The 54,834-nt window shown below is 64.6% G+C and carries 60 protein-coding genes (1 of these 60 only partly in view); 47 read left to right on the top strand and 13 right to left on the bottom strand.

Features of this window, described 5'->3' with window-relative positions:
- Nucleotides 1–250: the 3' portion of a hypothetical protein gene (locus GJ654_RS10830; RefSeq protein ID WP_155446174.1), read on the top strand. It extends 311 nt beyond the left edge of the window; only the last 250 of its 561 coding nucleotides appear in the window; its start codon lies off the left edge, out of view; it ends in the stop codon at nt 248–250.
- 178 nt (nt 251–428) lie between these two features.
- Here GJ654_RS10830 and aroE read toward each other — a convergent pair whose 3' ends face one another.
- From aroE to GJ654_RS10815, 3 genes are all read right to left on the bottom strand, one after another.
- Nucleotides 429–1,247, bottom strand: a complete 819-nt coding sequence (aroE, locus tag GJ654_RS10825) for a shikimate dehydrogenase (protein ID WP_155446173.1) — start codon at nt 1,245–1,247, stop codon at nt 429–431.
- 8 nt (nt 1,248–1,255) lie between these two features.
- Nucleotides 1,256–2,728, bottom strand: coding sequence for a class I adenylate-forming enzyme family protein (locus tag GJ654_RS10820; RefSeq protein WP_155446172.1), 1,473 nt, complete (start codon nt 2,726–2,728; stop codon nt 1,256–1,258).
- 62 nt (nt 2,729–2,790) lie between these two features.
- Complete coding sequence (locus GJ654_RS10815; RefSeq protein WP_196305510.1) at nt 2,791–3,684, bottom strand: diguanylate cyclase; 894 nt, start codon at nt 3,682–3,684, stop codon at nt 2,791–2,793.
- 254 nt (nt 3,685–3,938) lie between these two features.
- On the opposite strand from GJ654_RS10815, the gene GJ654_RS10810 reads away from it, so the two are divergent.
- The 13 genes from GJ654_RS10810 (at nt 3,939) to GJ654_RS10750 (ending at nt 14,013) form a co-directional block, all read left to right on the top strand.
- Nucleotides 3,939–5,150, top strand: coding sequence for a flagellar hook protein FlgE (locus GJ654_RS10810; protein ID WP_155446170.1), 1,212 nt, complete (start codon nt 3,939–3,941; stop codon nt 5,148–5,150).
- 22 nt (nt 5,151–5,172) lie between these two features.
- The gene (gene flgK / locus GJ654_RS10805) at nt 5,173–6,663 is read left to right on the top strand and encodes a flagellar hook-associated protein FlgK (RefSeq protein ID WP_155446169.1); all 1,491 of its coding nucleotides are present in this window, start codon (nt 5,173–5,175) and stop codon (nt 6,661–6,663) included.
- A gap of 1 nt (nt 6,664) precedes the next feature.
- Nucleotides 6,665–7,711, top strand: a complete 1,047-nt coding sequence (locus GJ654_RS10800; RefSeq protein WP_155446168.1) for a flagellar hook-associated family protein — start codon at nt 6,665–6,667, stop codon at nt 7,709–7,711.
- Nucleotides 7,712–7,734: 23 nt separating this feature from the next.
- On the top strand, nt 7,735–8,082 hold the full coding sequence (gene flaF, locus GJ654_RS10795) for a flagellar biosynthesis regulator FlaF (RefSeq protein ID WP_155446167.1): 348 nt from the start codon (nt 7,735–7,737) through the stop codon (nt 8,080–8,082).
- Between the two features lie 7 nt (nt 8,083–8,089).
- Nucleotides 8,090–8,491 (top strand): flagellar biosynthesis repressor FlbT, encoded by a 402-nt coding sequence (flbT, locus tag GJ654_RS10790; protein WP_155446166.1) that lies wholly within the window; start codon nt 8,090–8,092, stop codon nt 8,489–8,491.
- A gap of 15 nt (nt 8,492–8,506) precedes the next feature.
- On the top strand, nt 8,507–8,908 hold the full coding sequence (gene flgD / locus GJ654_RS10785; RefSeq protein ID WP_155446165.1) for a flagellar hook assembly protein FlgD: 402 nt from the start codon (nt 8,507–8,509) through the stop codon (nt 8,906–8,908).
- Nucleotides 8,909–8,917: 9 nt separating this feature from the next.
- Entirely contained in the window at nt 8,918–9,184 is a 267-nt protein-coding gene (gene fliQ, locus GJ654_RS10780) for a flagellar biosynthesis protein FliQ (protein WP_155446164.1), read from the top strand.
- 143 nt (nt 9,185–9,327) lie between these two features.
- Complete coding sequence (gene flhA, locus GJ654_RS10775; RefSeq protein WP_155446163.1) at nt 9,328–11,418, top strand: flagellar biosynthesis protein FlhA; 2,091 nt, start codon at nt 9,328–9,330, stop codon at nt 11,416–11,418.
- A complete protein-coding gene (locus GJ654_RS10770; RefSeq protein WP_264586208.1) occupies nt 11,415–12,167 on the top strand; it encodes a flagellar biosynthetic protein FliR in 753 nt (250 codons plus the stop codon). The genes flhA and GJ654_RS10770 overlap by 4 nt, the downstream gene beginning before the upstream one ends.
- The gene (locus tag GJ654_RS10765; RefSeq protein ID WP_155446162.1) at nt 12,167–12,550 is read left to right on the top strand and encodes a hypothetical protein; all 384 of its coding nucleotides are present in this window, start codon (nt 12,167–12,169) and stop codon (nt 12,548–12,550) included. Before GJ654_RS10770 ends, GJ654_RS10765 begins: the two co-directional genes overlap by 1 nt.
- Before the next feature lie 129 nt (nt 12,551–12,679).
- Nucleotides 12,680–13,162: a rod-binding protein gene (locus GJ654_RS10760; RefSeq protein ID WP_155446161.1), complete on the top strand. Its 483-nt coding sequence runs from the start codon at nt 12,680–12,682 to the stop codon at nt 13,160–13,162.
- A 3-nt stretch (nt 13,163–13,165) separates the two neighbouring features.
- On the top strand, nt 13,166–13,546 hold the full coding sequence (locus GJ654_RS10755; protein WP_155446160.1) for a flagellar protein FlgN: 381 nt from the start codon (nt 13,166–13,168) through the stop codon (nt 13,544–13,546).
- A gap of 17 nt (nt 13,547–13,563) precedes the next feature.
- Nucleotides 13,564–14,013 (top strand): hypothetical protein, encoded by a 450-nt coding sequence (locus GJ654_RS10750; RefSeq protein ID WP_155446159.1) that lies wholly within the window; start codon nt 13,564–13,566, stop codon nt 14,011–14,013.
- A 106-nt stretch (nt 14,014–14,119) separates the two neighbouring features.
- Here the strand turns inward: GJ654_RS10750 and GJ654_RS10745 are convergent, their stop codons facing one another.
- The 6 genes from GJ654_RS10745 to motA all read right to left on the bottom strand — a co-directional run bounded on the left by GJ654_RS10745 (nt 14,120) and on the right by motA (nt 18,864).
- Nucleotides 14,120–14,542 (bottom strand): hypothetical protein, encoded by a 423-nt coding sequence (locus GJ654_RS10745; protein ID WP_155446158.1) that lies wholly within the window; start codon nt 14,540–14,542, stop codon nt 14,120–14,122.
- A 10-nt stretch (nt 14,543–14,552) separates the two neighbouring features.
- Entirely contained in the window at nt 14,553–15,632 is a 1,080-nt protein-coding gene (flhB, locus tag GJ654_RS10740) for a flagellar biosynthesis protein FlhB (protein WP_155446157.1), read from the bottom strand.
- A gap of 6 nt (nt 15,633–15,638) precedes the next feature.
- A complete protein-coding gene (locus GJ654_RS10735) occupies nt 15,639–16,700 on the bottom strand; it encodes a flagellar motor switch protein FliG (protein ID WP_155446156.1) in 1,062 nt (353 codons plus the stop codon).
- Complete coding sequence (gene fliN / locus GJ654_RS10730) at nt 16,681–16,959, bottom strand: flagellar motor switch protein FliN (RefSeq protein ID WP_246664702.1); 279 nt, start codon at nt 16,957–16,959, stop codon at nt 16,681–16,683. The genes GJ654_RS10735 and fliN overlap by 20 nt, the downstream gene beginning before the upstream one ends.
- Before the next feature lie 81 nt (nt 16,960–17,040).
- On the bottom strand, nt 17,041–17,991 hold the full coding sequence (locus tag GJ654_RS10725) for a flagellar motor switch protein FliM (RefSeq protein WP_155446154.1): 951 nt from the start codon (nt 17,989–17,991) through the stop codon (nt 17,041–17,043).
- 3 nt (nt 17,992–17,994) lie between these two features.
- Complete coding sequence (motA, locus tag GJ654_RS10720; RefSeq protein WP_264586209.1) at nt 17,995–18,864, bottom strand: flagellar motor stator protein MotA; 870 nt, start codon at nt 18,862–18,864, stop codon at nt 17,995–17,997.
- 151 nt (nt 18,865–19,015) lie between these two features.
- On the opposite strand from motA, the gene flgF reads away from it, so the two are divergent.
- The 3 genes from flgF to GJ654_RS10705 are packed head-to-tail and all read left to right on the top strand — an operon-like array spanning nt 19,016 to nt 21,603.
- Nucleotides 19,016–19,747, top strand: a complete 732-nt coding sequence (flgF, locus tag GJ654_RS10715; protein WP_155446153.1) for a flagellar basal-body rod protein FlgF — start codon at nt 19,016–19,018, stop codon at nt 19,745–19,747.
- Nucleotides 19,748–19,751: 4 nt separating this feature from the next.
- Complete coding sequence (gene fliI, locus GJ654_RS10710; RefSeq protein WP_155446152.1) at nt 19,752–21,089, top strand: flagellar protein export ATPase FliI; 1,338 nt, start codon at nt 19,752–19,754, stop codon at nt 21,087–21,089.
- A 34-nt stretch (nt 21,090–21,123) separates the two neighbouring features.
- Nucleotides 21,124–21,603 carry a hypothetical protein gene (locus tag GJ654_RS10705; protein WP_155446151.1) on the top strand — a complete coding sequence of 160 codons (480 nt, stop codon included), beginning with the start codon at nt 21,124–21,126 and terminating at the stop codon, nt 21,601–21,603.
- 188 nt (nt 21,604–21,791) lie between these two features.
- On the opposite strand, the gene GJ654_RS10700 is transcribed toward GJ654_RS10705, so the two are convergent.
- On the bottom strand, nt 21,792–22,832 hold the full coding sequence (locus tag GJ654_RS10700; protein WP_155446150.1) for a protein-glutamate methylesterase/protein-glutamine glutaminase: 1,041 nt from the start codon (nt 22,830–22,832) through the stop codon (nt 21,792–21,794).
- A 268-nt stretch (nt 22,833–23,100) separates the two neighbouring features.
- Between GJ654_RS10700 and GJ654_RS10695 the strand changes: the two genes are divergently transcribed.
- The 26 genes from GJ654_RS10695 (at nt 23,101) to GJ654_RS10570 (ending at nt 50,325) form a co-directional block, all read left to right on the top strand.
- Complete coding sequence (locus GJ654_RS10695) at nt 23,101–23,607, top strand: hypothetical protein (protein ID WP_155446149.1); 507 nt, start codon at nt 23,101–23,103, stop codon at nt 23,605–23,607.
- Between the two features lie 9 nt (nt 23,608–23,616).
- Nucleotides 23,617–26,409 (top strand): hybrid sensor histidine kinase/response regulator, encoded by a 2,793-nt coding sequence (locus GJ654_RS10690; RefSeq protein ID WP_155446148.1) that lies wholly within the window; start codon nt 23,617–23,619, stop codon nt 26,407–26,409.
- Nucleotides 26,406–26,894: a chemotaxis protein CheW gene (locus GJ654_RS10685; protein WP_155446147.1), complete on the top strand. Its 489-nt coding sequence runs from the start codon at nt 26,406–26,408 to the stop codon at nt 26,892–26,894. The genes GJ654_RS10690 and GJ654_RS10685 overlap by 4 nt, the downstream gene beginning before the upstream one ends.
- A 39-nt stretch (nt 26,895–26,933) precedes the next feature.
- Nucleotides 26,934–27,299 carry a response regulator gene (locus GJ654_RS10680; protein WP_155446146.1) on the top strand — a complete coding sequence of 122 codons (366 nt, stop codon included), beginning with the start codon at nt 26,934–26,936 and terminating at the stop codon, nt 27,297–27,299.
- 182 nt (nt 27,300–27,481) lie between these two features.
- Nucleotides 27,482–28,348: a CheR family methyltransferase gene (locus GJ654_RS10675; RefSeq protein WP_155446145.1), complete on the top strand. Its 867-nt coding sequence runs from the start codon at nt 27,482–27,484 to the stop codon at nt 28,346–28,348.
- A 46-nt stretch (nt 28,349–28,394) separates the two neighbouring features.
- Nucleotides 28,395–29,606, top strand: coding sequence for an ATP-grasp domain-containing protein (locus tag GJ654_RS10670; protein WP_155446144.1), 1,212 nt, complete (start codon nt 28,395–28,397; stop codon nt 29,604–29,606).
- A gap of 56 nt (nt 29,607–29,662) precedes the next feature.
- On the top strand, nt 29,663–30,043 hold the full coding sequence (gene flgB, locus GJ654_RS10665; protein WP_264586210.1) for a flagellar basal body rod protein FlgB: 381 nt from the start codon (nt 29,663–29,665) through the stop codon (nt 30,041–30,043).
- Between the two features lie 2 nt (nt 30,044–30,045).
- On the top strand, nt 30,046–30,465 hold the full coding sequence (flgC, locus tag GJ654_RS10660) for a flagellar basal body rod protein FlgC (protein ID WP_155446143.1): 420 nt from the start codon (nt 30,046–30,048) through the stop codon (nt 30,463–30,465).
- Nucleotide 30,466: 1 nt separating this feature from the next.
- A complete protein-coding gene (locus tag GJ654_RS10655; RefSeq protein ID WP_155446142.1) occupies nt 30,467–30,775 on the top strand; it encodes a flagellar hook-basal body complex protein FliE in 309 nt (102 codons plus the stop codon).
- 76 nt (nt 30,776–30,851) lie between these two features.
- A complete protein-coding gene (gene flgG / locus GJ654_RS10650) occupies nt 30,852–31,643 on the top strand; it encodes a flagellar basal-body rod protein FlgG (protein ID WP_155446141.1) in 792 nt (263 codons plus the stop codon).
- 2 nt (nt 31,644–31,645) lie between these two features.
- A complete protein-coding gene (gene flgA, locus GJ654_RS10645) occupies nt 31,646–32,098 on the top strand; it encodes a flagellar basal body P-ring formation chaperone FlgA (RefSeq protein ID WP_155446140.1) in 453 nt (150 codons plus the stop codon).
- A 1-nt stretch (nt 32,099) separates the two neighbouring features.
- Nucleotides 32,100–33,197 carry a flagellar basal body P-ring protein FlgI gene (gene flgI / locus GJ654_RS10640; RefSeq protein WP_155446139.1) on the top strand — a complete coding sequence of 366 codons (1,098 nt, stop codon included), beginning with the start codon at nt 32,100–32,102 and terminating at the stop codon, nt 33,195–33,197.
- 303 nt (nt 33,198–33,500) lie between these two features.
- Nucleotides 33,501–34,121 carry a MotE family protein gene (locus GJ654_RS10635; RefSeq protein ID WP_155446138.1) on the top strand — a complete coding sequence of 207 codons (621 nt, stop codon included), beginning with the start codon at nt 33,501–33,503 and terminating at the stop codon, nt 34,119–34,121.
- Nucleotides 34,118–34,816, top strand: coding sequence for a flagellar basal body L-ring protein FlgH (gene flgH, locus GJ654_RS10630; protein ID WP_264586211.1), 699 nt, complete (start codon nt 34,118–34,120; stop codon nt 34,814–34,816). Before GJ654_RS10635 ends, flgH begins: the two co-directional genes overlap by 4 nt.
- Before the next feature lie 10 nt (nt 34,817–34,826).
- Nucleotides 34,827–35,345: a flagellar basal body-associated FliL family protein gene (locus GJ654_RS10625; RefSeq protein ID WP_155446137.1), complete on the top strand. Its 519-nt coding sequence runs from the start codon at nt 34,827–34,829 to the stop codon at nt 35,343–35,345.
- On the top strand, nt 35,342–36,103 hold the full coding sequence (gene fliP, locus GJ654_RS10620; protein WP_155446136.1) for a flagellar type III secretion system pore protein FliP: 762 nt from the start codon (nt 35,342–35,344) through the stop codon (nt 36,101–36,103). The genes GJ654_RS10625 and fliP overlap by 4 nt, the downstream gene beginning before the upstream one ends.
- Nucleotides 36,104–36,505: 402 nt before the next feature.
- Nucleotides 36,506–37,435: a flagellin gene (locus GJ654_RS10615; protein WP_196305509.1), complete on the top strand. Its 930-nt coding sequence runs from the start codon at nt 36,506–36,508 to the stop codon at nt 37,433–37,435.
- 127 nt (nt 37,436–37,562) lie between these two features.
- Nucleotides 37,563–40,016: a tetratricopeptide repeat protein gene (locus GJ654_RS10610; RefSeq protein ID WP_155446134.1), complete on the top strand. Its 2,454-nt coding sequence runs from the start codon at nt 37,563–37,565 to the stop codon at nt 40,014–40,016.
- Between the two features lie 73 nt (nt 40,017–40,089).
- Nucleotides 40,090–40,695, top strand: a complete 606-nt coding sequence (locus GJ654_RS10605; protein WP_155446133.1) for a class I SAM-dependent methyltransferase — start codon at nt 40,090–40,092, stop codon at nt 40,693–40,695.
- Nucleotides 40,696–41,002: 307 nt separating this feature from the next.
- Nucleotides 41,003–42,628, top strand: a complete 1,626-nt coding sequence (locus tag GJ654_RS10600) for a tetratricopeptide repeat protein (protein WP_155446132.1) — start codon at nt 41,003–41,005, stop codon at nt 42,626–42,628.
- A gap of 102 nt (nt 42,629–42,730) precedes the next feature.
- Complete coding sequence (gene fliF / locus GJ654_RS10595) at nt 42,731–44,374, top strand: flagellar basal-body MS-ring/collar protein FliF (protein ID WP_155446131.1); 1,644 nt, start codon at nt 42,731–42,733, stop codon at nt 44,372–44,374.
- Nucleotides 44,371–45,180, top strand: coding sequence for a hypothetical protein (locus GJ654_RS10590; protein ID WP_155446130.1), 810 nt, complete (start codon nt 44,371–44,373; stop codon nt 45,178–45,180). The genes fliF and GJ654_RS10590 overlap by 4 nt, the downstream gene beginning before the upstream one ends.
- Nucleotides 45,173–46,336, top strand: coding sequence for a flagellar motor protein MotB (locus GJ654_RS21590; protein WP_264586212.1), 1,164 nt, complete (start codon nt 45,173–45,175; stop codon nt 46,334–46,336). Before GJ654_RS10590 ends, GJ654_RS21590 begins: the two co-directional genes overlap by 8 nt.
- Complete coding sequence (locus GJ654_RS10580; RefSeq protein ID WP_155446129.1) at nt 46,333–48,057, top strand: hypothetical protein; 1,725 nt, start codon at nt 46,333–46,335, stop codon at nt 48,055–48,057. The genes GJ654_RS21590 and GJ654_RS10580 overlap by 4 nt, the downstream gene beginning before the upstream one ends.
- A gap of 17 nt (nt 48,058–48,074) precedes the next feature.
- Entirely contained in the window at nt 48,075–49,802 is a 1,728-nt protein-coding gene (locus GJ654_RS10575) for a flagellar hook-length control protein FliK (RefSeq protein ID WP_155446128.1), read from the top strand.
- Nucleotides 49,738–50,325, top strand: coding sequence for a transglycosylase SLT domain-containing protein (locus tag GJ654_RS10570; RefSeq protein ID WP_425540383.1), 588 nt, complete (start codon nt 49,738–49,740; stop codon nt 50,323–50,325). Before GJ654_RS10575 ends, GJ654_RS10570 begins: the two co-directional genes overlap by 65 nt.
- A gap of 83 nt (nt 50,326–50,408) precedes the next feature.
- Here the strand turns inward: GJ654_RS10570 and GJ654_RS10565 are convergent, their stop codons facing one another.
- On the bottom strand, nt 50,409–50,687 hold the full coding sequence (locus GJ654_RS10565) for a hypothetical protein (protein WP_155446127.1): 279 nt from the start codon (nt 50,685–50,687) through the stop codon (nt 50,409–50,411).
- A 478-nt stretch (nt 50,688–51,165) separates the two neighbouring features.
- On the opposite strand from GJ654_RS10565, the gene GJ654_RS10560 reads away from it, so the two are divergent.
- Complete coding sequence (locus tag GJ654_RS10560; RefSeq protein ID WP_155446126.1) at nt 51,166–51,837, top strand: response regulator transcription factor; 672 nt, start codon at nt 51,166–51,168, stop codon at nt 51,835–51,837.
- Between the two features lie 272 nt (nt 51,838–52,109).
- Here the strand turns inward: GJ654_RS10560 and GJ654_RS10555 are convergent, their stop codons facing one another.
- A complete protein-coding gene (locus tag GJ654_RS10555; protein ID WP_155446125.1) occupies nt 52,110–52,556 on the bottom strand; it encodes a hypothetical protein in 447 nt (148 codons plus the stop codon).
- Between the two features lie 12 nt (nt 52,557–52,568).
- A complete protein-coding gene (locus GJ654_RS10550; RefSeq protein ID WP_155446124.1) occupies nt 52,569–52,907 on the bottom strand; it encodes a hypothetical protein in 339 nt (112 codons plus the stop codon).
- Between the two features lie 152 nt (nt 52,908–53,059).
- Here GJ654_RS10550 and GJ654_RS10545 point away from each other — a divergent pair, with 152 nt between their 5' ends.
- The 3 genes from GJ654_RS10545 (at nt 53,060) to GJ654_RS10535 (ending at nt 54,555) form a co-directional block, all read left to right on the top strand.
- Complete coding sequence (locus GJ654_RS10545; protein WP_155446123.1) at nt 53,060–53,422, top strand: hypothetical protein; 363 nt, start codon at nt 53,060–53,062, stop codon at nt 53,420–53,422.
- A 63-nt stretch (nt 53,423–53,485) separates the two neighbouring features.
- Nucleotides 53,486–53,764 carry a hypothetical protein gene (locus GJ654_RS10540; protein ID WP_155446122.1) on the top strand — a complete coding sequence of 93 codons (279 nt, stop codon included), beginning with the start codon at nt 53,486–53,488 and terminating at the stop codon, nt 53,762–53,764.
- The gene (locus tag GJ654_RS10535; RefSeq protein ID WP_264586214.1) at nt 53,761–54,555 is read left to right on the top strand and encodes a DUF1217 domain-containing protein; all 795 of its coding nucleotides are present in this window, start codon (nt 53,761–53,763) and stop codon (nt 54,553–54,555) included. The genes GJ654_RS10540 and GJ654_RS10535 overlap by 4 nt, the downstream gene beginning before the upstream one ends.
- The last annotated feature ends 279 nt before the right edge of the window (nt 54,556–54,834 follow it).

Here is a 54,834-nt window from a genome sequence, read left to right as displayed (position 1 = left end):
GCGGCGCCGCGCGCAATCGGCGGTCGAGGATGGCGACCGCGAGGCGGCCATGCTCGACCTCTCCAGGGCGCTCAGCATCGAGCCGCGCGATTTTTTGGCCATGCGCCAATTGTCGGAGCTTTTGCGCGAAAGCCGGAAGGCGGAAGCGCTCGACCTCTTGCGACGCGCCGCCGAGTTGGACCCGCAGGACAAGGTTTTGGCGCGCGAGGTCGAGGCGCTTTCGCGGGAGGTCGAGGGCAGGGGGATATAGCCGCCGTCTTCATGCCGTCATTGCGAGCGAAGCGAAGCAATCCAGACCCATCCGTCAGGAGCGAGATTGAGCATCTTGCTCTGTCATTGGACATCCGTCGCTCGCGCGATTTCTGGATTGCTTCGCTTCGCTCGCAATGACGGTGGAAAGCTGGTCGCTCAATTCGCCAAGATCATGCCTACACCAGCGGCACGGTGATCTTCTCGATCATCGCCCTGGTCTCCGGCCGCACGCCTCGCCATCTTTGAAAAGCTTCGGCCGCCTGTTCCACCAGCATGCCGACACCGTCCACGCACCGATCCACCCCCGCCTCGCGCGCCAGGCGCAGGAAGGGCGTCAGGCCCTTGCCATAGGCCAGATCATAAGCCAGCGCGCCGCGCGCAAAACTTTTGGCCGGAACCGGCGGCGCCTCGCCGCTCAGCGTCGCCGAGGTCGCGTTGAGCACCAGATCATAGGCGTCGCGCAAATCGCCGTAGGCGACGAAATCGAGCGCCTTGGCCTGCGGGAACAAAGCGCGCAACTCCGCTTCCTTTCCCGGCGTCCGGAACGCCACCGTCAGCCGCGCTGGCTCGCGCGCCAGCAGCGGACCAAGCGCGCCGCGCGTCGCCCCGCCCGTGCCGAGCACCAGCACGTTTTTGCCCGCCACGGCAAACCGCAGGTTCGCCTCGATGTCGCGGGCGAGCCCGATTCCATCGAAATTGGCGCCCTCGGCCGTGTCGCCCTCAAACGTCAGGCAATTCACCGCCCCGGCCTCTTCCGCCGCCGCGTCGCGCCGCGTGGCATAGGCAAAAGCGTCCATCTTGAAGGGCACGGTGATGTTCAGCCCGCGCAAACCCTTGGCTCGCCACGCATCCACCGTCTCGGCGAAGCGCCCCAGCGGCCCCTCGATGGCGATGTAATCGAGGTCCTGCCCCAAAACTTCGGCAAAACCCTTGTGGATCAGCGGCGACTTGCTGTGCGAGATCGGGTTGCCGATCACGGCGTAAAGGTCGGTCATGGAATCCTCTAGAGCAGGCGGCGGGCGATCTTGCCATTGCGGGTGCGCGGCAAGGCGTCGAGAAACACGTATTTTTTCGGCTGCTTGTAGCCGGCGAGTTTTTGCGCGCAATGGCTTTTCAGCGCCGCCTCGTCCACGGTTGCGCCCGGCGCCCGGACGACAAAAGCGCAGATCACCCGCACGTCCGCGCGCACCTCGCGCTCGGCCACCGCGGCATCGGCGACGCCCCGCGCCGCGCACAGAACGGCCTCGACCTCTGCCGGGGACACGCGAAAACCACCGGCGTTCATGAGGTCGTCGGCGCGGCCGTGCAGCCAGACGTAGTTTTCCGCGTCGAGATGCGCGACGTCGCCGCCGACAAACCATTCGCCGCGAAAAGCTTCAGCCTCGGCCTCGGGGTTGCGCCAATAGCCGAGCATCAGGCCGGGGTCGGAGCGATGCACGGCGATCAGACCGCTCTCGCCGGCTGGAAGGGGCGTGTCTCCGCCTTCAAGCGGCAGGATTGCGACGCGCCGCCCCGGCTGCGGTTTTCCCGGCGATCCCGGACGATAGGGGACCGAAGGTCCGGTGGAGATGTAGGTGGAAATTTCGCTCATCCCCAAGGCTTCGTAGAGCGGCTTGCCGGTTTTTTCCGAAAAGGTTTTGGCGAGCGCGGGCGGAAGCGCCTCGCCGGCGACCAGGCCGTGGCGCAGCGTCGCAAAATTTTGGCGCGCGAAATCGTCCTGGCGCAGCATCTGGCGATAGACGCCGGGGACGGCGGCAAAAACTGTGGCGCCGAACCGCGCGATCAGCCTCGGCCAGACGCTCGGGTCGGCGGGTCCGTTGTACAACACGGACGTCGCGCCTCTTCGAAAAGGGTCCATCAGTCCGACCCCAAGCGTGTAGGTCCAGTTGATCGCGCCGGCGTGCAGCACGATGTCGTCTTCGAAAAAACCTTCCCAGGCGTCGAGCATGGGTTCGCGTCCGAGCACGACGCGCTGAGCGTGCATAACCCCCTTGGGCTTGCTCGCCGTCCCTGAGGTGTAGATCAGATAGGCGGGGTCTTCCGGTTCGGTGTCGGCATAGTCGCAGGGCGGGTGTTGGGCGAGGCGCAAAAGTTCGGCGTCGCCGATCACGCGCACGCCGCCGGCCGCCTGGAGCGTCTCCGAACAGATCAGGATGTCGGCCTGCGAATCCGCGACGAGATGGCCGACCTCGTCCACGGTGAGCTGGGCGGAGGAGGGCAGGGCGACATAGCCGGCGGCGATGGCGGCGAAAAAACTCAGGACATAATAAAGGTCGTTGCCGCGCCGGATGACGATCCGCGCGCCCCTGGGTAGGCCGAGGGTCGAAAACCCCGCCGCGAGGCGGCGGACCGCAAGGTCCAGTTCGCCATAGGTGAGGGTTTGCGTCCCGTCCGCGCCGGCGAGGATCAGTGCGGTCTTGTGCGGGCGGCGCGCGGCGTTTTCGCGCAGACAGCAAGCTGAGAGATTGAGAATCATGGCCTTGTGATGGGCGCCATTCCTTGCGCGCGCGTCAAGGTTTTTGGCGCGCGCGAAAAACCTCACCCCGCGGCGCGGCGTTGCGCCGAAGCCTTCACGCTGCGAACGGCGCTCTTGGCGCGCGGTTGAATCGCCATGGTCTCGGCGTCGTAAAGCGCGACCATGTTGCGCCCGGCGCGCTTGGCGACATAGAGCGCGGCGTCCGCCTTGCGCAACAGTTCGTCAATGTTCTCGCCGGGCTCGCCCATGGCGATGCCGAACGAACAGGACAGGCGCACGGCGGCGCGATCGAGATCGATCTCCTGCATGGCGATCAGGCGGCGCATGCGCTCCGCCTTGCGCCAGGCCTCCGCCGGATCGGAGACTTCAAGCAGGATGGCGAACTCCTCGCCGCCGAGCCGCCCGACGATGTCGCTCTGGCTCTTGAAACATTCGGCCACGGCGCGGATCGCTTTGTCGCCGGCGGCGTGGCCGTGGGTGTCGTTGATCGATTTGAAATGATCGATGTCCGCCATGATTCCGGCGAAGGGCGCGCTGTGCTCGGCGCAGAGCTTGGCGGCGCGACTGAAGAAGGCCGGGCGGTTGTAGAGGCCGGTGAGGCCGTCCCGCGTCGCCATTTCCACGAGCTTGTGCTGCATCTGGTGCAGGCGCTCGGCGGCGCGCAGGCGCGCGTAAAGCTCGTCGGCGGAGATGGGCAGTTGCAGCACGTCGTCGGCGCCGCAGTCCAGCGCCTCGATAAAATCCTTGGACGAGAGCGGCGGCGCGACGAGGCAGACATAGACCGGCCGCTCGAAGCTCGACAGCAGCCGCGCGTCCCAGCAGATTTCCGCCCCAGCGCTCGCGTCCCTGGCGTTGACCACGACGAAGGCGTCGATGCTCTCGTCGTTTTCGAGCCGGTTCAGGCCTTCGATGGCTTGCGCGAAGGCGATCACGTCATGGCCGCGCGTCTCGAGCATCGACGTGATCGAGGCCCGGAGATCCTGATCAGCCGCGACGAGTATGACTTGCATGGGGAGCAGGACCTGACGAGGAAAGCCGGCGATCCGCGCGACCGCCCTTCGCCGCTGAATCTAGTGAACAATTATGAGCGCGGCGTTAATTCGATTCTCAGCGCGCGGCGCGATCGCGGCCGACTCCGCCATCCCCTTGCCAGCTTCGCGCAAGCAAACAGGCGCAGAACAGGGGGGAGCCAAAGGGCAGGAGCAGCACAATGGGTCTCTATGACGCCATGAACGCCAGTGTGACTGGCATGAATGCGCAATCCAATTATTTGAGCAATATCGGTCAGAACATCTCCAATTCCTCGACCGTCGGCTACAAGGAAGCGGACACCCAGTTTTCGACGCTCGTCAACAGCGCTGGCGTCGGCCAGACGCAGCTGGGCGGCGTGACCACCACCACCCGCGTCGACGCCGCCGGACAGGGCACGATCTCCAGCACGAGCTCGACGACCGACCTCGCCGTCAAGGGCCAGGGCTATTTCGTGGTTTCCGACAGCTCGGGACAGAACTATCTCACCCGCGCCGGCTCTTTCGTTCCGGATTCCAGCGGCAATCTGGTGAACGCGGCGGGCTATTACCTGATGGGCTACAGCCTCGCGAACGGAACGCCGACCATGGCGTCCAATTCGCTCGACGGCATGGAGGTCGTCAATGTCGCTTCCACCGGCCTCTCGGCGACGCCGACCACGAGCGGCGTCTTCACCGCCAACCTGCCGGCGACGGACACGGCCGGAACCGGCACGGCCAGTTCGACCAATTACAACGAAAAAACCTCCATCGTCATGTATGACAGCCAGGGCGCGTCGCAGACGATCAACGTCTACTTCCTGAAGACGGGCGCGGACACCTGGGACGTCCAGGCCTATGACGCGAACAATCTGGCCACGTCGATCGGCAGCGCGACCCTGTCCTTCGACGCGGCCGGTAAATTGTCCGGCGCGACCTCGATGAACGTCACGGTCCCCGGCTCCGGCGCAAACACCATGGCGCTGGACCTGTCCAGCATGACCCAACTCGCCGGTTCGTACACGGTTTCGAAATCCGAGGTCAACGGCAACGCCGCCTCCGCCGTCAAGTCCGTGAACATCGGAACCGACGGAACCATGTCCTACCAGCTCGCCAATGGCTCGACCATTCCCGCCTACACGATTCCGCTCGCCAATGTGGCGAGCCCGGAAAACCTTCTGGTCGGCTCCGGCAACGTGTTCTCGCCCAACCTCCTGTCGGGACAGGCGACGGTCGGCGGCGCGGGCACCGGGCAGTTCGGCGTGATCAAGGCGAATTCGCTCGAGCAGTCCACGGTCGACGTGGCGACCGAACTCACCAACATGATCGTGGCCCAGCGCAACTACCAGGCCAATTCCAAGGTTTTCTCGACCAGCGCGCAATTGATGGACACGCTGGTCAACCTGCAGGTCTGACAACAAGGACGGATGAAAAGCCATGTGGGGAGGCCTCACCAACGCCCTGGACACCGCGACGACGTCGCTCGCCACCAATGCGGGCCTGCAGGCGGTCGTCGCGCGCAACGTCTCCAACGCGCAGAACAGCACCGGCTATGTCTCCGCGAAAGTGGCCAATGTGGTCACCGCCTATGGCGGCGCCGGCGTCATCCTGTCCGTCAAGAACATCACCAGCGCCTCGCTGTTCAACGCCATGATCGCGGGAACGTCGAGCAATGCGGCGGCGCAGGCGCTGTCGGACGGCGTGACGCGGCTGCAGAAGACAGTCGCCGACGCAACCACCACGACAGAGTCGACGACGGCCGCGCAGTCGCCCTCGACCCTGGTCCAGGCGCTGAACTCCGCCCTGCAGACCTATTCCTCCTCACCGAGCAACGCGTCCGCCGCCGCCGCCGTGGTCACCGCGGCGGACAGGCTCGTGAACGGGCTCAACGACGCCGCGACCACGACGCAAGACGTGCGCAAGACCGCCGACCAGAACATGGTCACGTCGGTGGGGACCATCAACACGCTGCTCGCGCAGTTCCAGTCCGTCAACAGCGTGATCGTCCAGGGAACCGCCAGCGGCGCCGACATCACCGACGCGCTCGACCAGCGCGACACCATCCTGCAAAGCCTGTCCAAGGAAATCGGAATCACCACCGTCGGCAATTCCAACGGCTCGATGTCGATCTACACGGACAGCGGCGTCACGCTGTTCGAAACCACGCCGCGCGACGTGACGATGCAGGCGACGACGGCCTACTCCGCCTCGACCACCGGCGCGGCGGTCTATGTCGACGGCGTGCCCGTCACCGGCGCCAACGCCGTCATGCCGATCCAATCCGGCGCCCTGGCGGGCTACGCGCAATTGCGCGACTCCGTCGCGCCGACCTATCAGGCGCAGCTCGACGCGCTTGCCGGCGGCCTCATCAACGCCTTCGCCGAGACCGACCTCTCGACCAACACCCAGCTCGCCGGCCTGTTCACCTACAGCGGCGGCCCGACGCTTCCCGGTTCGGCGGCCATCCCCGGCCTCGCGGGCGACATTTCGGTCAGCGCCGCCGTGGACCCCGCCCAGGGCGGAAGCTACAGCCTGATCCGCGACGGCGGGATCAACGGCGCCTCTTATGTGCAAAACACAAACGGGTCCGTCGGCTTCAACGCGGTGCTGCTCGCCGACATCGCGGCGATCGCCGCGCCGCAGAGCTTTCCTGCGGGAACGGCGCTCGCGACCGCCAACAGCGTTATCAGTTATGCGTCGGAATCCGCGAGCTGGGTCAATACCCAATATCAGACGACCTCCAACGACGCGACCTATCAGGCGACCTTGCTGTCCCAAGCGTCCCAGGCGCTGTCCAACGCGACCGGCGTCAACATCGACTCGCAGATGTCGATGATGCTCGAATACGAAAACTCCTATCAGGCGTCGGCAAAATTGATTTCCACGATCAACAATATGTTCGGCGCGCTCCTCCAGGCGGTGTCGTGACATGAGTGTGAATTCCGTTTCCAGCGCGACTCTGTCGGGCATCCTCTCCAGCAGCGTCACCCGCATGCAATGCCAGATGACGGTTCTGGAGGTTGAAAACTCCACCGGCCAGCTCGCGGACATCGGCCTGTCGCTCGGCGCCGGTTCCGGCTCGGTGATCGCCCTGCACCAGCAAATGGCGGATCTCGACGCGCTCACTCAGTCCAACGCGCTGGTGTCCACCAACCTCGACACCGCCGCCGCGGGTCTGGGCAATCTTCAGAAGATATCCTCCAGCGCGCTGGCGCAGTCGATCAACGCCGCTTCGGTCGCGCCGTCCACCACGGGCTCGTCCGCCGTGCAGAAAGCCGCGCAAGGCGCGTTGGACGGCTTCACCGTCAACGCGAATTCGGCCGCTGGCGGCGTCTATGCGTTCGGTGGACAGAACAGCGATACGGCGCCGATGAAGTCCTACACGGACAGCGCGCAGGCCTCGGTGCGCGCCGCATTCACGGCCGCCTTCGGCTTCAACGTCGACGATCCCCGGGTCAGCACGATCACCGCGACGGACATGACCAACTTCCTGGATGGCGCCTTTTCCGATCTGTTCTCGGGCGCCAACTGGTCGCAGGACTGGTCATCGGCGTCCGCTTTGCCCATGACCAATCGGATCAGCACGAGTCAGACCGTGACGACCTCGATCACCGCCAACGATCCGGCGTTCCAGAACACGGTCAAGGGTCTGGTGATGCTGACGGAATTCGGCAATCTCGCCTTGGACCAGACCAGCTATTCCGCGCTCGTCGCCGCTGCGCAGAAGACCTTGAACGCCGGCAACAGCCAGATGATCGAAGCCAACGCCGCCGTGGGAACGATGCAGAGTACGGTCGAGCAGGCGAATTCCTTCATCAGCCTCCAACAGAACGTTTTGACCACACAGATCAACGCCAAGGAGACGGTCGACCCCTACGTGGTCGCCACGCAGGTCAATGCGCTCTCGAACCAGTTGCAGGTCGCCTTTTCGCTGACGGCGCAGCTCCACAAGCTGAGCCTGGTCAACTTTCTTTAGCTTGAAATGCGCAGGACTGACCGATGTACCAATTCACCTATGCAGAAGTTGTCGAAGACTCGCCTCAAGAGATGCGCGCGCGCGAGCGCGATGCGCTCGACCGCGCCGTTGAGCTGCTGCGGCGCGCGGAAGATGCGGGCGTCGGGTCAGAGGAGGCGCAGGACGCGCTCGTCTATACCCGCCGCCTCTGGACCATTTTCCTCGAGGACCTCTCGAGCAACGGCAACGACTTGCCGGAAGCGCTGCGCGCGCAGCTGATCTCCATCGGCATCTGGGCGATCAAGGAGATCGAGCGCCTGCGCACCGGCGCGGCCGAAAGCTTCGCCGATCTCGTCGAGATCAACGCGATCATCCGCGACGGACTGGTGTGAGGGGCTCATGTTACTGAAGTTGCGCGCGGGCGAAAAACTTTACATCAACGGCGCCGTCATCAAGGTCGAGCGCAAGGCCACCATCGAACTGCTCAACGACGCGACCTTTCTGCTCGAAGCCCATGTGCTCCAGCCCGACGACGCCAACACGCCGCTGCGCCAACTGTATTTCGTGCTGCAAACCCTGCTGATGGAGCGGGATTGCGCTCCCGACACCCTGCGCCTGTTCAACGAGATGTCGGCGGCGACCCGCCAGGCGCTCGGCGGCGGCGCGCTGGCGGACGGACTGCGCGGCGCCGACGCGCTGGTGGACGGCGGGCGCGTCTTCGAGGCGATGAAGACGATCCGCGGCATGTTCGCGCTCGAAACCGAGTTGATGAAGGACAAGACCACCGCCAACGCGGCCTGAGCGAAAGGAAAGACCATGTCCGTATCCGCTGTTTCCAGCACGACCAGCACGACCGCGAGCGCCGCCACGACGGCGGCGGCCTCCAGCACCATGAACTACAACCAGTTCCTGCAACTGCTGATGACGGAAATGAAATATCAGGATCCGACCTCGCCGATGGATCCGACGCAGCAGTTGTCGCAACTCGCCTCGTTCTCCGCGGTCGAGCAGCAGGTGCAGACCAACACCACGCTCACCTCGCTGCTCAACAACACGATGATCAACCAGGCGGAATCGGCGATCGGACGCACGGTGAAGTCGGCGGATGGCACGATCAGCGGCGTCATTTCCTCGGTCACGGTCAGCTCCAGCGGCTCAATCGCCACACTGAAGGACGGCCAGACGCTGACGCTGGGAACCGGCGTCACCATCTCCTGATCGACCGACATGAACGAAGCCGACGCCCTCGACCTCTTGCGCGCATCCATCTGGACGGTGCTGGTCGTGACGGGGCCCGCCGTCGGGGCGGCGATGGTGATCGGCATCGCCATCGCGCTGTTCCAGGCCCTCACGCAAATCCAGGAAGCCACCCTCACCTTCGTGCCGAAGATCGTCGTCGTTCTGGTGGCGCTGGCGCTCAGCGGCCCGCTGATTGGCGCGCAAATCTTCTCCTTCACCGAGCAGGTCTACGGACGCGTCGAGAAGGGTTACTAAAGCGTTTTCTTCACGCGAACCGGAGTCCGGTTCGCGTGAAGAAAACGCGTTGAAACACGGCGCGATTGCGGTTAACAGCGCGCGGAAGTTTGAGGCAAGCTTGCCCGTCCATCTTCGATCCACGGAATCAAAGAGGATGAGACATGACGCAAGCAGCGGCGATCGCTCCGGTTCAACCCGCCGGCAAGGGGGGGCGCGACATCGCCTTCGCGGCGGCCATCATCTGCATTCTCTGCGTCTTCTTCCTGCCGATTCCCGCCTTCCTGATCGACATGGGGCTCGCCTTCTCCATCGCGCTGGCCGTGCTGATTCTCATGGTGGCGCTGTGGATCGAGAAGCCGCTGGAGTTCACCTCGTTCCCGACCATCTTGCTGGTCTCCACCATGTTGCGGCTGTCGCTCAACATCGCGACGACACGCCTGATCCTCGCCGACGGCGCCCATGGCGTCAACGCCGCCGGCTACATCATCGGCGGCTTCGCCAAGCTGATGATGGGCGGCGATTTCGTCATCGGCCTGGTGGTCTTCACCATCCTCATCACCATCAATTTCATGGTCATCACCAAGGGCGCGTCGCGCATCGCCGAGGTCGGCGCGCGCTTCACCCTCGACGCCATTCCCGGCAAGCAGATGGCCATCGACGCCGATCTCTCCGCCGGTCTGATCAACGAGAAGGAGGCGCAGCAGCGCCGCCGCGATCTCGAGGAGGAAAGCTCGTTCTTCGGCGCCATGGACGGCGCGTCGAAATTCGTGCGCGGCGACGCCATCGCCGGCCTGATCATTCTCGCGGTCAACGTGTTCGGCGGCATTGTCATCGGCGTCACCCGCCATAACCTGGAGGTCGGGGCGGCGGCGGATGTTTACGTCAAGCTGTCGGTCGGCGACGGCCTGGTGTCGCAGATCCCGGCGCTGATCATCTCGCTTGCGGCGGGCCTGCTGGTGTCCAAGGGCGGCACGCGCGGCTCGACCGAAAAAGCCGTGCTCAACCAGCTCGGCAATTATCCGCGCGCCATGCTGGTGGCGGCGGCGCTGCTGTTCTTCCTCGGCCTGATGCCGATGCTGCCCTTCCTGCCCTTCGCGGCGCTCGCGGGCGCGCTGGCCTATCTCGGCAAGACCATTCCGGAAAAGCTCGCCAAGGAGCGCGCGGCTCACGAAGCGCTGTCGCGCGCCCAGGAGGAAGCGGCCGCCGCCGAAGCGAAGAACTCGGTCAAGGAGTCGCTGCGAACGCACGAGATCGAACTGGTCTTGGGAAAGCAGCTCGCCGCGCGCCTGCTGCTGTCGCAGAACGAGCTGTCCACCCGTGTGGCGCGGATGCGGCGCAAGTTCGCGACGCAATACGGATTTGTGGTGCCCGAAATCAAAGTCTCGGATTCGCTGACCGCGCCGCCGAAGAGTTATCAGATCAAGATTCACGGCGCGGTGGTCGCCTCGCAGGAAGTGCGCATCGGCGAATTCCTGGTGATCAGCGGCGACGGCCGTCGTCCCGATACGCCCGGCGAGGAGGTGCGCGAGCCCGCCTTCGGCATGCGGGCCTGGTCGATCGCCGAAGCTTTTGTCCCCGAGGCGAAGCGGCTCGGCTTCAACCCGATCGACAACATGTCGGTGCTGCTCACCCATCTCTCCGAGGTCATCCGCAACAACCTCGGGCAACTGCTCTCCTACAAGGACATGCGCGCGCTGTTCGATCGCCTGGGGCCGGAATACAAGCGCCTGCTCGACGAGATCAGCCCCGCCCAAATCTCCTATTCGGGCTTGCAGGCCGTGCTCAAACTGCTGTTGCAGGAGCGCATCTCGATCCGCAACCTGCATCTCATTCTCGAATCCATCGCCGAGATCGCGCCGCACGCGCGCCGCGCCGAACAGATCGCCGAACACGTGCGGGTGCGCATGGCGCAGCAGATCTGCGGCGATCTCGCCCAGGGGACGGTTCTGAAAATCCTGCGGCTGGGCAATCGCTGGGACATGGTGTTCCACCAGAGTCTCAAGCGCGACGCCAAGGGCGATGTGGTTGAATTCGACATCGATCCGCGTCTCGTCGAAGAATTCGGCGAGCAGGCGTCGAAGGCGATCCGCAAGCACATGGACGCGGGCGAACAGTTCGCGCTGGTGGCCGCGCCGGAAGCCCGCCCCTATGTGCGCATGATCATCGAGCGCCTGTTCGCCACCTTGCCTGTCCTGTCGCATCTGGAGCTGGCGCGCGGGATCGAGATCAAGTCGCTGGGGACGATTTCGTGATTCAGACCGCGCCGGAGATGATCGCTTCGGTCTTCGTGCTGTTCTGCCGGATCGGCGCCTGCCTGATGACGGCGCCGGGATTTTCCAGTCCGCGCACCCCCGTGCGTGTCAGACTGTTCATCGCGCTGACGCTGACGCTCGCTCTGGCGCCGGCGCTCACCGGCGGCAAGCCGTTCGCGCTCGGCGGCCTCGCCGGGCTGGTCGGCGCCATTTTTTCGGAACTCGCGATCGGCGGCTTCATCGGCCTGCTGGGCCGCCTGTTCTTTCTCGCGCTGGAAACGATGATGATGTCGGCGTCGATGAGCATCGGCCTGAGCAATCCGCTGGGCGCGCCGATCAACGAGGCGGAAGCCCTGCCGGGACTCGGGGTGCTCGTGAGCGTGACGGCGACCTGCCTGATCTTCGTCATGGGCCTGCACTGGGAGCTGATTCGGGGCCTCGTCGCTTCCTATTCGGTGATGCCGGTTGGAACCGGGCTGCGGCCGCAGGCGGCGCTGGCGTCGTATTCGGACGTGCTGGCGCGCACGTTCGTCATGGCCCTGCGCGTCTCAAGTCCGTTCATCGTCTACGGGGTGATCGCCAATTTCGCGGTTGGGCTGCTCAACAGGCTGACGCCACAGGTTCCGGTCTACTTCATTTCCGGCCCGTTCCTGGTCGCCGGCGGCTTGATCCTGTTCTACTTCATCGTCAATTCCATGATCCCCGCCTTCATGGCGGATTTCGCCGACTGGGCCGTCAAGGGAAGCTGATGCGACAAAGACACAAGAGCCTCAAGCGCCTGCTGCATGTGAAGAATCAACTCCACCAGAAGGAGGAGGCCGAGCTTGCCGAGATCCAGCGCCAGAAGGGCGAGATCGAGGCGGAGCGGCGCGCCGTGTTCGACATTCTCGGCGGGCGCGACGATCCGTTCATCCTCGGTCTCGCCTGCCGCCACCTGATCCAGACGCAGCGACGCGAGAGCGAGTTGCACGAGCGCGAGCAGGAGCAGAAGACGCAGCTGATGCGGCGCACGGCGCAGAAGAAGTCGCTGGAGAAGATCGTGGAGGAGGCGGGGCGGCGGATCGCGCGCGAGGACGAGAAGCTTGAGCTTCTGGAGATCGGCGAGCGTCTCGCGGCCAAAGCTATTCGCTGACGCGGACCTCCGGTTCAAGCGAAGCGGATGCCGGTTCGCGTGAAGGAAACGCGCAAAAGCAAAAATTGCGCTCAAGCCTCCGGTAAGTTTGCGCGACTAGTTTGGTGCAGGTTCGAGGGCGCGTAACAAATGGCGATTTCACCGGTTTCCGATCTCATTGTCGACGTGGCGCGCGCGGCCGATCCCCAAAAAGCCTCCGCCGCCTCGCGCGCGCTGGAGGCGGGCGCCGCGCCCGAAGCCTTTTCCGCGACGCTGAGGCAGGCGGCGCCGGCTGTGGACTCGGGGAGCTACGCCTACCGCAACCCCGCGCCCACCGTCACGCCGGCGATGACGCCGGAGCGCAAGGCGGCGGTGGGGCTGGAAAGCGTGCTGCTCAAGGGCATGATCGAGGAGATGCTGCCCAAGGACGCCGCCGATGTCTATGGCTCCGGCGTCGCGGGCGACGTGTGGCGCTCGATGCTGTCGGAAAAGATCGCCGAGGAAGTGGCGAAGTCCGGCGCGCTGCACATTGCCGACCGCCTGTTCGCCACCCATCAGGACCTGTTGCAGTCCTCGAACGTCAACAAAATCAAGCCAGCGCCCCCGCTCGTCGATTCCAGGATGAAGATCTAGCCCGTGAAATCATCACCCCACTCTCGTCACGCCCTCGGCCAGATCAATGTCCAGACGGCCTTCGCCGACGTCATCGCCCGCGTCGAGGCCGTCATCGACCAGGAGACCGCGCTGCTGCGCGAGAACCGCGCCGTGCAACTCGCCGAGTTCAACACGCGCAAGCAGCAGACGCTGCTGGAGCTCAACCGCGTCCTGCGCAATGTCGCGCATGTCGATCTCAAGCGCCTGGAACGCGACAGAGTCGATCGCCTCGTGCGCAAGCTTGAGGACAATCGCCAACTCCTCGCCTACCATTTGCGGGCGATGGACGAAATTTCGGCCCTGGTGTCGCGCGCCTTGCAGGAGGCCGAGTCCGACGGGACCTATGGGCGCGGCGGCGTCTGAACGAAAGGAAGGACGCGATGATCAAGATGCTGGCCTTGGCGGTGTGGGCGAGCGCGATCGCGGTGCTCGCCGGCAACGCCGCGTCGAAATGGCAGGAGGCGAAGGCCTCGCCGCAAAAGGCTGAAGCGGCCGAACACGCCTATGAATACCGCAAGTCCAAGGTGATCAACGTGCCGGTCATCGCCGACGGCGCGCTGCTCGGCTATGTGCTGGTGCAGTTCCTCTATGGACTTGACTCCAAAGCCGAAAAGCTCGCCATCAGTCCCGACGCGGTGTTGATGGACGAGGCGTTCCGCACGCTCTACGGCGACCCCCATCTCGATTTTCGCCATCTGGAAAAATACGACATGGACGGGCTGACGAAAAAGCTCGCCGTCGCCCTCAACGCGCGCCTCGGCGAGGGCGCGGTCAAGGATGTCTTGATCCAGGATTTTTCCTACATGCCGAGGAACGAGACGCCGCGCTGACGGGAGCCTGACAACTTCACGAAATCAAGAAAGAGCCCTCATGCTGAGGAGGCCCCGAAAGGGCCGTCTCGAAGCACGAGGGCGTCCACGCATGCAACGAGCCGCCCTACTGCCGCAGCGGCCGCAACCGCGCGTCCGCCAGCGCCGAGGCGAAGCGCTTCGGCAGATCCTCCGGCGCGCTCGGCGTGTCCAGCGCGAGATGGTGGATGTCGATCGAGGCGCTGGCGGCGTCGAGTTGCAGGCGGAAGAAGGCGGTGGCGCCGCGCCAGCGGAACTCCATGCCCAGCGACACGCGCGGCGGCGCCTCCCATTTCACGTCGGCTTCGGCGGCGCAGGCATAGCGCAGCGCGCCCTGCTTGAAATAGAGTTCGGCCGAGGAATGGATGAGATCCTCGATATTGGCGGTGCGCTCGCCATGGACATAGCCGATCAGGTCGATGACGTTCACCAGTCTCAGTTCCGTGGCGACATCGGCCAGCGCTTCGGCGAGGGCCCGCTCGCACGCGCGCGGAATGGGTTTCGGCTTCATACGCTTGCCTTTACTGTTTCCGGGCCGCTGCGCCGGTCCGGTTGAGGAAGTGGATCAATTCCGCGATCACGCGATAGAATTCCGCGGGGATCATCATGTCGATCTCGACACGGTCGTACATGGACCTTGCGAGAGCCTTGTCTTCGATGACTGGAATTTCATGCTTTTCCGCGATCTCGCGAATCTTGAGCGCGATCAGATCCTGCCCCTTGGCGACCACTTTCGGCGCGCCGCCCTCCTCGCGCACATAGCGCAAGGCGATGGCGTAATGGGTCGGATTGGCGATCACCATGGTCGCCGTGGGCACGGCCGCCATCATGCGCTTGCGCGAGCGCTCCATCGCGACGGAGCGCTGCCGCGCCTTCACCATCGGGTCGCCCTGCATCTGCTTCATCTCGTCCTTCACGTCCTGGCGGCTCATGCGCAGGTCGCGCTTCCAGTGGATGCGCGTCCACACCAGATCGGCGGCGGCGAGGACGAAAATGGCGAGCGTCACGCCGCCGAGCAGTTTTCGCGCGAGGCCCAGCAGGTGATCGCCGAGTCCGGCGGGGTCGGATTGGATGGTGGCGATGGCGCCGCCGATCTCGCCCTTGAGCAGCATGAAGGCGATGCCGCCGACGACGAGCAGTTTCAAGACGCTCTTGAGCAGCTCCGTGAGGCCGCGAACGGAAAACACGCGCGACCAGCCGGCGATCGGCGAGATGCGGCTCCATTTGGGCGCCATGCGCTCCGGCGAAATGCGCGGCGCGTTCTGGCCGAAGGTCGAGACCAGCGCCATGACGATCATGAGGATCACCGCGGGCAGCAGGAACATGGCGGCGACCTGCATGGAGGCGTTGAGCAGGTGAATGGCGTTGCGTCCGGCGCCGACCTGGAACTGTCCGCTCTGGTCGAGCAGGTTTTGCAAAGCCGCGACGAGCGTTCCGGCGCCCGAGCGCAGGAAGAAGGAGAAGAACAGCAGCGCCGCGAGCAGGCCCGCAAACATCGTCACTTCGCGCGAATGCGGCGTGTTGCCTTTTTCGATGGAATCGCTGATGCGCTTTTCCGTCGGTTCTTCTGTCTGGCTTTCCTTGTCGGGCGCGTCGGACATCGGTCTTTACTCAAAAACGGCGTCGCTTTCGCCGCTCGAATTGATTTCGATCTCGTTGCGCTCGGCCATTTCCAGCACCATGTCGGCGATCGAGCGGCGCGCCTTGAGAACGTCGCGCTGCTGCGCGGGGCCGCCGCCGTTGAGTTCGCTTTCCACCATGCGCCGGGCGCGCGCGCCCATCGAGGACAGGATCATCTCGCGGAACGCCGCGTCGGTGCCCTTCAGCGCCAGCACCACGCGGTCGGCGGGCGCCTTGTCGAACACGGCGGTGCGCGCCTTCTGCGACAGCTTGGCGATGTCCTCGAAGGTGAACAGCAGGCCGCGCAGGGTTTCCGCGTCCTTCGGGCGATCCTCGGCGAGCGCGTTGAGCACGTCGTCGATCTGTTCGCGCTCCATTTTATTGATGATGTCGGCGATCTTGGTGTGGGTGTCGCCGCCGGTGTTGCGCGCCACATTGAGCAGCAGGTCCTCGTGCATGGTGCGCTCCAGCAGGCGCATCATCGGGTCCATCACGGGACGCGGCGACAGCATGCGTTTCATCAGGCTGTTGCGCATTTCGCGCGGCGTCAGCGCCATGACCTTGGCGGCGGCGCCCGACGACAGTTTTGACAGCACGAACGCAAACGTCTGCGGATGCTCCTTTTGCAGATAGGTGGCGAGCGCGGCTTCGGGCGCCGCCGAAAGCCGGTCCCACATCGCCTTGTTGGAATTGCCGAGCACGTCGGAGAGAATTTCCGCCGCCTGGTCCTCGGGCAGGGCGCCCGCCAGCAGGCTCTCCGCCTCGCCCGCCGATCCCAGCAGTTCGGCGCCGGCGGTGAACTGCTCGGTGAAATCGGCGATCAGATGTTCGATGGTCGCGGGATTCACCGAGCCGAGTTCGGCCGCCGCCCGCGTGACCTGGCGCAGTTCGAGCGGATCGAAGCGCTTGAGCAGCCGTCCCGCCATCTGCTTGTCCATGGAGAGCAGCAGCGCGGCCACCTTCTCCGCGCCGAACAGCGGGCGCGCGATTCCGCTCGCCCGTTGCGGCGCCGGATAGCGGCCGTTATCGTCAGTTGAAGGCGTCTGCATCCGCTGATCCCACGATCTCCGTCAGGGAAACGCCAAAGCGCGAATTGTCCTCGTCCACCACCACGACTTCGCCGCGCGCGACGATGCGGCCGTTGACGACGACATTGACCGGTTCGCCGACGCGCTGGTCGAGCGCCACCACGGCGCCGCGTCCGAGCTTCATCAGATGCGCGACCGGCATTTTCGCCGAGCCGAGCACCACCTGCACGGTGACGGGAATGCGCAGGATCGCGTCGTGGCGGCTGAGGTCGTCGGCCATCCCCGGATGCGTTTCCGCGATCGTGCCCTGCTGGAAGTCTTCGGTGTCGGTCATGGAATGTTTCGCCGTTTGCGGTGTGAATCAGTTGACGTTCTCGGTCGCCGCCGTCGTCTTGAGGAATTGCGCCAGCGGCATTTCCTCGACATTGACGCGGTCGGCGATTTTCAGCGTGTAGAGCCCCTTGGACTGCCCCAGTTCGCACCAGAACAGGGGCTGGTTTTTGCAGTCGAAGCGCACCTGGGTGAGGGCGCTGGGTTTGAGCGGCAGCACGTCGCCGACCTTCCAGTTGGAAATCTCGCCAAGCGTCGCCTCGGATTCGTCGAGCACGCCGACGACCTTGACTTCGGCCTTTTGCACGCCCTGGCGCATCATCTTCAGCCAGCGCGGATCACTGGCGGAGCCGTCGCTCGACAGATCGCGCGACAATTGCTGGCGGATCGGCGTGAGCGCGGGCTGGGGAATGACGACGAACATCTGTCCGCCGATGTCCATGGCCTGGATCAGGATCTTCGCGATCACCGCCAGCACGTTGCGCCGGCCCATGATGGTGAAGTCCATGCGCGTCTCCACCCGCTCCAGCCGGAAGGTGGTGTCGATCACGGGCCCGAAGGCCGAACGCAGCGCCTCCGAAGCGATCTCGAACACGGTCTGGGCGACGCGCACTTCCAGCGTCGAGAAGGCGCGATCCTCGTCATAGGGCGCCTCCTGCGCGTCGCCGCCGAGCAGCACTTCCATCAGCGAGAAGACGCAGCGCCGGTCGAGGCCGATCAGGATGCGCGCGTCGAGTTCGGGCGAATAGAAGATCGCGGCGATGCTGCCGTCATAGGCGTCGAGCGCGTCCCAGACGTGATCGGTCGAGATCGAATTGACGAAGCAGGAGACCACGGCCGGCGCATAGGGGCGGATGCCCTCGGCGCAGGATTGCGCCAGCCGGTCGAAGATCATGGTGAGCATCGGCAGACGCTCGACCGTCAATCCCGGATTGTCGAGCAGCCGATCGGCCGCTCCGCGTGTTTCTGTCGTCGCGTTCATCGATCAGGCCGCCGCTTTCTCGCCGCCGCCAGAGGTCTCGCTCTCCACCTCGTCGATGGTGGGGCGCTCCTTGGCGGGGATGGTCTTGCGGCCGAACTCGACCGCGATCTGCGGCATGGCGCCGTTCATGTAGGCGAGCAGGGTCTGCTTCACCAGCACGAACTGGCGCAGCATTTTCGTGCGCGTCGTCTTGATCAGGGCGGCCAGCGGGCCGAGGATGCCGTAGGAGGCGAAAATGCCGGAGAAGGTGCCGACCAGCGAGGCGCCGATCAGGCCGCCGAGCACTTCCGGTCCCTGGTCCAGCGCGCCCATGGCGTGGATGATGCCGAGCACCGCCGCGACAATGCCGAGCGCCGGAAAACCGTCGCTGACGCTGTTCAGCGAATTATACGGCTTCAGCTTGTCATAGGTCAGCGTCTGGATTTCCTCGTCCATCAGCGCCTCGATCTCGAAGGACCGCGCGGTGCCGATGATGATCAGGCGGCAGTAGTCGCAGATGAAGTTGGTGAGCAGCTTGTTGCCGAGAATCTTCGGGTGCGCCTGGAAGATCGGGGACTCCGAGGGATTGTCGATATGGGCTTCGACCTCGCCGCGCGACTTGCCGCGCATTTCCCGCATCAGCGCGTGCAGCAGGGTCAGAAGGTCCAAAAAGTCCTTCTGCTTTGGCCCCTTGCTGAGAATAGCCTCCATGATGGCGGCGCCGGAATCCTTGATCACCGGCATGGGGTTCTGGACGACGAAAATGCCGAGCGCCGCGCCGCCGAGGATGAGGAATTCGTAGGGCTGCATCAGTGTGTGCAGATGGCCGCCGATGGCGACGTAGCCGCCGAGCATGCACCCGAATGAAATGGCCAGGCCGATGACAAAATTCACGTGGGCTCTCCGCTTGAAGCTTGGCGTCCATTAGTGCCTCTCATGGCTGGCGCGAGGCTGACGCCGGGCGGGTCAGCCTCGCGCCAGCGCCATGGTTAATGATCGGCGCAAGCACAGGTTTTCGCATTCACCATGGTTGGGCTTCGGCGTCATGCAATCGAGTCTTTACGTCACGCTTTCGGGGCAATCGGCGCTGCAGAAGCGGCTCGACACGATCGCCCACAATGTCGCCAACGTGAACACCGCCGGCTTCCGCGCCGAGGAGGTCAGCTTCTCCACCTTGATGTCGCGCCAGGGGACGGCGCCGGTGGCTTTCGCCGTCACCGGCGACAGCTTCATCTCGCGCAAGACGGGCGAGATCCAGCGCACCGGCGATCCGCTCGACGTTGCGGTGCGCGGCCAGGGGTTTTTCGCCATCAAGACCCCTGACGGCGTCGCCTATACGCGTGACGGGCGGCTGCACATGGATGCGACGGGCGCGCTGCTCACCGTCAACAATTATCCCATCCTCGACGCTGGCGGCGCCGGCATCATGCTCGACGGAAACGCCGGCGCGCCGGTCATCGCTTCCGACGGCATGATCACCCAGAACGGCCGCCAGCTCGGCGCGGTCGGCCTCTACCTGCTCGATCCCGAAGCCAAGCTGACGCGCGTCGACAATTCGGCGGTGAAGTCCGACCGCCCGGGAACGCCGGTGCTCGATTTCAACAACAATGGCGTGCTTCAGGGCATGACCGAGGGCTCGAACGTCAACCCGATCCTCGAGATCAGCCGGATGATCAACATCCAGCGCACCTTCGAGAGCGCGGCCAGGGCCGTCGAAAACACCGAAACCAATTTGAACGACGCGATCAAGAGCCTCGGCTCGCCCAACGGAGCCTGAGCGCATGGAAGCCCTGGAGCGCCTGCACCGCGAGGTGCTCGAAGCCGATCTCCGCCTCGATCCCGTGCGGATCGGCGGCGTGGTCACCGAGGTCGGCCCGTCCGCCTATCGGGTCGCGGGCCTGTCCCGCTATCTGAAACTCGGCGATGTCGTTGCGCTCGACCTGGAGGACCGGACGTCGCCCGGCGAGGTCGTGAAGATCGACATGGAAGGGGTGACCGTCAAATCCTTTGACGCGCGGGTCGAGGGCGGAGTCGGCAATCTCGCCTTTCGCGCGAGGCCCTTGCGTCTGAAGCCGCATCATTCGTGGAAGGGACGCGTCATCAATGCGCTGGGCTCGCCGATTGACGGCGAGGGGCCGCTCATGGAGGGCGAGCGTTCGCTGCCCATCGACGCCGAGCCCCCGGCGGCCATGCGCCGCGAACGCGTGCAGAACCCGATCCGCAGCGGCGTGCGCGTCATCGATTTTTTCACGCCGCTCTGCGCGGGTCAGCGCGTCGGCATTTTCGCCGGCTCAGGCGTCGGAAAATCGACGCTGCTCGCCATGCTCGCGGGGTCGCCGGGTTTCGACAGCGTGGTCATCGCGCTGGTCGGCGAGCGCGGCCGCGAGGTTCGCGAATTTTTGGAGGAGGCGCTGGGCGACAATCGGCGTCTCGCGATCACCGTCGTTTCGACGGCGGATGAAAGCGCGATGATGCGCCGCCTCGCGCCCAAGACCGCCATGACCATTGCCGAATATTTGCGCGACCGGGGCGAGTCTGTCTTGTTGATCGTGGACTCCATCACGCGCTTCGCCCATGCGGCGCGCGACGTGGCGCTGGCGGCGGGCGAGCCGGCGGTGGCGCGCGGCTATGCGCCCAGCGTGTTCACGGAACTGCCAAAACTGCTGGAGCGCGCGGGGCCCGGCGAGATCGGCGGCGGCGCCATCACCGGCGTGTTCTCGGTGCTGGTCGATGGCGACGATCACAACGATCCCGTCGCCGACAACATTCGCGGCACGCTCGACGGCCATATCGTGCTCGACCGCGCCATCGCCGACCAGGCCCGCTATCCCGCGGTCAACGTGCTGTCGTCGGTGTCGCGCCTCGCCCACCATGTCTGGACCAAGGAGCAGCGCGCGCTGGTGATGCGGCTGCGCGCGATGATCGCGCGGTTCGAGTCCTCGCGCGATCTGCGTCTCATGGGCGGCTACCAGGCGGGGTCCGACCCGCTGATGGACCAGGCGGTCGGGTTCACGCCGAAAATCTACGAAGCGATGAACCAGTCGCGCGAGGACCCGCCGAGCGTGGACGCGTTTCGCGAACTGGCCAACGCGCTGCAGTCGGACAAGCCGGCCGGTTGATTGAGCCGAAACATTGGAAAAAGGAGTCAAGGGGATGACGAGCGATTGGGCGATCAAGGGCGCTGGATTGGCGTGCGCCGCCGGTTCCGTCTGGTTCGCCGCCTATATGGTCAACCACCAGGGCGAGGCGCCGCGCGTCAATGCGATGGAGGAATTCGCCCTGTTCGCGCAGCCCAACCGCGTGCGCGCGGTCGAGGCGGCGCTCCGGGGCGCGCCGGCGCAAAGCGACCCGAAGCGCACCGGCAAGGTCTTGGAAATCGACATGACGCCGATCGGGGCCACGCATATCCGCACGCCGCCGAAAGCCGAAACCGCGCGCCGCGACCTTCGCATTGTGGAGCTTGGCGCGGACAGCGCGCTTCTGGAGACTTCGGAAGGCTATCGCCGCATCAGGGTCGGCGACGACATGCCGGAGATCGGCAAGATCATCGCGATCCGGCGCATGTCGGAATATTGGATCGTGGTCGCCAGCTTGCGCTCGCTGGCGCAGGCGGCCCCGCCGGACGGGAAGTGACGGGCGGGGTCCACACGAACGAGACGATCCCGCAAGCCGCGCAACTGTGTGTCGTCATGGCCGGGCGTCGTCCCGGCCATTCACGCGGCGCCGCAATCCGAGCCGCCGCAGAATTTTGACCCGCGGGTTGGCGTGGATGCCCGGGACAAGCCCGAGCATCACGGTCGTGGATTGAAAAAGACGTCCCCTCACGCAATCCCGAACATCGTCTTGATGCGCTTGCCGATGTCGCCAACCGGCAAGACCTCGTCGGCGCAGCCGTTCTCGGTCACCGCGCGCGGCATGCCCCAAACCGAGGATGTCGCCTGATCCTGCGCCACGACAAAGGCGCCGCCGTCCTTCAGCTTGCCAAAACCCTTGGCGCCGTCATTGCCCATGCCGGTCAGCATGATCGCCAGCACCTGGCCGCCATAGCCTGACGCGGCGCTGTCGGCGAGCACGTCCACGCTCGGCTTGTAAAGGCTCTCGCCCTGCGCGGGCGAAATCTTCGCCTTGCCGTTGGCGATGCGGAACATCATGCCCCCCGGCCCGACATAGGCGACCCCGGGCTGAAGCGGCATGTCGTCGGCGGCCTCGACCACGCTGATCGCGCAGACGTCGCTCAGCCATTTGGCCATGGCCGCCGTGAACTGCGGCGGCATGTGCTGCGCGATGACGATGGGGACCGGAAAATTTTTCGGCAGGCCCTGGAGCACTTGGCACAGCGCGCGCGGGCCGCCTGTCGACGAACCGATCACCACCAGTTTCGGCTTGGTCAGCGTGACGCGCATCGGCAGCGCGCGGCGCGCGACCGGCGCTGGCGGCGCGGCGACGACGGGGCGCTGGCGCGCGCGCGTGGCTCCCACCACGGCGTGCAGCTTTTCATGCAGCTGCTCGAAGCCGCCGGCCTTGGGAATGAAATCCATGGCGCCGAGTTGCAGGGCCTGGATCGTGGTCTTGGCGCCGGCGTCGGTCTGCGAGGACACCATGATCACGGGAATCGACGATTTCGCCAGAATCTGCCGCAACGCGTCAATGCCGTTCATCTCGGGCATTTCCACGTCCATGGTGATGACGTCGGGCTTGAGCTGCTCCGCTTTTGCCACGGCTTCGCGGCCGTTGGTCGCGGTGTCGATGACGCGGAAGCGGGCGTCGCGATGGATGTGGCGGGTGATGGCGTTCCGCATGAAGCTGGAATCGTCCACGACGAGAACGCGAATGGGCTGGGAGGCCGGCTGGTGCTTCAGCATGTTGGCGGCTTCGCTCCTGTTGATTTCATTTCGTTTCTCCCGCCACCGCTCATCCGGCGCCGTCCGGCGCCGCGCGCCCGATCCGCACCTGCATCTTGGCGTGACTTTGTTAACAGACTTTCAACGCAGAGTTGCAGGCGTCCGGCGCGGCTGCGCGACTATTTCGCATTTTACAACCGTGGAGATGTGTCTGCGGTGTCTATGGTAACCGTTTATTATCGGTTTGCGAGCAAATCATCTTGAACACAACTTATGCGGGTATCGCGGGATGGCTATGCTTCAGGTGAAGGACGACGACTTTTCAGCGCCTGCCCCGATTCCCGAGCCTGTGCTCGGGATCATCAATCCGGTCACTGGGCTTGCGAACGATTATCTCAATGTTTTCAACGAAATTCTGCTTCTGCTCGAATTCCTGCCGACCATGCCGGAAATGACCGAGGAGGCGCTCGCCTGGCAGCCCCGGAGCTATTCGGAATATTTCGAGCAGTCGACGCTTCCCGACGCCAAGCACGCGCTGGAGGCCTATGAGAAGGTCGATCCGGCGCTGCGCAAGAAATTCGAATCCGTTCTCTCGCGCCTGACGCAAATCGTCATCGACGCGCAGCGCACATTGGCGGCGGAATCCACCCAGCCGGATTATCCCGATTCGATCGTCGAATCCTGTGAGGCGACCGCCGAGCAGATGCGGATTGGCCTCGCCTATGTGAACCGGTTGATCAACGAGGGCGGTCCCTCATCCGCGGGCGCGTCCCGCTCCCGCAACAAGAAGAGCTGAGGCGTCGCCATGGACGAAATGTTGATGGAATTTCTCGCCGAGTCGGCGGAGCAGATCGAGGCGGCCTCGGCGCAGATCGTCGCCTTCGAGCGCAACCCCGACGACGCCGCGCTGATCTCCAGCATTTTCCGGCTGGTGCACACGATCAAGGGCACATGCGGCTTTTTGGGACTGGAGCGTCTGCAACGTCTGACCCATCACGCGGAAAGCCTGATCGGCTGCCTGCGCGAAGGCGCGACGGCGACGCCGGATGTCGTCTCCGCCATTCTCACCGCCGTCGACCAGGTCAAGGTGCTGCTCGGCGATCTCGAGGAAACGGGCCAGGAGCCCGAGGGCGACGACAGCGAAATGATAGCGCTGCTTGAGCGCCAGGTGGCGATCTGCCAGGGCGGCGAAGCGGCCAGCGCCGCGCCCGCCGAGGAACCCCTCGCGGCCGTGGCCGAGCCGGAACCGGAGGTGGTCGAGGAGGTCATGCCGGAACCCGAGCCCGAGCCGGTCGCTTCCGCGCCCGAGGAATGGCCGGCCGAGCCCGTGTCCGAAATCCCCGCGCGACCGGCGACGCAGGAAACGCTCGACGCGCTGGTCGCCTCGCTTCGCGCCGCCAAGCTCGACGTCCGGCGTGAACAGTCGGCTTCGGTGAAAGCCGAAGGGGCCAAGGCGCCGGAGCCCGCTCCCGCCGCGCTCGCCGTGAAGGGCGCGCCCGAGGCGGCCCACCCCTCCGCGGCCAAGGCCGGCGAGGCCAGCGAGGGCCGCGCGAAAGGCGCGGACACGATCCGCATCAATCTGAATACGCTCGAGCGGATCATGAATCTGGTCTCCGAGCTGGTCCTGACCCGCAACCAGCTCATCGAGCTGACGCGGCACAAGGAAGACGAGACGCTGAAATCGCCGCTGCAGCGGCTGTCGACCATGACAACCGACCTGCAGGACGCGGTGATGCGCGCCCGCATGCAGCCGGTGGAGCGGGTGTTCTCCAACCTGCCGCGCATGATCCGCGACCTCGCCAACGATCTCAACAAGAAGATCAATCTGGTCACCGAGGGCGCCGACACCGAACTCGACCGCCAGCTCATCGACCTCATCCGCGATCCGCTCACCCATCTCGTCCGCAATTGCGCCGACCACGGCATCGAGACTCCGGAGGAGCGCCTGCGCGTCGGCAAGCCCGCCGCCGGCACGGTGCGGGTTTCCGCCGCCCATGAGGCGGGACAGATCACCATCGAGATCGCCGACGACGGGCGCGGCCTCGACATCAACAAGATCAAGAAGAAGGCGATCCAGCTCGGCGTCGCTTCGGCCCAGCAGCTGGAGCGGATGAGCGATGAGGAGATCTACCGCTTCATCTTCGCGGCCGGTTTCTCCACGGCCGAGAAGGTCACCAATGTTTCCGGGCGCGGCGTCGGCATGGACGTGGTGCGCGAGAACATCCAGGCGATCGGCGGCTCCGTCGCATTGACCTCGACGCCCGGCAAGGGCGCGAAATTCGCGCTGAAGATTCCGCTGACGCTCGCCATCGCGCCAGCGCTGATCGTGGAGGCCAGCGGCCAGCGTTTCGCCCTGCCGCAGCATTCCGTGGTCGAGGCGGTCGGCCTCAACGGCGGCGAACACAAGATCGAACTGGTGCAGGGCTCGAAAATCCTGCAACTGCGCGAAGCGGTTCTTCCGATCGGCAGCCTCGCCGAGCTGTTGCATCTCGCCCCGCCGGAAAACCGCACCGCGGAAGCCGAGCAACTCGCCGTGATCATGCGCGTCGGCGCCCATGCGTTCGGCATTACGGTCGACGCGGTGGTGGACGTGCAGGAAATCGTCGTCAAGCCGATGGGCGTTTCGCTGTCGCATCTGTCCTCCTTCTCCGGCCACACCATTCTCGGCGACGGCTCGGTGGTGTTGATCCTGGATCCGAACGGCGTCTGCCAGGCGCTCGGCCTCGAGCAGTCGCGCGAAGGCTCGGCCGCCAATGTCGAAAGTGACGCGCTCCGCGTCGGCGACAGGACAAGGCTGGTCTATTTCCGCGCCGGAACCGGCGTCGACAAGGTGCTGCCTTTGTCCAACATCGCCCGCATCGAGACGGTCTCCTCGGAGAAGATCGAATTCTCGAACGGCATGATGCTGATGCAGCACCAGGGCCGCCTGATGCCCATCGTCGCCGCGGCGCCGGACGTCATGGTCAGGGAAGGCGACAACACTGTGTTCGTCGTCAGCCCGGATGGCGAGCCCTTCGGCCTGCTGATCGACGCCATTGTCGACATCATCGAGGAGAAGCTCGACGTCGAGATCGCCGGCGACCAGCCGGGCATCGTCGGCGCCGCCGAGATCAACGGCAAGGTGGTCGAACTGCTCGACATCGCGCATTTCATCGACATCGTGCGTCCGCAGGCCGAGCGGCCCAAGGACCGCAAGAGCCGGCTGCTGCTCATCGACGACGCCGCCTTCTTCCGCGACATGCTCGCCTCCACGCTTCAGGCCCATGGGTTTGAAGTGGTGAAGGCCGGCTCGGGCGCGCAGGGCGCGTCGGCGCTCGGACATTCCGGTCCGTTCGACGCGGCGCTGATCGACATCGAGCTTCCCGACGTCGCCGGTTACGAACTGGCGGAGCGCCTGCGCGAGGCCGGCGCCGCCTTCCCGATGATCGCGCTCGCCCCCTATGCGACCCGCGAGATCCTGCGCGCGGCGGCCGCCGCCGGCATGGCCGGCGCGGTCGGCAAGTTCCAGCGCACCCAGATGCTCGATCTGATCCACGCCTGCATCGAGCAGCAGAACGACATGCAAGACGAAGTTCTTTTCGCCGGAGCGGCCGCATGAGCTACGAATCCTCGAAAGTGATACGCGACGGTCTCCAGACCGCCGGGAGTGCGCTGGATGGCTATTTCTCGATCAAGGTGGCCGGCGACACCTTTGGGCTGCCGGTCACGCAGGTCCAGACGATCTTCCGCATCGGCTCGGTGACCGCGGCGCCGGGCGGGCCGGCCGATATCGTCGGGCTGGTGAACCTGCGCGGCAAGATCGTCACGGCGGTGAGCCTGCGCCGTCGCCTCGGCCTGGAGCCGGAGGCGGGCGGGCCGGGCAGCCTCGCCATCGGCATCGAACATCACAAGGAGGCCTTCGCGCTTCTCGTCGACGAGGTCGGCGACGTCCTGACCTTGACGGCGGACAACGCTATCGCGCCGCCGCCGCATATCGGCCGACAGCGGGCGAAATTCGCCTCCGGCTACAACCGGTTCGGCGGACAGATCCTGCCGCTGCTCAATGTCGACGCGGTGTTCGATTTCTCCGAGGACAAGAGCTGAACTGGAATTCCGGTTTCCGAAACGCAATGGAGCTGAACAATGAAGAACGTGCTGGTGGTTGACGACTCGCCGATGATTCGGCGCATCGCCAAAAAGATTCTCGAAGAGCTGAACTTCAAGACCTGCGAGGCCGAGGACGGCCAGAAGGCGCTGGCGGCGGTGAACGCCGACATGCCCGACGCCATACTGCTGGACTGGAACATGCCGGTGATGGACGGGCTGGAATTCCTGATCAACCTGCGCCAGCTGCCCAATGGCGGTTCGCCGAAAGTGCTGTTCTGCACCACCGAAAGCGACGTCAAGCACATCACCAAGGCGATGCAGGCCGGCGCCGACGAATACATCATGAAGCCGTTCAACAAGCAGATCGTGAAATCGAAATTCGAGGAAGTCGGCTTGTGCTGAGCATGATTCGTTGGCTCGCCAACGAATCATGCTCAGCCTTCCTTGTTTCTTGCAGGATCTTTCCGAAAGCCGGCCGCAACTTTTCGGAAATCCTGCTTGGGGCGGGGAAAGAGGCGAGTCCATCGACCGCACCCGCGGTGATGGGGTCGATGCGTTTGTGTGTCCCTGAGTGAGTGTGCGTCATGTCCCAGGCCTTCGCGGCTTTGCAAGCCTTTCTGCTGAAATCGTCAGGCCTTTCGCTCGACAAGGAGAAGAAATATCTCGTCGAGGCGCGGCTGACTCCGGTGATCGAGCAGGCGGGCCTGAGCGATCTCGGCGAACTCGTCACCATGATCGAGACCGACAGGACGCTCGCGAAAAAGGTGACGGAGGCCATGACGGTCAACGAAACCTTCTTCTTTCGCGACCGCCAGCCGTTTGACGGATTTCGCAACGCCATCCTGCCGGAACTGCTGAAGCAGCGTGCGAGACAAAGAAAAATCCGGATATGGTCGGCGGCGTGCTCGACCGGGCAAGAGCCCTATTCGCTCGCCATGATCGTCGACGAGGAGGCGCGCAATCTCGCGGGCTGGACGGTGGACATCGTCGCCACCGATATCGCCGAAACCGTGCTGAAGAAGGCGAAGGACGGCGTTTATACCCATTTCGAGGCGCAGCGCGGCCTGCCCGCCCAGCATCTCGTGCGCTATTTCTCCAAGCGCAAGGACAATTGGGTGATCAGCCAGCACATCCGCTCCAGGGTGGACTTCCGCCTGCAGAACCTGATGGCCGATTTCTCCGCGCTCGGCCAATTCGACGTGATCTTCTGCCGCAACGTGCTGATCTATTTCGCGCCCGACCAGAAGCGCGACGTGCTCAACCGCATGGCGCAAAGGCTCGCGCCCGACGGCTTTCTGGTGCTGGGCGCGGCCGAGAGCGTGATCGGCTATTCCTCCGAATTCAAGCCGCATTCGGACAATCGCGTCATTCTCACGCGACGCGCGGCGACGCCGCATCACGAGCCTTTGCGCGCGGGCGCCAGCCTGGAGCAAGTTCGCACGGCAAAATAGGGGAGGGCGCCGCGACGGTCGGAGGCCCGATTCTGGAGCTTCCCCGATGTCCGTTTCGCCCTGCGTCCCGCCCTCCATTTTGACCGAGCCGCCGCTGATGGGTCTCGCCGCGCTGACCAGCCGCGCGATGCGCGGCGAATCGCTGGCTCCCATCGCGCAAGCGCTGCAGACGCGTCTCGCCGCCAATCCGGACGACGCCAATGCGCTGATGGACCTTTCGACCGTGGAGCTGTTGCGCGGCTCGCGGGCGGCGCGCTTGCGCTTGCAGGGCGAGGCGTTGGCGCGCAGAAAACTTTACCCCCAGAACGCGCGAATCCCCGGCGCGCCCCGCCTGCTGGTCCTGCTTGCGCCCGGCGATTTCATGGCCAACACGCCCGTGGAATTCTTGCTGGAAGGCGCTGGGATCAACGTTGATTTCTTGTATGTCCAGAGCGAGGCGGATTTTCTTCGGCTGCCGCCCCATGACGTCGCCTTCGTCGCCGTCGCGGAATCCCGCGCCAACCAGACGATTCTGGGCCTGATCGACGAGGCCGCGCCCTATTGGCCTTGTCCCATCCTCAACCATCCCGCCGCCATCGCCCGCCTGACGCGCGACGGCGCCTGGCGTTTGCTGCGCGACGTCGAGGCTTTGCATTTTCCCGAAAACCGTTGGCTCGATCGCGCCGCGCTGGCGAAGGGGGAAGGCGGCGCTTATCCGCTGATCATCCGCCCCGTCGATTCCCATGCCGGCGAGGAGCTGGAAAAAATCGAACACGCCGCGGAGCTTGGCGCTTATCTGCGCGGCCACGCCGGCGACGCGTTCTATGTCGCGCCCTTCGTCGATTACGCGGGCGCCGACGGCAAATATCGCAAGATTCGGATCGCCTTAATCGACGGAAAAGCCTGGCCGATTCACTACGCGGTGTCGTCGCGCTGGATGGTGCATTATCTCAACGCCGACATGCTGCACAATCGCGCCCATCGCGCCGAGGAAGAGGTTTTTATGCGCGACTTCGACGCGTTTGCCGCGCGACACGCGGCGGCGCTCGACGCGTTGAAGCGCCGCCTCGGCCTCGATTATCTGCAGATCGACTGCGCGGAAGCGGCCGACGGCCGCCTGCTGATTTTTGAGATCGGCGCCGCGATGATCGCGCACGATCTCGATTGCCCCATCACCTTCCCCTACAAGTCCGCGCACATGCGCCGCTTGTTCGACGCCTTCCGCCACATGGTCGCGGCGCATGGTCCCGACCACGAGCAGACCCTTGAGCCAGCCTGAGGCAAGATTGCGCGCCTAATCTTCTGTTCAGGTTATCAAACACAGGAGGGTGGTCCGTGGAGACCCTGGCGCTGTTTTCGCTGGCGTCGCAAAAGGCGAGCTGGCTCTCGACGCGACAGGCGACCATCGCCTCGAATGTCGCCAACGCCAACACGCCCGGCTATCGCGCGCAGGACGTAACCCCGTTTTCCTCGGTGCTGTCGCATCTGCAATTGCCGATGGCGGCGACGGCGCAGGGCCACATCAAGCCGGACGTCCTCGCGGGCTCGAAATCGCGCGTAAAACCCACGGAGAGCTGGGATGTCGTCTATTCCGGCAACTCCGTCAACCTGGAGCAGGAAATGCTCAAGGCCGGCGAGGTCAGCAGCGCCCACGCGCTCGATGTCGGCGTGGTCCGCTCGTTCCACCAAATGCTCATGAATGCTGCGAAGGCCTGACCATGGCGATCGATCCTCTTGTCTCCTCCATGCACATCGCCAGCTCGGGTCTGCACAGCCAGTCGACCCGCCTGCGCATCGTCTCGGAAAACATCGCCAACGCGTCTTCGACCGGATCGAGCGCCGGCGCCGATCCCTATTCGCGCAAGACGATCACCTTCGAAAGCGAACTCGATCGCGCCAGCGGCGAGAACCTGGTGCAGGTCAAGTCGATCGGCGCGGACACGACCCCATTCCGGACCGAGCACCTGCCTGGACATCCCGCCGCCGACGCCAGCGGCCACGTGAAGATGCCCAACGTCGATCTTCTCTTCGAAATGGCCGACATGCGCGAAGCCAATCGGTCCTATGAGGCCAATCTGCAAATCGTGAAGCAATCCCGCCAGATGCTTTCCGCAACCATCGATCTCTTGAGGAGCTGACATGATCGGAGCTTTGTTACCTGTCGCCATGGATGTCGCGCGCGGACTCGCCTCGTCCTCTCCCGTCACGGCGCCGGCCTCGGCGACCGCGGGCGCCGATTTCGGCCAGGCGCTGGCCGCCGCCGCCGGCGACGCCGTGAAGACGCTGAGAAGCGCCGAGTCCGTGTCGATGTCCGGCATCCAGGGCAAGGTCAGCGTGCAGCAGGTGACCGAAAGCGTGATGCAGGCGGAGCGCACCCTGCAGTCCGCCGTCGCCATTCGCGACAAGGCGGTCGCCGCCTATCAGCAGATCAGCCAGATGCAGATTTGAGAGCTTTTTATAGTCTGACGCGTTTTCTTAACGCGAACCGGAATCCACTTCGCTTGAAAACGCTATGGAGTCATTCATGCGCGCCCTTGTGATCGCCGCCACCGGCATGAACGCCCAGAACCAGAACCTCGAAGTCATCGCCAACAACATCGCCAACATCAACACGACCGCGTTCAAGCGCTCGCGGGCGGAGTTCACCGATCTGCTCTATCAGGCGGAGCGTCTCCAGGGCGTTGCCAACCGCGGCGCCAATTCGGTGGTGCCCGAGGGCGCGCAGATCGGCCTGGGCGTGCGCACCGCGGCGATCCGGCCTCTGGAGATCCAGGGCTCAATGACCAGCACCAACAACCAGCTCGATCTCGCCATTTCCGGCCGGGGCTGGTTCCAGGTGCAGTCGCCGAGCGGCGAAACCCTTTACACGCGGGCGGGTTCGCTTTCCACCAACGCGCAGGGGCAGATCGTCAACACCGACGGCTATGCCATCATGCCGAACATGGTGGTGCCGAACAACACCACCGCGATCACGGTCAGCGAAACCGGCATTGTCTCCGCGACGATCGGCGGCCAGACCAATCCGCAGCAGCTCGGCCAGTTGACTCTGGCGACCTTCGTCAACGAACCCGGCCTGATGGCGCTGGGCAGCAACCTGTTCCAGCCCACGGCGGCCTCAGGCCAGGCGGTGACCGGCGTGCCCGGCGATCCCGGCATCGGCAAGATCAAGCAGGGCTATCTCGAGGCGTCGAACGTCGATCCGGTCTCGGAGATCGCGACGATGATCCAGGCGCAGCGCGCCTATGAGATGAACTCCAAGGTGCTCGAAGCCGCAAGCTCCATGGCCGGGACCATCGCCAACCTGAGGACGTCTTGATCATGGGTTTTCTTGCACGGCTTCTCGCCCTGGCCGCAACGCTTGCGGCCTCATCCGTCGCCTGCGCCGGCTCGCGCGAGATCGTCGCGCCAACGCAGGTCATCTATCCCGGCGACCGGATCACCGACGCCATGCTGGGCGAGGTCTCCGAGCCGAACGCGGATCTCGGCGGCTACCTCGTCGCGCGCGGCCAGCTCGTCGGCAAGGTCGCGCGCCGCACCCTGCTTCCGGGGAAGGCGATTCCCGCCATTGCCGTCGAGGAGCCGCGCGCGGTGTCGATGGGCGGACTGGTGCAACTCGTCTACGAGAAGGACGGGTTGAGCATCGCCACCACCGCGCAGGCTTTGCAAAACGGCTACGTCGGCCAGATCGTCCAGGTGCGCAACATCGAGAGCGGAATCGTCGTTTTCGGCGCCATTCAGGCGGACGGATCGGTTTTGGTGAATGGCGGCTGAGATGAAACTTTTCGCGGTGCTTCTGGCGTTTTTCGTGTCGCTCTCATGCGCCCATGGCGCCGTGCGCATCAAGGACGTGGCCTCCGTCAAGGGCGTGCGCGAAAACCAGCTCGTCGGCTACGGTCTTGTCGTCGGCTTGCAGGGCACCGGCGACACCTTGCAGAACGCGCCGTTCACGGGACAATCCCTTCAGGCGATGATGGACCGCATGGGCGTCAACGTGCGCAGCGCCAATCTTCGCACCCGCAATGTGGCGGCTGTCATGGTCACGGCCGAACTGCCGCCCTTCGCCGCGAAGGGGACGAGGATCGATGTCACCGTCTCGTCTCTGGGCGACGCCTCCTCGCTGATGGGCGGCACGCTGCTGCTCACCACCCTGACGGCTGCCGACGGGCAGGTCTATGCGGTGTCGCAGGGAGCGGTGGCGGTGACGGGTTTCAACGCGCAAGGGCAGGGGGAAACCCTCACCCAGGGCGTGCCGACGACCGGCCACGTGCCCAATGGCGCCACGGTCGAGCGCGAACTGCTCACGCGGCTCGGCGACCAGGCGACGATGAGCCTTGAATTGCGCAATCCCGACTTCAGCACCGCCGTGCGCATCGCCGACGCCATCAACGCCTATAGCGCGGCGACCTACCGCCGGCGCACGGCGCGCGAGGACAGCCCCAATACCGTCACATTGCAGAAGCCGCCGGGCGTCGGCGCCACGCACTTCATCGCCGAGATCGGCGAATTGCTGGTCGAGCCCGACGCGCCCGCGCGCGTTGTGCTCGACGCCCGCACCGGCACGGTGGTGATCGGCCAGGACGTTCAGATTACGCCCGTCGCCGTCACACAGGGGGCGCTCACCGTGCGCATCACCGAGACGCCGCAGGTGTCGCAGCCCGCGCCGTTCTCGAGGGGCAGGACCGTGGTGACGCCGCAGACCGAGATCGACGCCAGGCAGGGCGGCGGCTCCGTCGCCATGCTGGGCGGGCGGTCCCTGCGCGGCCTGGTGCGCGGGCTCAACCAGATCGGCGTGAAGCCGCAGGGCATCATCGCCATTCTTCAGGCGATCAAATCGGCCGGCGCGCTGCAGGCGGACATCGTGATCCAATGAGTGCGATGATCGCGCGCCGGCGCGATCATGCTTCCCTGGCATCAGCCAAAGCCCTTGGCGAGACGGGCGTCTAAGCAAACATGCGTTGGTCGCCCAACGCATGTTTGCTTAGGCTCCTTTGTTTTCGCGGGATTTTCATCCGAAAATCGGGGGCCACTTTTCGGAAATCCTGCTTAGCGACGCCCTTCCGGTCGCGTTCGCTCCTGACCGTTTCTCGCCCGCAAGGCGGGAAGCGGTAAATGATTTGCGCCAGCGCGGCGCAAGCTTGCAGGGCGACAGTGCGGGCGAAGGAAGACCCGCTCCATGACACCCCCAAACCTCCTTGCTGTCTTTCTCGCCTGCGCCCTCGCCGGTGCGCCGGCCCTCGCCGCGGAGCATGGCGGCGGCGGCGACCACGGCGGCGCCGGTGGCGAGGAAAAGAAGAAAGAGCCGCCCAAGACCGAGCCCGACATGCCGGGTTTGCGAAAAGTGCAGCTGAGAAAACCGCTGCCGCCGCAGCCCAAGCCGCCTGTGGTCGAGGGCGTGAAGGGGGTCGAGAATTTCTGCGGCGCCGTCGCCAGCTCCGCCGCCGCGACCCGCCTGTCCTGGCAGGAGGAACGCGTCAAGGCGCTTCAGGCGCAGATGGTCGCCAAGATCGCGGAGCTCGAGGCCAAGCAGGCCGAGGTGCGCGACTGGGTGCGCAAGCGCGAGGAGCTCTTGGCGCGCGCCAATGAGAGTCTCACCGCGATCTACTCAAAAATGAAACCCGAGGCGGCGTCGGCGCAGATTTCCGCCATGGACGACGATTCGGCCACCGCCATCCTGCTCAAGCTCAAGCCCGCCGTCGCCAGCGCGGTGCTGGGAGAGATGAGCGCCGAGCGCGCCGCGCGCCTCAGCGACCTGCTGTCAGGCGCCGCCGCCAAATCCGACGAGAAAAAATCGTGAAACGCCTTGCTCTCGCGCTCGCCCTTGCTCTCCTGGCCGGCGGTTGCGCTCGAAAACCCGACCTGTTCCAGGAGCCGAGCATGTCGCCGGTCGGCAGCGGTTTTGTCGCGCGCACCGATCCCGCCGTGATGAACATCGACATGCCCAGGGCCAGCACCGGCAGTTCGCTGTTCCAGGACGGCGCCGCCAACCTGTTCACCGATTCGCGCGCCTCGAAAATCGGCGACGTCATCACCGTGAGCATTTACATCAATGACAAGGCGACCTTCGGCAACACCAGCGGGCGCTCGCAAACGGCGCAGGAAACCGGCGGCTTCGACTGGACGTTCGGCCTGGATTCGGCGACCCACAAGGTCAACGCCGCCGGCGACATCAACGCGTCGTCGTCCTCGAACGGACAGGGCAGCATCGATCGTTCCGAAAAGATCCAGCTGGCGGTCGCGGCCGTGGTGACGCGCGTTCTGCCCAACGGCAATCTGGTGATCAGCGGCACGCAGGAGGTGCGGGTCAATTTCGAGATGCGGCAATTGGAGATCGCCGGCATCGTCCGTCCCCGCGACATCAGCGCCAACAACCTGATCTCCTACGACAAGATCGCCGAGGCGCGCATTTCCTACGGCGGCAAGGGCCGAATCATGGACGTCCAGCAGCCCTCCTGGGGGCAGCAGATTTTCGACGCCGCAAAGCCATTCTGACGGAGCGAGCATGGCGGAGAAAAAGCCGAAGCCGCAGGACAAGGATGCGGGCAAGGAAAAGGGCGGCATGAGCATGGCGCAGAACGCCATCGGCTTTGTCGTGGCCGGCGTGATCGCGGGCGGCGTCGGCGCGGGCGTCGGCATGATGAACAAGCCCGCCGCTCATGCGCCGCCCGCCAGCGAGGGCGCCAAACCCGGCGAACGCAGGGAAGAGGCCAGGGAGGCGCCCGTCGTGCATATGGGCAGCGTGGACGTGCCGCCCGCCGTCACCAATCTGGCCTCGCCCAAGGAGGTCTGGGTGCGAATCGAAGGGGCGATCCTGTTCGAGGGCAAGACCCTGCCGCGCGGCGACGCGCTGGCGGCGGAAATCTCCGCCGACATCCTCGCCTTCCTGCGCACGCAGACGCTCGAGCAGATCCAGGGCGTCGCCGGACTCGAACATCTGCGCTCCGACATCAACGAACGGGTGCAGACGCGTTCGCAGGGCGCCGTCAAGAAATTCATCATCAAGGCGCTGGTGGTGCAATGATTCGCCGTTTTCTGCCGCTTGTCCTCGTTCTCGCCTCCGCCGCGACCGCTTTCGCCGCGCCGGGGGGCGCCCCCGCCGCGCCGCCTTCGAGCGATCTCGCGGCCGCGCTCAATTCCATCGGCGGCCTCGCGAGCGGCCGGATCATCCAGCTCGTCGCCTTGCTTACGGTGCTGTCGCTGGCGCCGGGCCTGCTGATGATGGTGACCAGTTTTACGCGATTCGCGGTCGCCCTGTCGTTCCTGCGCTCCGGCATAGGCTTGCAGAGCACGCCCGCCAATCTCGTGCTGATCAGCCTCGCCTTGTTCATGACCTTCTTCGTCATGGCGCCGACCTTCGACAAGGCTTGGAAGGACGGCGTGAAGCCGATGATGGACAACCAGATCACCGAGGAACAGGCCTTTCCCAGAATCGTCGAACCGTTCCGCGCGTTCATGGCGAATCAGACGCGCGAGAAGGACTTGCGCATGTTCGAGGATCTCTCGAAGGGCTCATTCGAGATCACGGATCGCAGCAAGGCGGATCTCCGCGTGCTGATTCCCGCCTTCATGATTTCGGAGTTGCGGCGCGGCTTCGAAATGGGTTTTCTGATTCTGCTGCCGTTCCTGATCATCGACATGATCGTGGCGACGCTGACCATGTCGATGGGCATGATGATGCTGCCGCCGTCGATGATCTCGCTGCCGATGAAGCTGTTGTTTTTCGTGCTGATCGACGGCTGGAACATGTTGATCGGGAGCCTGGTGCGCTCCGTGAATTGAACGCGTGCGCCGCGACGGCAGGGTTAAAACGTCTGATACGGTTTCCGCAAGATCGCTTCGCGATCCGCGAAAACGAAATCGCGCGGAAATCCTCCAGGCGAAGGGCGGATTTCCGCGCGAGCGGAATACGATTTCCGAATTGATTCTTCGGAAATCGTCTGACCCGCTCGGCGGGCCTGCGCGTCGAAGACCCAAAAAAACAAAGGCGTTCCTGGCGTTTAACTGGAAAATGCGGAACCAGCCAGAAATTAACGCCTTGGCAATTATTCCCGGATAGGTTGCGAACCATGCACAACGGGTTGAGCCCACCAGAGGCTCGAAGGCATGACGCCGTCTCCGTTGTTCCGGTCAGCCCGAGATGTTCCTCAACATGATTTCAACGCCCCACAGGAACAGTTCACCATGCCCTCCATTCTCACGAACGCCTCTGCTCTGACTGCGCTGCAAAACCTCGCCAACACGCAGAAGTCTCTCGCCACGACCCAGGAGCAGCTCTCCACCGGCCTCGCTGTTGGCAGCGCCAAGGACAACGGCGCCTACTGGTCGATCGCCCAGACGATGAACTCCGACAATGGCGCCCTGGGCGCGGTCGGCTCGTCGCTGAAGACCACTTCGGCGATGCTGGCGAACTTTACCTCTGGCATCAAGGCGGCGATCTCGGTCGTCAACAAGATCAAGGCCGACCTCGTTCTCGCTGAAGACCCGACCCAGGATCTCGCGAAAATCCAGGAAGACATCAAGGCCCAGCAAAATTCCTTGATTCAGATCGCCAACGGCGGGACCTTCAATGAACAGAACTGGATGAACGGCACCGTCACAGGCACGGCCAATGCGTCCGTCAGCAGCACGATCACCCTGGTCGGCGGCTACACGAATGACGGCGGCGTCCAGACGATCAGCACCGCAGGCTCGGACATCAATCTGTTCATTGGCGTGGCCTCGGACATTGCTTCGGCCACGGGCGGCATTCTGGGCGGCACGCCCACTGCCGGCGGCACCGGCTCGGTGCTTGGCACCGGCGCCTTCGACGTGACGGTCTCTTCGGCGCAGTCGCAAATCGAGGACATGCTGACGTCGATCAACAACACGATCTCGCTGCTTGAAACCTCCGCGAGCTCCGTCGGCTCGGTCGAGACGCAGGTCAGCACGCAGGCGACCTTCGTCTCCGCCATGCAGGCGAATCTCTCCAACGGCATTTCCGCCCTTGTCGACGCCGACATGAACCAGGTTTCGACCCGGTTGCAGGCGCTGCAGACCCAGCAGCAACTTGGCGTTCAGTCGCTGTCGATCGCCAACCAGTCGACCCAGATGATCCTGAAGCTCTTCCAGTAATCAGCTTCAGGTTTTTCAAGGAAACCGCGCCTTCACAGGCGCGGTTTTTTTTGCTTTCTGGCGCCAGCCCCGCGCCAGCTTGACCTGCTCTCTTGCGTTTGCGCCACGCGCAAGTCAGGAGATCGGCATGCAAGCTTCCCTCAGCCAAAAGGACGACGTCGCGGATACGTCCCTGTCTCCGGATGACATCGTTCGGCAGAGCTTTGAGCTGGCGAAGGCCGCCCACGACCAGGGCAGGCTGGAAGAGGCCGAGGCGCTTTATCGCGCCATTCTCTCCTGTCGTCCCGATCACGCCGACGCCCTGCATGGCATGGGCGTGCTGGCGTTTTCGGCCGACCGGCCCGATGTCGCGGAGGCGTTCATCGGCGCGGCGGTGAAGTTGCGCCCTCACCCGACCTTTTTCAACAATCTCGGTCTGGTGCGCCTCGCGCTCAAGCGGCCCCATGACGCCCTGGCCAGCATCTATCGGGCGCTCGAATTGCGCGCGACCTATCCGGAAGCGTATGAGGCGCTTGGCAATGTCCAGATCGCCCTCGGCCAGCGCCGCGAGGCGGTCGCAAGCTACGAACGAGCCATCGAAATGAAACCGCGCCGGGCGACGGCGCACGCCAATTTAGCCAAGGCGCTCGTCGATATCGGCGACATCGAGGGGGCGCAGGCCGCATGCCGGTTGGCCATCGAGATCAATCCGGATTTGGCCGAAGCCCATAATACATTGGGCAACATCTTGCGCATTCGCCGCGATGTCGACGCCGCGCGCGACCATTTCAATCGGGCGCTGACGCTGCGGCCGGCCTTTGCCGAAGCCTACAACAACCTTGCGGTGCTTCTGCTCGGTGAAAACGAGTTCGAAGAGGCGATGAAAAATGCGCGCTGCGCGCTTGTCTGCGACGAGGGGATGGCGGCCGCGTGGGCGACCGCCGGCGCCATTCTGCTGAACCAGGATCGATACCCCGAAGCCGTCGAATATTTTGAAAAGTCGCTGAAGCTCGACGCCCGTTACATTCCCGCCTACAACAATCTTGGTTGCGCGCTGCTGAAGCTGGACAATATCGAAAAGGCCGTCGAGGCCTTTGAAAAAGCGATCGAACTCTCGGAGGAGGGGCTTCGCGCGGCCGGCTATTACCATCTTGGCACGGAATTGATCAATCGGGAACGACCCGAAGCCGGATTGGAGAAGCTTGAAAGGGCGCTCCGCGCAAAGGGCGATTTCGGGGCCGCGCAGATCAACAAGGGCTTCGCGCTGCAACGGTTGGGGCATACGGAAGAAGCTTGCCATGCTTATGGACGGGCGATCGAACTCGCTCCGGAACTTGCCGCCGGCCACAGCAACAAGCTCATGGCCATGCAATACCTGGATGATTACAGCAACGAGGACTGTCTCGCCGCGGCGCGGGCCTTCGGCCGCGCATTCGCGCGCGAGACCGATTCAAGCTTCCCCGGTCGGGATCGTTCACCTGAGCGGCGATTGCGCATCGGCTACGTGTCCGGGGACTTCAGCGCCCATCCCGTGGGTTTCTTCACTTATGGCGCCCTGACGCGGCACGACCATGAACGTTTCGAGATCTATTACTACAGCAACTGCCAGAAGCACGACACCGTCACTGGAGGGTTCAAGGCCACGGCGGATCATTGGCGTGATATCACCAAGCTCAGCGACGCCGAAGTCGTCAAGACGATTCAAGCGGACGACATCGATATCCTGATCGATCTTTCCGGTCACACCGACAAGACGCGAGTCCATGTTTTCGGGACGCGCATGGCGCCGGTGCAGGTTCACTGGATCGGCTTCACCGGCACCATCGGATTGCCGACGATCGACTACATCATCCTGGATCCGATTTCGGCCCCCGAAGGGTCCGATCGCTTCTACCAGGAGGCGATCGTTCGCCTGCCGCATGGACGGTTTTGCTACACGGCCATCGCCCCCAACGAGCCGTTGCGGGACCCGCCATGCCTGCGCAATGGCTATGTGACATTCGGCTGCTTCAACAACATCACGAAAGTCGGCCCAAATGTCATCGCGCTCTGGGCGCGCATCATGAAGCAGACGCCGCATTCGCGCTTGATCCTCAAGTCCAAGACGCTCGTCCATTCCGGCGTTCGCGACCCGATCATCGCCGCCTTCGAAGCGGCGGGAATCTCCGCCGACCGCATCGAGACGCGGGAGGCCAGCTCCTATCTCGCCATGCTGCGCGAGCACAATGACGTCGATATCGCGCTCGATCCCTTCCCCTTCGGCGGCGCCACAATCACCAGCGAATGTCTTTTCATGGGGCTCCCCGTCATCACCCTGCCCGGAGACAGGCTCGCCTCCCGTCAGACTTTGGCTTTCCTCCGTCCGATGGGACATGAGGAATTCGTCGCGGATTCGATGGATGATTATGTCGCGAAAGCCGTCGCTCTCGCGAAAGATCCGGAGCGGCTTCGTCGCCTGCGTCCGGAAATCCGCAGAGCGCTTCTGGACGCGCCCTTCAGCGATGGCCCTCGATTCGTTCGCGACCTGGAACTTGCGCTGCGGATGATGTGGCGCCGGTTTGCTGAAGGCGAGCCTCCCGCGCCTTTCGACATTGGCGCGTGATGCGTTTGTTGGATTCAAGCGATGCGCGATCGATCTGGCCCTTGAGCGGCGCCGAACCTGAAAGGATGAACCGATGAAAAAGTTCTTGCACGTCGGATGCGGACCCGCGCAAAAAGAGCACACCACGCGGACGTTCGCCAGCCACGACTGGCAGGAGATTCGCTTCGACATCGACGCCCGCGCGCGCCCGGACATCGTGGGCACGATGACGGATATGGCGGCTGTCGAGGACGCGAGTGTCGATGCGGTTTTCTCCGCGCACAACATCGAACATCTCTTTCCACACGAGGTGCCGAGGGCGCTCAAGGAATTCTTGCGCGTTCTCAAACCCGATGGTTTCGCCGTCATCGCCTGTCCCGATCTGCAGTCGGTTTGCGCTCTCGTTTCCGATGGCCGATTGCTTGAACCCGCCTATATTTCGGCGGCGGGACCGATTTCGCCCATGGATATCCTGTACGGGCTGCGCCCAGCGTTGGCTTCGGGCAACCATTACATGGCGCACAAGTGTGGCTTCACCGAAAAGGTTCTGGCGACCGAACTGTTCACGGCGGGATTCGCCTCAGTCGCACATATGCGCCGCGCCGCGGCTTTTGATCTTTGGGTGTTGGGCGCCAAGACGCAAATGACCAGCGATACGCTTGGAGAGCTTGCTCGCTCGCATTTCCCGGTGGCGGCTTGAAGCGCTTGTCTGCCCTTTTTTCGCTGTAAAGGGCGGAGCAGGCATCCTCGCGCAAGTTTGGTCGTCGATGACGCGGTTGCGAAAATGATCTTTCGTTGGACCTGGGCATGAGCGCCAGCGAACAATCGGACCGTTTGATTTCAAACCTCCTTGCGCTGCCGACCCGTCGAACCAGACGATCCTGACGCTGTTGCAGTCATCCGGACCTTCGCTCCAAACATCCAGGCCGCGCTCGAAAGGGTGCGGCTTTCCGCTTTTCGAGGCCTCCCTCAGCCTCACGCCAGCTTGCCGTGGTTGTTTTCGTCGCATGCGTTCGAAAACCCAATCGCGGCGTTCCCTGGCGCGCCCCTCTCAACGCGGCGCCGCCAAAAGCGCGCCGGAAGACCTCTATCGTCGCGGCATGGCCGAACAGGCGGCCGGCCGCCTCGACGCCGCCATCGCCCTGCTCGACCAGGCGCTCAGGCTGCGTCCCGACTTTCCCGAAGCCCTTTGCGCCGGCGGGTGTATTTTGCAACGCAAGGGTCACGCGGCGGGCGCGCTGGCGTTTTACAATCGCGCGCTGGAGCTGAAGCCCGACGACGCGGTCAGCTGGTTCAACAGCGGCGTCCTGCTGCTGGAGCATGAGAATGCGCAGGAGGCGCTTGTGCGCCTCGAACGCGCCTGCAAGCTGCGGCCGAACCACGCCGGCGCGCAGTGCAATCGCGGCTCCGCCTATTTCGCCCTGGGCCGGTCTGAGGAGGCGATTGAGGCTTACCGGCGCGCCATCGCCCTGGACGGCGCCATGGCCAACGCCCATCTCAATCTCGGCAATGCGCTGATGCGCCTGGGACAATATGGCGAAGCGCGCCAGTGTTATCTGCGCGCCGTGGCGCGGCGATCGGATTATGTGCTGGCTTACTGTGGGCTCGGCATCGTCAACAAGGAGCTCGGCCTGTTCGATGAGGCGATGCTGGCGTTCGACAGGGCGCTGGACCTCGAACTGGATTCGGCGGAGGGACAGAGCAACCGGGGCTGCCTGCAATTGCTGCTCGGCGACTTCGCCCAGGGGTGGGAGGGCTACGAATACCGTTGGGACAAAGGCAAGCGCCCGGTTCCGATCTCGTCCGCCCGATTCGACCTCGCCGATCCCGAAGGCCTCGCGGGGCGGAAAATCCTGGTGGTCAATGACCACGGCCTCGGCGACACCATCCAGTTCTTTCGCTACATCGTTCTGCTCGCCCGCGCCGGCGCCGATGTGACCTTCGCCGGGCCGGCAAAAATGCGCCGGCTGCTCGCGTCCAGCGGCGCCGAGATCGGCTGGCGCGACGAACAGGACCTCGCCGGGGATTTTGATGCGACGCTGGCCATCAGCAGCCTGCCGCGCGCCTGCGCCACACGGCTCGAGTCGATTCCGGCGCCTGTGCCTTATCTGCGCGCCGAACGCGAGCGCGTGGCGCTTTGGCGCGACCACATGGCCGGCGCCGCGCCGAAAATCGGACTGTGCTGGCGGGGAAATGTCGATTTTCGCGTGGATCCGCGCCGGTCGATTCCGCCAGGCAAACTTTCGCCCTTGACCAGGGCGCCGGCGGCGCGGTTTTTCTGCCTGCAGAAAGACCCCGGCGCAGACGAATTGCCGCCGGAACTGGCGGCGCGCGTCACGCTGTTCGGCGATGCGTTCGACGCCGGCCCGGACGCCTTCATCGACACGGCGGCGGTGATGGCCAATCTGGACCTCATCATCACCTGCGACACCTCCATCGCCCATCTGGCGGGCGCGCTCGGCCGACCGGTCTGGGTGGCGTTGCGCCACATTTCCGAATGGCGCTGGATGAACGAGCGGACGGATTCGCCCTGGTATCCGACCATGCGGCTGTTCCGTTGCCCTGAAGGCGACGACTGGGCCGCGCTGTTCGAAACCATCACGGACGAAATCGCCCGGACATTTCGCGCGTGACGGCGGTTTGTCCGGCCAGCTCTCAAACGTTGAGCCAAAACCTCCGCGCAAGTTTGGCCTCCGATGATGCGGATCGAAAATGAACTTTCGTTGGAATAGGGTATGAGCGCCCGCGAACAATTCGACAGATTGATTTCAAACCTGCTTGCGCTCGGGCCGCGTCGCCTGTCGCTGCTGGCGGCGATCGGCGTCATCGTCTTCGGACTTATCGGCGTCGCCGCCTATTATCTCAGCCGCCCCACCAACGAGATCCTCTACGCCGGCCTCGACAAGCAGGACGTCACCCGCATCGGCGGCGCGCTCAAGGAGGCTGGGGTGACGTTCGACGTCTCCGCCGACGGCGCCACCGTCTATGTGGGCTATGGCGACACCGCCCGCGCCCGCATGCTGCTCGCCGAGCAGGGCCTGCCGCGCTCCGGCGGCACCGGCTATGAACTGTTCGACAAGCTCGGTTCGCTCGGCCTCACCTCGTTCATGCAGGAGGTGACCCGGCTGCGCGCCCTTGAGGGCGAGTTGGCGCGCACCATCCAGACCATGCGCGGCGTCAAGGCGGCGCGCGTGCATCTGGTCATGCCCGACGAAGGCTCGTTCCGGCGCGCCAAGCAGCCGCCGTCCGCCTCCGTCGTTTTGCGCACGGAAGGCCAGGACAATGCGATGATCGCCCAGGCGGTCCGCCATCTCGTCGCCTCCTCCATCCCGAGCATGACCGTCGATCAGGTGACCGTGCTCAATGTCGATGGCACGTTGCTGGCGTCCGGCTCCGACGGCGCCGACGCCGGCCCGGGCAAGATGCTTTCGCTGGAGAAAAGCGTTTCGGCCGAGATCCAGAACAACATTCGCCGGACTCTGGCCCCCTATCTCTCGCTGCGAAATTTTCAGATCAGCGTCGCCGCGCGGCTGAACACCGATCGCAAGGAGACGACGCAGACCACCTACGATCCCGATTCGCGCGTCGAGCGCTCCGTGCGCACGATCAAGGAGACGCAGAATTCGCAGAACTCCTCCACGCAGTCGCCGACCTCGGTGGGCCGCAACGTGCCGCAGCCGAATTCCTCGTCCGGCGACGGCAAACAGGCCAATGAGGAAAGCAACAAGAAGGAGGAGCTGACCAATTTCGAGCTGTCCTCCAAGGTCACCAATACCGTCTCTAACGGCTATGCGGTGGAGAACCTGTCCGTCGCCGTGCTGATCAACCGGCAGGGCATCGCCGCGACGCTCGGCGACAAGGCGACGCCGGAGGCGATCGACAAGCAGGTGGCAGAAATTGAGCAATTGGTGTCGTCCGCGGCGGGTCTCCGAAAAGAGCGTGGCGACGTGATAAAAATTTCGGCGGTGGATTTCGTCGACAGCGGCAAGGAGCTGGAGCCCTCGCCGCCGCTCGGGATCGTCGACGTGCTGCTGCGCCAGTTCGGCAGCATCATGACGGCGCTCGCCTTGCTCGGCGTCGCGGCGCTCGTCGTGTTCGTCGGTCTGCGTCCGGCGACCCGCGCCCTGATCGAACTGCGCGAGCCCATCGCCGGCGAGGGCGCGCTGGCGCTCGCCGGCGGCGCGGGCGTCCTCGGCGCCGACGGCAAGATCGAGCCCAACCTGATCGGCGAAAGCGCCGAGGAGCAGGCGCTCCTTGAAGATCTGAACCTGAAGCGCGGACGCAGCCCGCAGAAGCGGTTGGAACAGATGATCGAACTCGATGAGGCCCAGGCGGCCGCAATTCTCAAACAATGGATCCGTCACGGAGAGCGCGCATGAAGCCGGTTCCGTTCGCCGAATATCTGGCGCGACAGCAGTCGTCCTCCGTAGTCGAGACGGCGCCGTCGCTGCCTTGGCCGCCGCCGCGCAAGCGCACGGCGGATGAACAGGCGGCGCGAGTGTCGCCGCTGCTGCGCAGGAAGGAGCCGGCGCCGGACGTCGTCGCGGATGAGCCGCGCACGACCGCCGCCGCTGCGTCGCCGAAGCTCGAACAGAGCATGCTCAAGGCGTTCGAGGAGGGCCGCGAGGCGGCGCGGCGCGAATGGGCGGAGGAGCGCGCCCGTCTGGAGAGCAGCCGGACGCTGGAGTTCGCGCGCGAACGGGCGAAATGGCAGCAGGAGGAGGGCCAGCGGCTGGTGGAGGCGCATCGCGCGGCCATCGCCGATTTCGAGACCCGGTGCGCGCAGGCCGTCGCCAACATCCTCAAGCCCTTCCTGACGCAGGCGGTGATCGCGCGCGTCACCGATTCGCTCGTGCAGAACATCGAGGTTCTCTTCTCCTCGCGCCGGCGCTCGCTGTTCGAGATCAGCGGCCCCCAGGATTTGCTCGATGCGCTGAAGGAGAAATTCGCGGATCAGCAGGCGTCGATCGCCTATTCGCTGAGCGACGGGCTCGACGTGCGCGTGCGCGTCGACGACACCGTCATCGAAACGCAGCTCGGCGCCTGGATGCAGGCGCTCGGCGCGCTTCCCGCCGACCCCGAGGCGCCGGCCGAAAAGCCTCCGGCCCGCCGCCGGAGCCGCGCCAGAAGCCAGGACGCCAGCCAGGATGTGACCCAGATCGCCGGGAGCGCGCCGGGTGAGTGAAGACGCCGAACAACAGGAAATCATCATCGTCCGACGTCATGGCCCCCATGAGGATGGCCATCACGGCGGCGCCTGGAAGATCGCCTACGCCGACTTCGTCACGGCGATGATGGCGTTCTTCCTGGTGCTGTGGATTCTCAACTCGACCAACAAGGACAGCCAGACCATCATCGCCCGCTATTTCAACCCGGTGAAGATGGAGGATTTCGCCAAGAACAAGCGCGGCATCCGCGACGAAAAGCCCACCGACGACAAGCCGCCTGTGAACGAGGGCGAGCCCGACAAGGCGCCGCCCCAGGGGCAGCAGCAGGGCAAGATGGAGCAGAAGGGCAAGGAGCCGCTCAAGGACATCAACGCCAAGGCGCTGATGAACGAGGACACGCTGTTCCAGAATCCCTATGCCGCCCTGGAGCAGATCGCCGGCAAGGCGCCGGTTGAAAGGAAGAACAAGCAGGGATCGGCCGCCGAAGCCGGGTCGGCGGACGCCTATCGCGATCCGTTCCGCGCCGCCGAGGGCGCCGCCGATGACGCCGAAGAGGCGGAGGACGAGACGCCGCCGGCCCCGCCCGCCGCCGCGAAAATCGAGGCGCCCGCCAAGGCGGAGGGCGCCAAGCCCGGTCAGAAGGCGGCGCAGGCCTCGGCCCAGACGCCCGCCCAAGCCGGCGCCGAGGCCGCGCAGGAGGCGGCCGACAAGGCCGATGCGGAGGCGCTGCAAAAACAGCTCGCCGCCGTAGCCAAGGAAGAGATCGGCGAGGTTCAGCCCAGGTTCGAGGTCAAGGCCACGCGCGAGGGCCTGCTGATCAGCCTGACCGACAACGACAAGTTCGGCATGTTCGAGCTCGGCTCCTCGCAGCCCAATCCGAAAATGGTTCATCTCATGGAGCGCATCGCGCGCATGCTCAAGAACCGGCCGGGCGGCGTGGTGCTGCGCGGTTTCACCGACGCGCGCCCGTTCCGCAATGGGGCCTCCGACAATTGGCGGCTCTCGGCGTCCCGCGCGCAGATGGCGCAATTCATGCTGATTCGCGGCGGTCTCGACGCCGCGCGCCTGGAGCGGATCGAGGCCTATGCCGACCGCAAGCCGATGAATGCGGCTAAGCCCGAGGCCGCTGAAAACCGTCGCATCGAAATCCTGCTGCGCAAGGCGTCGTCATGAAGCTGCCGAAGTTCTCCCTGCCCAAAATTTCGCTGCCGAAAATATCCGCGCCGAAAATCTCTCTGCCGAAAATTTCCGCGCCAAAATTTTCGCTGCCGAAGTTTTCCAGAAAGAAGAAGCCCGCCAAGGCCGCCGAGGTCGCTGAACAGACGCCGGAAGGCGAAGACAATGCCGAGGCGCCGCGAAAAGGGCTGAAGCGCTTCATTCCGAGGCTGAAGGGCAAGGCTCGCATCCTTGTGCCCGCGGCGGCGGCGCTGCTGCTGCTCCTCGGCGGCGGAGGCGGCGGCTATTATGTCTGGAGGATGATGCAGGCGCCGCCGCAAGGCGAGACGCAGACCGCGGCGCCGGAGGGCGGCGGAGCGGACAAGGGCGCCGTCCAGCAGGTCGAGGGCGCACCCCCCGAGGCGGGGGCCGCGCCGAAGGCGAACGAAGCCCATGGCGACGCCGGCACGCCGGTCGTGAAGGAGGCTGCGAAGGAGAGCGAGGCCGCCGCCGGCGGGCATGAGAAAGCCCCGGAAGGCGGGGGTGGGGGGCACGAGGGCGGCGGCCATGGAGGCGGGGCCGGCGGCAAGGAGGGCGGCAAGCAGAAGGTGGCGATCGCGCCGCTGCCTTTGCCTTCGCCGCCCGGCGAGATCGAGATCATGGTGCGCCGCCTGCAGGACCTGCAGGAAAAAGTCTCCGCCGGCGACGGCGAAGCCTTCAAGGAAATGCCCAAGCATTTGCGCAGGCTCGGCCGCGCCATTTTCGAGGCGCCGCCCGAAACCTGGGAAAAGAAAGAGAATGCGCGCGCCCTGATCGTCTATTTGTTGAGCGGCGGCAATCCGACCGCCGGGCGCAAGGCGATGGCGTCGCAAAAACTTCCCGCCTCGGACGCGCCAATCGTCAAGGCGGCGTTGGCCTATCTCGAAAATGTCGAGGGTCCGGACCGGGACGTGATGCTCACACTCGATCCGCTCACGCTCGATCCGTCGCTTGGCGCCTCCGTGGCTTTTGTCCAGTCCGTCCTGATGACGCCGCGCGACCGGGATGGCGCTCTCGCCAAGCTCGACATCGCGCGCCTGCTCGCGCCCGGCGGGCTGGTGGAGGAGGCGGCGTTGCGCCGCGAGGTGGGCCTGCTCGCGGAGGCGCGGCAATATGAAAAATTCGCCTCGCTCGGGCGGCAATATTGGGCGCGGTTCCGCGCCTCGCCCTATGCGGAGAATTTTCTGCGGCAGTTCATGCTCGGCGTCGCGCGCGTCGCCGTGTCGATCAAGGCGTCGGAATGGAGCCAGCTCAACGCCTTCGTCGAAAGCCTCACGCCAGAAACCAAGCGCAATATCTATCTGACGGTGGCGCAGAACGCTTCGGTGGTCGGCAATGTCGATCTGGCGCGGATGGCGGCGCAACGCGCGCGCGACCTGAGCCCCGAGGAGTCGCAGGAGCGTCAGCGCGCGATCGTCTATGGCGCGCTGGCGGCCGTCGGCGACGCCGATCCGGCGCGCAGCGGGCGTCTTCTTGATGGGGTCGACCGGGAAAAACTGCCGCCGGGCGACCAGCCGCTCTATGACGCGGCGGCCTATGTTTCCGGGCGCATTTATCGCGGGCCGGCCAAGGGGTTCAAGGAAGCGCCCCCAGGCGAGGCCAATGCTGTCGACGCCGATCTGGCGCGGGCGGAAAAGCTTTTGGCGCAGGGCGACGCGGTGATCGACAGCGCGAGGAAGACCATGGCGAGGCAAAGATGATGAGGACCGCGGAGGCAATGGTGCAAGACGCCGGCGGCGCGCTGGCGCTGTCGCGCAAGACGTCGCGGGACGATCTTGCCGATGTCGCCGCCTTCGACGCGGCGCTGGCGCAAACCGCCGACGAGGCCGATCTCTCAATGTCGTCGGCCGACCTTGGGGGCGCGGGGACATCCGCGACGGCTGGCGGCGATGGCGCCGCCTCCTGCCTCTCGCAACTGCTCGTTCAGGATTTCGCGCCGAAAGCGTCTTCGCTTGCCGCCGGGGACCGGCTGGTCAGCCGCATCGCGGTCGCCTGGCTCGACGCGACGGCGGCGCCCGCGTCCGTTTCCGTTCAGGCCGGCCAGAGCGACGCGCCGACCCTTGCGTCCACCGCCTTAACCACCGCCTCAACCACCGCCGAAGCGCAAGCGCCGGCGACGCCGCTCGCAACCGCAAGCGCGGTTTCGCCTGCCTTGCTCGCCGGAGCGGTGGGGCAGGGGAAAGCGGCGGCTACGGCTCAGCCGACACAGGCGCCTGCGAATGCAGCGATCGCGGCGCAACCCGCGTCGCCTGTTCCCGCCGTCGATGCGCCCGCGAAAATTTCGGCGACCACGTCCCGCCAGGACCCGGTTGCCCAGCTCAACCCTCCAAGGCCGCAGTCCGACATTTTCGACGCCGCCATCGCTCCAGCGCAGGCGCCGGCGAATGGGACGGATGCGCGCGACAGCGATCTGGGATCGGACGCGTCCGCCCCCCCGTCTTCAGCCCCGGACCCTTCCGCCACCGTGGCGATTTCGACGCCGGTTCAGGTTCCCGACCCCACTGTCGTGGCGGCCCAGCCGGTGTTCACGCCGCCGCAGGCCGCGGCGCAAATCGCACAAGCGTTCGCCTCGCCTGCTCCCGCCGCGTCGCTCGCCAGCGCGCCCGCCACGACTTCGGCGTCCGATTCCGTGGCCCGCATCGGCGCCGCCCTGTCGAGCGCCGCCAGGACCAGGGCGGACGCGACGCCCGCGGCGCAGGAGCCCGAGACGACGTCGGTCCACGTGGTGGCGCAGCAAAGCTGGCTGCCTCCGGTCGATCCCAGGCTCAGCGGCGGCGCCCCGTCGCATTCATATTCCGGCAAGAACTCCGGCTCCGCGCCGGGTGAAAACGCGCCCAATGAAAAGGGGCAGGGCGCCGAGCCGCTCCTGTCCTTCGCGCAGGCCGCGCCGGCGAATCTCACCACGGCGGCGCCGCCGTCTTCCGCTTCGGGCGCGGGTCCCGTGCAGGCTTCGGCCTCTTCGGCTTCGACGCAACTTCGCGACCTGCCATCGGCTCCCACGCCAGCGGTGCGCCGCGATCTCGAGATCACGCTGACGCCGCAGGACCTCGGCGGCCTCCAGGTCAAGCTGAAAAGCTCCGGAGACCGGCTGGAGCTGTCGTTCGTCGCCGATCGCGGCGAAACCGCCCGCATGATCTCCGACAAGAGCGCCGCGCTCGAAAGCCAGCTCCACGACGCCGGCATCGGCCTCGGCGGCGTGGCGATCAGTTCGAGCGCCGCAGGCATGTCCGGCGACGCCCCATCGGGCGGCGCGCAAGGCGGGCAGGAGCCGTCGGCGCAAACGTCCGGCTCATCGTTCGGCGCCGCCGGCGGGCAGGAGGAGCCCGAAACGACGCGCCAGCGCCGGAATTTTTCCGGTCGCGAACCCCAGGACAGTACGAATGAACCGAGTGAAGTTTCCCGCGATGCGCGCGGCTCTGTCGGCGCTCGCGGTCTTTATCTGTAGCGCGGCGGTCGCGGAGCCGAAACTCGGCCCCTGCGAGCGCGAGATGGCGCGCGCCGCGCAGGCCGAAAACATTCCGCTCTACGTGCTCTATTCCGTGGGCCTCACCGAAACAGGCGCGCGCGGCCAGTTGCAGCCCCATGCGATGAACATCGACGGGGTCGCGGTCTCTTCGGCCAGCCTGCCGGAGGCGCTGGCGAAGTTCAGCGAGGCCAAGGCGCGCGGCGCGAAATTCATCGACATCGGCTGCATGCAGATCAATCACCGCTTCCACGGCAAGAATTTTTCCTCCCTGGCCGCCATGTTCGACGAGCGGCTCAATGTCGTCTATGCCGCGCGGTTCCTGAAAGAGCTGCGCGCGAGGGAAGCGAGCTGGACGCTTGCGGTGGCGCGCTACAACGCCGGGCCGGACAACAATTACGCGCAGAAGAAATATGTCTGCGCCGTGATCGCCAATATGGTGCGCAGCGGTTTTGGCGGCTGGACCGACACTGCGCGCAAATTTTGCGCGCCGGGCGGGGCTTGAAGCATTTTCGAGCGAAGCGGATGCCGGTTCGCGTGAAAAAAGCGCGCAAAAACAAAAACTGGAGCGCGATCGGCGCCTGAGGTTCACCGAACGCGTTCGCGGGCGAGCGCCTCGTCGATGGCGGCGTTGACCCGCGCCATCAGCCGCTCCGCGTCGGCGCGGGCGTCCGTCGGAACACGATCCGGATGGGCGGCGAGCGCCAGAGCCCGCCGCAGCCGGTAAAGCTCCTCCGCGCTTCTGGCGGCGACGATGTCGGCGGCGATCTCGCCAAAATCCGGAATTTTGTGCGTGATCGTCGCGATTTCGGGCTGATGTTCAGCATAGGCGCTGGCAATGGTCGCGGCGTCATACGGTTTCCGCAAGATCGCTTCGCGATCCGCGAAAACGAAATCGCGCGGAAATCCTTCAGGCGAAGGGCGGATTTCCGCGCGAGCGGAATACGATTTCCGAACTGATCCTTCGGAAATCGTATCATACCCGTCGCAGCAGCAGTCCGCCCAGAGGCGCTCGACGCCTGCGACCGGGCGGAAGAAATCGTGCGCCTCGCCTTCCAGCGAGGCCAAAACCGACGCGAAATCGCCCTGGAGGGGCGAGGAAGCGGAACGCGCACGCATACGATACAACCGGAAGTTACGCGCGGCGCCTTGGGCGGTCACCGCAGACGTGGCGAGAATGCTCCGTAAAATATCAACGAAATCATAAGGAAGCGATCCTAGCCTGCCCTTTTATGGGACAGCTTCGCCGTTCTTAATGCTTCGTTAACCATATTACCACAACTTAAGCGTGTGTTCGCTGTGGCGCACGCGGGACGGAAATGGATTTTCGGGAACGGGGGATGGCATGTTCGTCATTGTGGATGATCGCGAGATCGTAAAGACTGGTTACGCGACCAGTTTTGACCGGGAAGGCGTGGCTTCGACGGGCCTGCGCCCGGATGAATTCGAGGAATGGGTGTCGGGCGCGAACAAACCCGATCTCCAGGCGGTCGAGGCTTTTCTCATCGGAGACTGCACGAACCGCGAGGCCTTTCCGCGCCTGATCCGCGAACGCTGCGTCGCGCCCGTGATCGCGCTCAACGACTCGCCGTCGCTGGAACAGACGCTGGAGCTGTTTGCCGCCGGCATGGACGATGTCGTGCGCAAGCCCGTTCATGTCCGTGAGATCATGGCCCGCGTCGGCGCCATCCGTCGCCGCAAGGAGACGTCTCCCGAATACAAGATCGTTGGCGAAATGCGCGTCTATTTCGACGGACGCGACCCCGAAGTCGGGGGAACCGCCCTGCCGCTGCCGCGCCGCGAACGCCGCATCCTCGAATATCTGGTTCAGAACCAATCGAAGCGGGTGACAAAGACTCAGATTTTCAATGCGATCTATGGCCTTTTTGACGATGAGGTCGAGGAGGATGTGGTGGAAAGTCACATCAGCAAGCTGCGGAAAAAACTGCGTCACCGCCTGGGCTACGACCCCATCGATTCCAAGCGCTACCTCGGCTACTGCCTGACGCTCAATTGAAGCGACAAAACCCGTTTGCGAAAGGCCGCGCCTCCCCCGCGCGGCCTTTTGCTTGTCTATTAAAGCGCGCTTCCGGTTCAAGCGGCGCGGCGCCAGCTTGGACGCCAGCGCGCTGACTCCTGGCTCGGCGTCGAAGGATGTGAAACGCGCGATGGCGTCGTTGCAGGCCGGTATAACCGGACCTGGCGGAACGACGCGACGTCCCCGACGCTAGCTTTTTTGTTTCTGCGCGTTTTCTTCACGCGAACCGGCATCCACTTCGCTCGAAAACGCTAATCCTTGATGGCGTAGAATTTTCCGCGCAGCTCGATGATCTGCCGCCGCGTGGCTGGCATGGGGCCGCCTGGCAGCATGCGTGCGCCCAGCATGTTTTGACGTCTCCATATGATCCGGAAGGCGAAAATGCTCTCGTTTTCGTCGTCGAAAAGGTGGAAGATCTCGGGCGCCTCGCAATCGCGCGCCAGCCGCAGGCGCAAGCCGCCGATGGAGCGGTCGAGAATCGAGGTTTCCACCACAAAGCCATTGGCGCGATCCAGGACCTTGCCGGAGCGCAGGCGTGTCCGCCGCCGTGGCGCGCTTCGGCGTTCGTCCTTGCGGGCGGCCGGCCCGGTCGAGAGCACGCTGTAGGTGACGTCAGCGTGCGGTTTGCGCCAGAACAGATCGAAAATGGAGCGCCGGCTGAGCGGAATTTTCTCTGCGGTCAGATCACGCGGGGCCATGGGGCGCTCTGGTCACGCCGCCGGCTGAAGCTGGCGAAACTGGTCGCGAAGGTCGGCGAAGGTGTTGCGCATCATGTCCTTCTGCGAATCGTCCGCCCTTTCGCCGATGCCGTCGCGTCTCGACTCGTCGCAGGTTTTGAGCTTGGCGACGACGTCGGCGAAGCTGAGGCAGGGTTTTTCGGCAATGGTGCGTTTCAGCGCGCCGATCAGGTCATAGGTCGATTGACGCTGCGATTCGGGCAGGGGGCCGGCGGCGGCGAATTGCATTTCAAGCAGGCGCAGGCGCAAAATCGCGGGGCTGTTCGCAACGACTACAATGTCGTCGGACGCAGAGAAACTGTTGGCGATCATGAGGTCGGCAGTCCTTCGGGCGGCTTTGGCGGGGTCATCCCGTCACCCTTATTGAAAATCCGAATCCTTTTGCGAAGCTTTCGCAGGAAACGAAAGCCTCGCGCCAGTTTTCACACGGAATGTGAGTCCGCCCAACAGGGAGGATTGATTCGATGCCCCACGAGATTCTCGAGTCCATGCGCGCGCTCCGGGAGGAGATGCGTCAACGCCTTCTCCAAGTTCCCGAATATCGCGCGCTCGTTTCGCTGGATCGCTCCATCAACGAGCTTTGCGACATTTTGCAGAACGCCATGCCGCAGCAGCCGATGCGCGCGGAATATGCTCAACCGGTCGCCGCGCCGGCGCCGGCGCCCGTCGCGGCCCCCGCCGCACAGTCCGTGGACGTCGCGCAACCGCGCGCCGGCGGCATCGCCAGCGCTTTCGCAGAAACCTTGGCCGCAAAGATGGACCAGCGCAATCTCGCCCGCGCCTCTGCCGTTTACGCGCCGCCGACACACCGCGCCCTGGGCGCGTGATCGCACGTATTTTCACGCGGAAGTTGAAGGGAAATTAACCGGGCTTGCGGAAGCTCCGTCCAGATGAACGGGACGGAAGCCGTGATGGAAAAGATCATCAATCGCCTGGAAACGATCCACCGCGCCTTGCGCAACGCGCCGATTCAGGGGCGAGGCGACATGCTGGTGGCCGATTCCGTGGCGCTCTGCCTGCGAGACCTCCACGCCATAGCGGCGCAGGCCTCCGTGGGAGAGCGGGCGCGCCGGCCCAGCCTGCGGCTGATCGATTGCGAGTCGGGTCCACACAAGTCCTTCGGTCTGTCGTTGACCTCGCGTGACCCCGTTGCGGAGACCCCGTCGTGACCACTTTCACAGATTACCTGCAAATCTCCACCCATCTTTCCCGCTACCAGAAGCTGACGGCCTCGGATCCCGTGGTTTCTCAGGCGACCAAATATTACAAAGCCAATATCGGCAAGATCACCAGCGCCGAGCAGTTGGTGAAAAACACGCGCCTGTTCAATTATGTCATGAACGCCTTCGGCCTCGGCGACATGACCTATGCGAAGAAAATGATCCAGACCGCGCTTGAGCAGGGTTTGTCCAGCTCCAAGGCGCTGGCCGTCAAGTTGAACAACTCCAAGATCACCGCGCTGGTGAAGGTTTTCGATTTCGCCACTCTTGGAAGCGCCACGACCCAGCAGACGGCGGCGCAGCAGGGCGTGGTCGACAAATACGTCATGCAAACCCTGGAGACCAACCAGGGGCAGACAAACCCCGGCGTGCAGCTGGCGCTGTATTTTCGCGATCATGCGTCGAGCATCACCGATGGCTACAGCGTTCTCGCGGACAGCAACCTGCTGAAAGTCGTGCAGACGACGCTGGGCATTTCCTCCTACACGTCGACGCAGAACGTCGACACACAGGCGGCGCGCTTCGACAAGCTGCTCAAATATACGGATTTCCAGGACAGCGCCAAGGTGCAGAAGTTCCTTGAGCGCTTCGCGGCGCAGTACGACGTTCAGAACCCGAGCGCGGGAACGTCGAGCGCAAGTTCCGTGCTCAGCCTGTTCAACTCGTCCGGCTCCTCTGCCGCCACAATGAGCGTCAGCACGCTGATGAGTTTGCAGAATCTCAAGCTCGGCGGTTACTGAACGACCCTCCCTCTCCCCTGGCTGGTCCGGCCGCCGACGCGGCCGGATTTTTTGTTCGTCCAGCCGGATCGTTCGCGCCGCCGGAACGCGGGCGATGCGTTAATATGCTGTTTTTATTAAAATTATTTCGTTGATGCTGGATTATTGCGTTTTTTTGTCATTTTCGGGTTGACGGTTCAGATTGGATGGCCGTATAAGCCACCCATCGACGGCGTCGCTGCCGGTCACTGGCGGCGGACGCTGACGCGTCTTCATCTGATCCTTGAGGGGGTTAGGCCG

Origin of the sequence: Rhodoblastus acidophilus (assembly GCF_009720655.1) — a bacterium.
GTDB lineage: Bacteria > Pseudomonadota > Alphaproteobacteria > Rhizobiales > Beijerinckiaceae > Rhodoblastus > Rhodoblastus acidophilus_A.
The sequence above is the reverse complement of the archived record's forward strand: the minus strand, read 5'-3'. Positions and strand labels throughout refer to the sequence as shown.

Bases quoted from the DNA above. Each gene is read 5' to 3' on its own strand.
- fliF (WP_155446131.1), top strand. From the start codon at position 42,731: ATGAGCGCCCGCGAACAATTCGACAGATTGATTTCAAACCTGCTTGCG.
- GJ654_RS10610 (WP_155446134.1), top strand. From the start codon at position 37,563: ATGCAAGCTTCCCTCAGCCAAAAGGACGACGTCGCGGATACGTCCCTG.
- GJ654_RS10810 (WP_155446170.1), top strand. From the start codon at position 3,939: ATGGGTCTCTATGACGCCATGAACGCCAGTGTGACTGGCATGAATGCG.
- GJ654_RS10550 (WP_155446124.1), bottom strand. From the start codon at position 52,907: ATGATCGCCAACAGTTTCTCTGCGTCCGACGACATTGTAGTCGTTGCG.
- GJ654_RS10555 (WP_155446125.1), bottom strand. From the start codon at position 52,556: ATGGCCCCGCGTGATCTGACCGCAGAGAAAATTCCGCTCAGCCGGCGC.
- GJ654_RS10635 (WP_155446138.1), top strand. From the start codon at position 33,501: ATGACACCCCCAAACCTCCTTGCTGTCTTTCTCGCCTGCGCCCTCGCC.
- GJ654_RS10695 (WP_155446149.1), top strand. From the start codon at position 23,101: ATGGCTATGCTTCAGGTGAAGGACGACGACTTTTCAGCGCCTGCCCCG.
- GJ654_RS10705 (WP_155446151.1), top strand. From the start codon at position 21,124: ATGACGAGCGATTGGGCGATCAAGGGCGCTGGATTGGCGTGCGCCGCC.
- GJ654_RS10735 (WP_155446156.1), bottom strand. From the start codon at position 16,700: ATGCAGACGCCTTCAACTGACGATAACGGCCGCTATCCGGCGCCGCAA.
- GJ654_RS10800 (WP_155446168.1), top strand. From the start codon at position 6,665: ATGAGTGTGAATTCCGTTTCCAGCGCGACTCTGTCGGGCATCCTCTCC.
- fliI (WP_155446152.1), top strand. From the start codon at position 19,752: ATGGAAGCCCTGGAGCGCCTGCACCGCGAGGTGCTCGAAGCCGATCTC.
- flhA (WP_155446163.1), top strand. From the start codon at position 9,328: ATGACGCAAGCAGCGGCGATCGCTCCGGTTCAACCCGCCGGCAAGGGG.
- flbT (WP_155446166.1), top strand. From the start codon at position 8,090: ATGTTACTGAAGTTGCGCGCGGGCGAAAAACTTTACATCAACGGCGCC.
- GJ654_RS10540 (WP_155446122.1), top strand. From the start codon at position 53,486: ATGAACGGGACGGAAGCCGTGATGGAAAAGATCATCAATCGCCTGGAA.
- GJ654_RS10575 (WP_155446128.1), top strand. From the start codon at position 48,075: ATGGTGCAAGACGCCGGCGGCGCGCTGGCGCTGTCGCGCAAGACGTCG.
- GJ654_RS10820 (WP_155446172.1), bottom strand. From the start codon at position 2,728: ATGATTCTCAATCTCTCAGCTTGCTGTCTGCGCGAAAACGCCGCGCGC.
- GJ654_RS10685 (WP_155446147.1), top strand. From the start codon at position 26,406: ATGAGCTACGAATCCTCGAAAGTGATACGCGACGGTCTCCAGACCGCC.
- GJ654_RS10605 (WP_155446133.1), top strand. From the start codon at position 40,090: ATGAAAAAGTTCTTGCACGTCGGATGCGGACCCGCGCAAAAAGAGCAC.
- GJ654_RS10725 (WP_155446154.1), bottom strand. From the start codon at position 17,991: ATGAACGCGACGACAGAAACACGCGGAGCGGCCGATCGGCTGCTCGAC.
- flaF (WP_155446167.1), top strand. From the start codon at position 7,735: ATGTACCAATTCACCTATGCAGAAGTTGTCGAAGACTCGCCTCAAGAG.
- GJ654_RS10690 (WP_155446148.1), top strand. From the start codon at position 23,617: ATGGACGAAATGTTGATGGAATTTCTCGCCGAGTCGGCGGAGCAGATC.
- flgF (WP_155446153.1), top strand. From the start codon at position 19,016: ATGCAATCGAGTCTTTACGTCACGCTTTCGGGGCAATCGGCGCTGCAG.
- GJ654_RS10615 (WP_196305509.1), top strand. From the start codon at position 36,506: ATGCCCTCCATTCTCACGAACGCCTCTGCTCTGACTGCGCTGCAAAAC.
- GJ654_RS10815 (WP_196305510.1), bottom strand. From the start codon at position 3,684: ATGCTCGAGACGCGCGGCCATGACGTGATCGCCTTCGCGCAAGCCATC.
- GJ654_RS10745 (WP_155446158.1), bottom strand. From the start codon at position 14,542: ATGAAGCCGAAACCCATTCCGCGCGCGTGCGAGCGGGCCCTCGCCGAA.
- GJ654_RS10655 (WP_155446142.1), top strand. From the start codon at position 30,467: ATGATCGGAGCTTTGTTACCTGTCGCCATGGATGTCGCGCGCGGACTC.
- GJ654_RS10560 (WP_155446126.1), top strand. From the start codon at position 51,166: ATGTTCGTCATTGTGGATGATCGCGAGATCGTAAAGACTGGTTACGCG.
- GJ654_RS10670 (WP_155446144.1), top strand. From the start codon at position 28,395: ATGTCCGTTTCGCCCTGCGTCCCGCCCTCCATTTTGACCGAGCCGCCG.
- GJ654_RS10600 (WP_155446132.1), top strand. From the start codon at position 41,003: ATGCGTTCGAAAACCCAATCGCGGCGTTCCCTGGCGCGCCCCTCTCAA.
- flhB (WP_155446157.1), bottom strand. From the start codon at position 15,632: ATGTCCGACGCGCCCGACAAGGAAAGCCAGACAGAAGAACCGACGGAA.
- flgC (WP_155446143.1), top strand. From the start codon at position 30,046: ATGGCGATCGATCCTCTTGTCTCCTCCATGCACATCGCCAGCTCGGGT.
- GJ654_RS10680 (WP_155446146.1), top strand. From the start codon at position 26,934: ATGAAGAACGTGCTGGTGGTTGACGACTCGCCGATGATTCGGCGCATC.
- flgI (WP_155446139.1), top strand. From the start codon at position 32,100: ATGAAACTTTTCGCGGTGCTTCTGGCGTTTTTCGTGTCGCTCTCATGC.
- GJ654_RS10625 (WP_155446137.1), top strand. From the start codon at position 34,827: ATGGCGGAGAAAAAGCCGAAGCCGCAGGACAAGGATGCGGGCAAGGAA.
- flgK (WP_155446169.1), top strand. From the start codon at position 5,173: ATGTGGGGAGGCCTCACCAACGCCCTGGACACCGCGACGACGTCGCTC.
- GJ654_RS10765 (WP_155446162.1), top strand. From the start codon at position 12,167: ATGCGACAAAGACACAAGAGCCTCAAGCGCCTGCTGCATGTGAAGAAT.
- GJ654_RS10750 (WP_155446159.1), top strand. From the start codon at position 13,564: ATGATCAAGATGCTGGCCTTGGCGGTGTGGGCGAGCGCGATCGCGGTG.
- aroE (WP_155446173.1), bottom strand. From the start codon at position 1,247: ATGACCGACCTTTACGCCGTGATCGGCAACCCGATCTCGCACAGCAAG.
- GJ654_RS10545 (WP_155446123.1), top strand. From the start codon at position 53,060: ATGCCCCACGAGATTCTCGAGTCCATGCGCGCGCTCCGGGAGGAGATG.
- GJ654_RS10580 (WP_155446129.1), top strand. From the start codon at position 46,333: ATGAAGCTGCCGAAGTTCTCCCTGCCCAAAATTTCGCTGCCGAAAATA.
- GJ654_RS10700 (WP_155446150.1), bottom strand. From the start codon at position 22,832: ATGCTGAAGCACCAGCCGGCCTCCCAGCCCATTCGCGTTCTCGTCGTG.
- GJ654_RS10570 (WP_425540383.1), top strand. From the start codon at position 49,738: ATGAACCGAGTGAAGTTTCCCGCGATGCGCGCGGCTCTGTCGGCGCTC.
- fliQ (WP_155446164.1), top strand. From the start codon at position 8,918: ATGAACGAAGCCGACGCCCTCGACCTCTTGCGCGCATCCATCTGGACG.
- GJ654_RS10760 (WP_155446161.1), top strand. From the start codon at position 12,680: ATGGCGATTTCACCGGTTTCCGATCTCATTGTCGACGTGGCGCGCGCG.
- fliP (WP_155446136.1), top strand. From the start codon at position 35,342: ATGATTCGCCGTTTTCTGCCGCTTGTCCTCGTTCTCGCCTCCGCCGCG.
- flgD (WP_155446165.1), top strand. From the start codon at position 8,507: ATGTCCGTATCCGCTGTTTCCAGCACGACCAGCACGACCGCGAGCGCC.
- GJ654_RS10675 (WP_155446145.1), top strand. From the start codon at position 27,482: ATGTCCCAGGCCTTCGCGGCTTTGCAAGCCTTTCTGCTGAAATCGTCA.
- flgG (WP_155446141.1), top strand. From the start codon at position 30,852: ATGCGCGCCCTTGTGATCGCCGCCACCGGCATGAACGCCCAGAACCAG.
- flgA (WP_155446140.1), top strand. From the start codon at position 31,646: ATGGGTTTTCTTGCACGGCTTCTCGCCCTGGCCGCAACGCTTGCGGCC.
- GJ654_RS10590 (WP_155446130.1), top strand. From the start codon at position 44,371: ATGAAGCCGGTTCCGTTCGCCGAATATCTGGCGCGACAGCAGTCGTCC.
- fliN (WP_246664702.1), bottom strand. From the start codon at position 16,959: ATGGCCGACGACCTCAGCCGCCACGACGCGATCCTGCGCATTCCCGTC.